Raw genomic sequence first — 50,016 nt, forward strand, 5'->3', positions numbered from 1 at the left:
AAGTGCAGACGAACGCTGCCGGTGAAGTGACGGCGTTGGTGGTGGACGCTGATCCGTGTTCTGGGGATGTAACGTTTACGCCGCAGGAGCGAGGGGCGTTTGGTGGGGTAGTGACCCTTTCCCCACAAGGTTTCGCTCAAGAGACGGAAGTGGGGGTCACGGGTACGGGGGTGCAGGGCGAGTTGACGGCTGCCCCGGATGTGCTGTCGATTGGTGAGGTGCCGGTGGGTGGCACGGGCACGGAGTCGGTGACGGTGACGAACTCTGGTGATGGACCGGTGACGATCACGGGTGTGTCGTTGGAGCAAGCGGTGGGGTCGGGACTGTCGATAGCGGATGCGTCGGCGTGTACCGGCGGTGCGCTGGCTGTGGGAGATTCGTGTCAGGTGGAGGTGGTGTTTGCGGCGGGGTTCGACGCGTCGTTCCGGGGCGAGAAGGGTGCTGTGGTGACGGTGGCCTCGGATGCGGCTAATGGTGAGTTGCAGGTGCCGGTGACTGCGACGGGTACGCGCGCGGAGATTGACGTGAGTCCGAATCCGGTGGAGTTCACCGACACGTTGTCGGATAGCAAGACGGTGACGGTGAAGAACCCTGGTGAGGCGCCGCTGGTGGTGGATGCCAGCAAGGTGGCGGTGACCGGTGACGATGCGGGCTTGTTCTCGGTGGCTTTGGGCTGTTCGGGCACGGTAGAACCGGGCGGGTCGTGCACGATGACGGTGAGGTTCGCTGGTGAGGATGAGGGGTCATTTGCGGCGGCGTTGGTGATTCCGTCGAACGCGCAAGTTCCCACCGGTGGCGGCAAGCCCGACCCGGCGAAGGTGGCGTTGTCGGCGTCGACTCCTAATGCGGTGTTGACGGCGAAGAACACGAGTTTTCCGGTGACGGGGGTGGGGTCGGCTGCGACTCAGACGGTGACGGTGGTTAACGAGGGTGACTCAGCGACGACGGTGACGGCGGTTGCGGTTGACGGTGAGGGTTTCCGGCTAACGAACAGCGACGATGAATGTTCGGGGAAACGTCTGGGAGCTGGTGATGAATGTGAGGTGGGTATCCGATTCAAGCCGACTAGTGCAGATTCTGCTGCGGCTGACCTTCAGGTGACCCGGAAAGGGCAGTCCGGCCCGGATAGTTTCGGGTTGTCGGGTAAGGGGGCGTTCCCGGTGATGAGTGCGCCGGTGGAGGATTTCGGTCCGGTGCCGGTCGGGACCACTGCCAAGCAGAAGGTGAAGGTCACGAACACCGGTGAGGTGCCGCTGGAACTGAACAAGGTGAAAGGCTATAAAGGTGAGTTCGGCAAGAACCGGGACAAATGCCGGAAAGACACCCTCGCACCGAAGGAGTCGTGTTTCGTGCAGGTGTTGTTCACTCCGAATCAGGTGGGGCCACGGTCGACCACGATCACAGCAGTGATGAACACTGCTGCGGCGAAGGAAAGAATCGCGTTGACCGGTTATGGCACTCAGCCGGTGGTGACTGCTGGTCCGGTGGATTTCGGGGACCGGGAAGTGGGCACGGTGACGACGAAGACAGCGGTGATCGCGAACACTGGTGATGCGCCGTTGCGGGTGGAAGAGGTGTCGGTGGTCGATGAGAAGGGTAGGAGTCGTGATGAGTTTGATGTCAAGGATGCCAGTGACTGTACGGATCGGGCGGTCAAGCGGCGGGCCACGTGTGACATTGAGGTCCGGTTCTTTCCCCGTGATGACACCCAGTCTGCTGCCTTGTTGAAGCTGACGTCGAACGCTGCCGGGTCACCGAACTCTGTCGCAGTGTCTGGCACCGGGTATACCGTGATCACGCCAGAGGAGGTTCCCAGCGGGCCGAATGGTGATCATGATGGTGACGGGATACCCAATAAGGACGATCCGGATTACCAACCCAACGGTGATCATGATGGTGACGGGATACCGAATAAGGATGACCCGGATTACCTGGAAGTCGCTGAGGTGCTGGTCCCGCCGGGGCCGGTGAAGAACCTGAAAGCGCCGGCGAAGAAGCGCACGACGACCAAGTTTACGGCGACGTGGCAGAAGGCGAAGAAGATTGGTAGCGCGCAGCCGGATGGATATTTGACGCGGATCACGAAGAAAGGTACGTCGAAGAAAACCTCGCGGGCTAAGAAGTGGACGAAGTGGAAAACCCAAGATTGGGTGCCCGCGCCGAACGGGAAACTGTCCAAGAAGTTCAAGAAACTGTCACCGAACTCCACCTACACGGTGCAAGTGCGTGCCCACAACATCGCCGGCAACGGCAAGAAAACCACCATCAAAGTGACCACCAACCGCAAAGGTCTGCCGAAGAAGTACGGTACCGGCTAAACCGCTGCCGGGCCTGATCTGGCCGACGCGACCTGGGGGCAGATGCAACGCCAGCGGGTGCTGCCGGTCGTGGCGAGCGGTGCTGATCCGCAGCCACGGTGCCGTGATCGGAGTGACTGGTCGGGCGAGGGTTTGCGGCCCGGTCACCCAGGCCCAGGCAACGCCTGACGAAATGCCCACCGTCGCCCCGCTGGCAACCCCCGCCAGTAACAGCAGCAGGGGCGTGGGTCTTGGCTGGACATGCATTAGCGATTGCCACTTTCTGAGCCACCCACGGCGATGCCGCTGCTGACATCCGCAGGTGATTCGGCACAATAGCGGCTATGCCACGCGTGCTCTCCGGGATTCAACCCACCGCCGATTCATTTCACTTGGGCAACTACCTGGGTGCACTGCGCCACTGGGTAGCGCTGCAGGACACCCACGATGCCTACTACATGGTGGTGGATCTGCACGCGATCACCGTCCCGACCGACCCCGAGCAACTGCGAGCTCGCACCCGCAGTTCATATGCGCAGCTGCTGGCGCTCGGACTGGACCCGGAACGCAGCTGCATCTTCGTGCAAAGCCAAGTGCCGGAGCACGCGGAACTAGCTTGGGTGCTGCAGTGTTTAACCGGATTCGGTGAAGCAAACCGAATGACCCAGTTCAAGGACAAATCCAGCCGAGAAGGCAGTGACTCCGCCAGCGTGGGATTATTCACCTACCCGATTCTGCAAGCGGCCGACATTTTGGTCTACCAGGCCGACGAAGTGCCGGTTGGGGAAGATCAGCGTCAGCATCTAGAACTGACTCGTGACCTGGCGCAACGATTCAATAGTCGGTTTGGTGACACCTTTGTGGTGCCGAAGCCACACATCGTGAAGGACACTGCTCGGGTTGTCGATCTGCAGGAACCGGTCGCGAAGATGAGTAAGTCATTGCCTGCTGGCTGCCTGTTCTTGCTGGAAGAGGGCAAGGCACTGGAGAAGAAGATCAAGCGCGCTGTCACTGATTCGGTGGGAGAAGTGCGGTTTGATCCAGCCGAACAACCTGGGGTGAGCAACCTGCTCGCCATCATTGCCACCATGCGGGGTGTTTCGGTTGACGAGGTGACCGCGGAGTTCGCTGGCGGTGGCTATGGACCGCTCAAACAGGCCACCGCCGATCTACTCGTACCCTTTGCGCAGAACGTCGCAGATCAAGTAACCGAGTTGCTGGCCGATCCGGCGGAACTAGATCGACTGATGGATTCCGGTTCGCAGCGGGCGCGGGCAGTGGCCGCCGAAACCGTAGCGGATGTGTACCAGAAGATGGGGCTTCGCCGTCCAGTGTGATCCTCGGCCTGTTGTCAGTGCCTTCGGTACTGCTGACCCGTAGGCTGGCAGGCGCCCGGGGAGGTTTCGGGCGTTGGCGTTGAGGTAGGTGAGTCCGTGAGCCAGGACGACGGTCGAGCAGGCAGCAAGAGTCGAGGAAAGTCGCTGCGGAAGGAATTCCCCCGATCTGGCAACGCCGAGTGGCAGCCAGCAGCTGATCGTCGAGATCCCGTGGACGTGATCACCGGGCAGAACGCCACCCGAATCCCTGAGCTCGTTCCGGTGCGCCACGCCCGGATGGCCGAATCGGCTTTTACCTTCTACCGAGGAACTGCTGCCATCATGGCGGGCGATCTTGCGAGTCAGCCAAACTCAGGTGAGTATGTCCAACTGTGCGGTGATGCCCACCTATCCAACTTCGGAGTCTTCGCATCAGCGGAACGAGCCCAGGTCTTCGATGTCAACGACTTCGATGAAACGCTGCCTGGCCCGTGGGAGTGGGATCTGAAGCGACTCGCAGCCAGTTTCGTGATTGGGGCGGAGGACAGTGGCCTCGGGACCAAGGTAGGCCGAGAATGCGCCCGGCTCACTGCCATGTCCTACGCCGAGGCCATGGGTCGCTTTGCGGCCATGTCCATTTTGGATCTCTGGTACGCCCAACTTGATGTGGCGCAGCTGAGCAAACTCGTACCTCGTAAGAGCGAGCGAAAGAAGCTGACCAAGCAAGCGGCTAAGGCTCGGCGCAACAACAGTGATCGGGCGTTGCGTAAGTTGACTGAGCAGGTCGACGGGTCGCTACGCATCCGCAGTGATCCACCGCTATTGGCACCAGCCCGAGAACTCGTGGAGTACGGAATCGATGCTGGTGACTTACGCGGCATGGCGGAAGACAACTTGCACCAGTACTTGGACTCGATCCCGGTCAGCATTCGCTCGGTGCTGGCGCACTTCCACATCGTGGATATCGCGCTCAAGGTGGTAGGCGTCGGCAGTGTCGGCACTCGCTGCTTCATCATCTTGCTTACCGGGCGGCGCCACGGCGAGCCGTTCTTCCTGCAGATCAAAGAGGCCGGCGAATCGGTCCTGCAGCCCTACCTACCCGCTAGTCGCTACCGGCACGCCGGTCGACGAGTAGTGGAAGGTCGGCACATGATCCAGGCCAGTGGCGATGCCTTCTTAGGCTGGTCAGGTGCGGCTAACGGAACGAACTTCTACTGGCGGCAATTCCGGGACATGAAAGGTTCTGCTGACATCGCGACTATGGATCGTGACCGGCTAGCGCGTTACGCCAAAATCTGTGGCTGGACACTGGCACATGGCCATGCCCGGTCAGGAGATCCCGATGCTATCCACGGGTATCTCGGCAAGGGCCGCGGCTTCAGCGAAGCGATTGCAGACTTCTCCGAGCGATATGCGCGACAAAACGATAGCGACTACGCGGCATTTCTTGCCGCGATCTCATCCGGCCGGATTGACAGCAGGGAGCTCTAACCATGGCAATCACTACCGAACTTGATGTCTCGGCACGGTCGGGCCTGCTGCTAGCCGCCTACGCTGCCGGTCGCTCAACCGAGCCCAATCTGCTGACCCGCGGCACCCCAGATCAGGCGATCATCACTGGCGTCGCCGCCGCTAGTAGTTACGGCTGGGGAGTATCCGTCGGATCGCTGCTGCGGTCGGTGGCTGATCGAGTGCCGATTCCCAGCCGATTGGCAGCTCCGCTGGTGAATGCGACGGCGGCGGCAGCTGGTCTCGCCGCGCAGCGCGCTCTCGACGAGCGGGGGAGCGAATCCGCCAAGTCTGCCGTCGCGCGGCTAGCGGCCTCCGGGGTGGCGGCAGCAGCCAGCGCAGGAGTTGTCGCTGATGTGCTGGAGTGGGTACGCGGTCGCCGGGGCGGCAGGGTGCTAGCTTTTGGCGCGATGGCCGCAACCGGTATTGCCGCCTGGTCCCGCACCAGACCCGGTCGAGCCACCTTCGGATCGCAATTGCCCGATGGCGAGTACTTCGAAGACACCACCCGAGAGTTGAGTGTCGTCAAGACCGGGGCCCTAGGTGCCACCACCGCCGTACTGCTGTTCGGCGCCGCCCACGGTGAATCCGCACTTGCCAGTGCTGTCGCCAAGAGCGCGGCGCGAGTCCTCGGTGGTTCGCCGGATGACCACCGCACGATTGGCCGCATCGGCGCTACCGCCACCAGTTTCGGTCTGAGCTGGCTAGCAGTCAGCGGGGTAACGACCAAGCTAACTGGCGTGGGCACCGAGTTGGACACCACCGACGTCGACCCACCCACCCTGTCAGAGGTGACTGGCAGCCCAGCATCTGGCATCGCCTGGGAGAAGCAGAGTCGAGAAGGCGCCCGGTGGCTCAGTGAGGTGCTGTTGGCTGACGGGATTTCGGCCGTTATGTCTGAACCCGCGAAGCAACCAATCCGGGTCTACGCTTCACTGCCGGTCGCGGACAGCCCGGAGGAACGTGCGCAACTCTTGCTCGATGAACTCGACCGGACTAGGGCCTTTGAGCGTAAGTACGTGGCGCTGTTCTCGCCCACCGGGTCTGGCTACGTCAACTACGTGGCCAGTGAAACGTTTGAGTACCTGGCGCGAGGGGACTGCGCCAGCATGGCGATCGCCTATTCGGTGTTGCCGTCGGCGCTGTCGTTGACTCGGACTGATTTAGGTACCCGACAGACCCAGATGGTGGTAGCTGGGGTGACCGAGCGCTTGCTGGCGCTGCCGGCGGAACGACGGCCGAAGTTCTTCATTTTCGGTGAGAGCCTCGGCTGCAAGGTGAGCGAGGAAATGTTTTCCGGCGCCAGCGACGTATCTTTGCGCGGTGCTGGTATCGAGGCCGGTGTCTGGGTGGGAACACCCGCGTTCACTAAATGGCGACAACGCGTGTGGGGTGGCCGACCGCAAAGTCAGCCACCCGGAGTCGAACCCGGCGCAATCTACGCACCGCGCGCAGTGTCGGACTGGCACGAGTTGGCCGATGATGAGCGGGCGAAGGTGAAGTATCTATTGCTGCAAAACGGCGACGACCCGGTCCCCAAGTTCGAGGCACCGCTGCTGTGGCGGCGGCCGGACTGGTTGGGGCCGACCGAGTCTCGGCCACCGGGAGCGCCGACCGGGACTAGTTGGCTACCGGTGGTGACCTTCGTTGCCACGTTCACCGATCTGTTGAACGCGCTGACCCCAACACCGGGCACCTTCCAGGAGGGCGGCCACGACTATCGACTGGAGATTCCGGCGGCGATCCAACAGGTGTGGGGGCTACCGGCGACTGCTGAGCAAATGACGCGCATCAACGATGCGTTGCGTGAGCGAGAGTTGGCGTGGGAGTTAAAGCGGGACTGGGAAGATGCTTCGCACAAGCAGCAGGACAAGGTCGCCGCTGCTGAAGCCAAGGTCGCCAAGGAAGCGGCGAAGTGGACGAAGAATTCAGCGGATCAACTCACCGAACAGCAGATCCAAGATCTCATCGATCGAGGCATTGAGCCTGGGACCGAGTAGCAGCTAGTCTGCGTCCTCGGTGCCGTACATCATGGCCCGCTTGACCTGCTGAATCGCGGTGGTCACCTCGATGCCGCGAGGACAGGCATCGGTGCAGTTGAATGTGGTGCGGCAGCGCCACGCCCCTTCGGACTGGTTCAGAATCTGCAGGCGTTGGTCGGCAGCACCGTCTCGGCTGTCGAAGATGAAACGGTGAGCGTTGACGATCGCAGCCGGGCCGAAGTATTGCTCATCGGTCCAAAACACCGGACAGGATGTCGTACAGGCCGCACATAGGATGCACTTGGTGGTGTCGTCGAAAGCGGCGCGTTCCTCGGCTGACTGGACGCGCTCCCGAGTTGGGTCCGGGTCACTGGGAATCAGGAAGGGCTTGACCTTCCTGTAGGCCGCCATGAACGGCTCCATGTCGACGATCAGATCCTTCTCGACTTCGAGGCCCTTAATCGGCTCTATCGTGATGGCTTTTTTGGTCTTCAGGTCTTTGACCAGGGTCTTACAGGCCAGCCGATTCTTACCGTTGATCCGCATTGCATCGGAGCCGCAAATGCCGTGGCCACAGGAGCGCCGGAAGGTCAACGTGCCGTCCTGCTCCCACTTGATCTTGTGCAAGCAATCAAGGATGCGATCCGTCGGGTAGACCGAGACCGTGAACTCCTGCCAGAAGTAGGTGTCGCTGGTATCGGGATCGAACCGGCGGATGCGCAACGTGACATCGAACGCCTGTGGCGCGACGGTCTCCGGTACAGCGGTCGGGGTGGCGGTTGCGGTTGCCATCAGTACTTGCGCTCCATCGGTTCGTAGCGGGTAACAGTGACCGGTTTGTAGTCCAGCCGAATAAATGGACGGCCATCGGCGTCGGTCTCGGCGTACGCCATGGTGTGGCGCATGAAGTTCACGTCATCGCGGGCTTGGTAATCCTCACGGGCGTGACCACCGCGGGATTCCTTACGGGCCAGCGCGCCGACCACCAGCACCTCGGCGAGATCGAGTAGGAAGCCCAGTTCCACAGTCTCCAACAAATCGGTGTTGTAGCGACGGCCCTGATCTTGCACACCCACGTGCTGGTAACGCTCCTTCAGTACCTCGACGTCGGTCAACGCCTGTTTCAATGTGGCCTCAGTGCGGTACACCTGAGCATTCATATCCATGGTCTCTTGCAACTCGCGACGAATCGCAGCCACCTGCTCGGTGCCATCGCCCGACAGCAGTCCATCGAGCAGCGCCCGGGTTGATGCCTGTGCGTCTTCAGGAAGTGGTGAGTGATCAACCGAGTTGGCGTACTCCGACGCGGCAATACCCGCGCGGCGGCCAAACACGTTGATGTCTAGCAGGGAGTTGGTGCCCAATCGGTTGGCGCCGTGGACTGATACGCAGGCAACCTCGCCCGCGGCATACAAGCCCGGCACGACGTCGGTGTTGTTGGCCAGCACTCGAGTCTCCACGTCGGTAGGAACACCACCCATGGCGTAGTGGGCGGTCGGGAACACCGGCACCAGTTCAGTAATGGGATCTACCCCGAGGTAGGTGCGGGAAAACTCGGTGATGTCCGGCAACTTCGACTCGACCTGCTCTGCTGGCAGATGCGTGAGGTCGAGGTAGACGTAGTCCTTGTCGGGACCGGCGCCGCGGCCCTCTCGGACTTCCTGAACCATGGCGCGGGCCACCATGTCACGGGGAGCGAGGTCTTTGATGGTAGGTGCGTAGCGTTCCATGAAGCGTTCACCGGACGCGTTGCGCAAGATGCCGCCCTCCCCGCGGGCACCCTCGGTGAGCAAGACGCCGAGCCCCGCCAAGCCGGTCGGATGGAACTGGTAGAACTCCATGTCTTCTAGTGGGATGCCGCGGCGGTAGACGATGGCCATGCCGTCACCGGTGAGAGTGTGAGCGTTGGACGTGGTCTTGAAGACCTTGCCGAAGCCGCCGGTAGCAAAGACCACGCTCTTGGCGTGGAAGGTATGCAGTTCCCCAGTGGCGAGATCGTAGGCCACCACGCCCACGGTCCGACCGTCCTCAACGAGGAGATCGAGGACGTACCACTCGTCGTAGAACTCGATGCCCTCCTTGATGCAGTTCTGATAGAGCGTCTGCAGAATCATGTGACCGGTGCGGTCTGCCGCGTAGCACGATCGACGCACCGCAGCCTCACCGTGGTTGCGGGTATGGCCACCGAAGCGGCGCTGGTCAATGCGCCCCTCTGGCGTGCGGTTGAAGGGAAGCCCCATCTTCTCAAGGTCTAAGACGGCGTCGATGGCCTCTTTGCACATGACTTCGGCGGCATCTTGATCAACTAGATAGTCGCCACCTTTGATGGTGTCGAAGGTGTGCCACTCCCAGTTGTCATCTTCGACGTTCGCCAGTGCCGCGCACATCCCACCTTGGGCTGCTCCGGTGTGAGAACGGGTCGGGTAGAGCTTGGTGAGCACCGCAGTGCGCGCTCGTTTGCCCGATTCGAGGGCTGCGCGCATTCCGGCGCCGCCTGCGCCGACGATGACGACGTCGTACCGGTGGACCGCCATGAGTTGCCTCCTGCTCAGCTGAGGTTCGGATCGAAGGTGAAGATCACCAAAGTGCCTAAGATGATTGTGGCGGCCGAAGCGGTATACAGCACGCCGCGGAGCCAAAATCGGGTTTTACCGCTCTTGGCGTAGTCGCCAATGATGACGCGTAGGCCGTTCGTGCCGTGCAACATAGCTAGCCACAACATGGTCAGATCCCAGAACTGCCAGAACGGGCTGCTCCAGCGGCCGGCTACGAATGCGAAGTTAATTCGCTGTACGCCACCGTCCAGGATGTTCATGATGAAGAGATGGCCGAGGACCAGCACAACCAGGATGAGGCCAGAGGCGCGCATGAAGATCCATGAGTTCTTCTCAAAGTTCATGCCCGACTTCCGCCGAGGTGCGGTTGTATTCGGTGGGGCGAGATCAGGGATGGCAGTCATGACGCAACTCCGAATAGGGATTCAACAGTGTGTTTCATCATGAAGTAGGTTCCGGGCACCATAATGACCAGCCAAACCGCCATGGTGGCCCAGAGCATTTGCCGTTGTAGTCGGGGCCCGCGCTTCCAGAAATCGACCGCCATCACTCGTAGGCCGTTCAGCGCGTGGAAGAGCACCGCTCCCACCAAACCGACCTCCATCAGGTTGACCAACGGGGTTTTGTAGGAGGCAATGATTGCGTCGTAGGCGTCAGGTGACACCCGGACAAGCGCGGTATCTAAGACGTGGACATAGAGGAAAAACAGGACCGCTACCCCGGTGATTCGATGTGCCACCCATGACCACATCGACACACCCCCCTTATACAGGGTGCCGTTCATGACGCTGATCCTTTCTCGCGGCGACATCGCCCGTTGAGGCGCGGTGTCGACCGGCATTTCCGGATTGACTCTCAGCGGCGGTGTGCCGGCGCTTTTCCGGAGTGCCACCTTTGCGTATGGGGCGTGTCCGAAGGACACATCTCACACGTCTTCATGGTAGTGGTGCGCTCGGGAAGGGAAAGTTGGACCCCTCGCCGATCCGAATCAGCAAGGCTTGGTGCTGGGCGAGATTCCACACAAAAGGGACGCAGAGACCAGGCTGAAAAGCAAACGTTGTGTATTTGGTTGACTTCTAGACGTGGCTACTTCAGAATATGGGTAATCACCGCGAATGTTGTGAAGATACGTGGCTTCCTCCCACCGCCGGCCGACGTATCCCTGGCAGGGTCGATGGTTCTAGTGAGCGCCGCACGTAGGAACCGCCCCTGATGCAACGGCATTCGCGGTGATTACTTTTCTCCTCATCGCAGTTCAGTGAAGACCCCTTAGCGCGAACCATCTGCCGAAGGGCCTGCGGAAGCCGAGACTTGCTGACGTAGCCACGCTCGTTCATGACCGACCGCAGCGAGTTGGTGGTACCTCTCTATCCTGATTACATGACCGATACCCTCCCGCTTGCGCGGCATTTCCCGACCGCCGACCGTGAGCAGTGGCGTGCGCTGGCCGCTGCAGCACTGGCACGTACACGCGGCAATGTTGCTCCTGAGCAGGTGGAACAGTTGCTGGCGACTCAGACCGATGATGGTTTTGCTGTGCTACCGCTCTACACCGCGACTGACGGTGTCGATGCTGGTGAACCAAGCGCCCCGGGCACCGGCGATCGGATGCGTGGGACTCGGTCACCGGATGCGGCCACTTGGTCGATCCGGCAGCGGCACTGGGTCGGTGGCGGTCCCGAACAGGGTCTACCGGCAGCGCAACAGGCCATTGCAGACGGAGCAGAAAGTCTCTGGTTGACCGTGCTGGCTGTCGATGCCTTGCCGCAGTTGCTTGCCGGACTGGACCTGACCAGCACCCCGGTGGTGCTGGAGGCTTTTGCCGACGCTGCTGCGGCTGCTGAACAGTTGCTGGCGGCGCTACCGGAATCAGGTGCGCCAGCTACCACCTCACTGGGCCTGGATCCGGTTGGCTGGGCCGCCGCGACTGGGACCGAAGTGCATTGGGCGCAGCCGGTGGCGCTGGCTGATGCTGCTCGCCTTCGCGGGGTGCGGGCGTTCACCATCGACAGTGCGGTTTACCACGAAGCGGGTGCAACCGTTGCCCAAGAACTGGCCTTGACGACAGCGGCTGGTCTAGCGCTACTGCGGGAGTTGGAGCAGGCCGGCTGGTCGCCAGCGGAGGCGGCGGCTTCGATTGAATTTCGTTGGGTCGTGACAGATGAGCAGTTCCCGGCCATCGCTAAGTTGCGAGCGGCCCGCGTGTTGTGGGCACGAATTCTCGAACTGGCAGATGTGACCGACATTGGTCAGCGACAGCACGCCAGCACCTCGGTGCTGATGCTGACCGCTCGTGACCCCTGGGTCAATCTGATCCGCAACTGCGTCGCGGCCTTTGCCGGTGGTGTCGGTGGCGCGGAATCAGTTGCGGTGCAACCGCACACGCTGGCGCGGGGCGAGGTGGATGACTTTGCCCAGCGGATGGCTCGCAATACCCAGCACTTGCTGCTGGAGGAGTCCCATGTCGATGCGGTCGCAGATGCCGCAGGTGGTTCGTACTACGTAGAAGAGCTGACCCGCAACAGTGCGGATGCTGCCTGGCAGTTGCTCCAGCAGTTGGAGGCCAACGGCGGTATCGCTGCGGCGCTGGCCGCAGGCACCATCGCGGAACTATTGCACGAGACCTGGCAGGTGCGCAGTCACCGGATTGCTCAGCGAACTGAGCCAGTAACTGGTGTGTCTGAGTTTCCGGATCGTGAGCGAGTCGAACAACCATTGCAATCCTGGCTGCGGCCCGGTGGCGGCTTGCCACAACACCGGTCGGCGGAACAATTCGAGCAGCTACGTGCTCGGGCCGATGCCGCTGGCGATCCAACAGTGACCTTGCTCGCCATTGGCTCGCTGGCGCGATACGGCGCTCGCGAGGCGTTTGCAGGCAACCTGTTCGCAGCCGGGGGGCTTGGTTCGGAAACTACTGCCTTGTCGGACGGGTTACCGGAGTCAGTGACCCCGGTGGTGTGTCTGGTCGGCGCCGACGCTGACTATGCCGACGCGGTAGCTGAGGCGGTGACGGCGGCTCGAGCGGCTGGCGCGCAGCGGATTTGGCTTGCTGGTAAACCCGGTGATCGCGAGGAAAGCGACCGTTCGGCGGGAGTGGATGGTTATCTGCACGTCGGTTGTGACGCCATCGCCGTGCTCGAGACCACGTTGACCGATCTGGGAGTGTCCTGATGTCCAAGTTTCCCTCAGTAGCAGACACAGACTTGTGGTCCGCGGGTAGCTCGGGTCACCCGGCTGCGGCGGAAGCAGTAGCGCGTACGACGCCGGAAGGTATCGACGTCAAGCAGGTGTACGGCGCTGCTGACCTAACCGGTTTGGATTTCCTCGGCACCTACCCGGGGATCGCGCCGTTTCTCCGTGGGCCCTACCCGACCATGTACACCGCTCAGCCTTGGACGATTCGGCAGTACGCCGGCTTCTCCACCGCAGAGGAATCCAACGCGTTCTATCGTCGCAATCTCGCGGCTGGTCAGAAGGGACTATCAGTCGCTTTTGACCTCGCTACTCATCGCGGCTACGACAGTGACCACCCGCGAGTACTGGGCGATGTCGGCATGGCCGGAGTGGCCATCGACTCCATTCTGGACATGCAGATGCTGTTTGACGGGATTCCGCTGGACCGGATGAGCGTCTCCATGACTATGAATGGTGCGGTTTTGCCGGTCATGGCGCTCTACATCGTGGCCGGTGAAGAACAAGGGGTAGCGCCGGAGAAGCTCACCGGGACCATTCAGAACGACATTCTCAAAGAGTTCATGGTTCGCAACACCTACATCTACCCGCCGTCGCCGAGCATGAAGATCATCTCCGACATCTTCGCCTACACCTCGGCGCGGATGCCGCGATTCAACTCGATCTCGATCTCCGGCTATCACATGCAGGAGGCCGGAGCCACCGCCGACCTGGAGCTGGGCTACACCTTGGCTGATGGTGTGGAGTACATCCGCGCTGGGCTGGCGGCGGGATTGGATATCGACAGCTTCGCACCCCGACTTTCCTTCTTCTGGGCCGTGGGCATGGACTTCTTTATGGAGGTCGCCAAACTGCGAGCCGCCAGGCTGCTCTGGGCTCGGTTGGTGAAGCAGTTTGATCCGACGAAAGATAAATCGCTGTCCCTGCGGACCCACTGCCAGACCTCTGGCTGGTCGCTGACCGCTCAAGACGTTTTCAACAACGTCATGCGCACCACGATCGAGGCGATGGCTGCGACCCAGGGGCATACTCAGTCGCTGCATACGAATGCCCTGGATGAGGCGCTGGCGCTGCCCACCGACTTCTCGGCGCGGATTGCGCGGAACACTCAGTTGCTGTTGCAGCAGGAGTCCGGCACCACCAAGGTGATCGATCCTTGGGGTGGCTCTTATTACGTGGAACGACTGACCCACGATCTGGCACGTCGAGCCTGGCAGCACATTGAGGAAGTCGAGCAGGCCGGTGGCATGGCTCGCGCGATAGATGAAGGTCTGCCCAAGATGCGGATCGAGGAAGCAGCGGCCCGCACCCAGGCGCGGATCGATTCGGGTTCGCAGACCCTAGTCGGTGTGAATCGCTACCAACCGGAAACAGACGAACCCATCGATGTGCTCAAGGTGGATAACTCGGCGGTTCGAGCGGCACAAGTAGCCAAGTTGCAGCGGCTGCGCTCCGAGCGGGATGACACCGCGGTAACCGCGGCGCTGAACGCCATCACGGCTTCGGCCCAGGGGATCGCTGACGGTACTCGTGGGGAAGGTCTGGACCAAAACCTGTTGGCTCTTGCGGTAGATGCAGCGCGTGCGCGGGCTACTGTCGGAGAGATCTCCGAAGCGATGGAGCAGGTATTCGGTCGACATCGCGCGGTGATTCGTACGATTTCGGGTGTCTACTCCGAGGAGGCGGGGGAAGTGTCCAGCATTAACGAGGCTCGGTCGGCCACTAATCGATTTGCCGAGGAGCACGGTCGACGGCCTCGCATCTTGGTGGCCAAAGTCGGTCAGGATGGTCATGACCGCGGACAGAAGGTCATCGCCACCGCCTTTGCCGACCTAGGTTTCGACGTTGACGTGGGTCCACTGTTCGCCACTCCGGATGAGGTCGCCCGCCAGGCTGTGGAAGCAGACGTCCACATCGTTGGGGTGTCCTCGCTGGCTGCCGGACATCTCACCCTGGTGCCGGAACTACGTAGTGCGCTCGATGCCGCTGGCCGACCAGACATTCGGATCGTCGTCGGTGGCGTCATTCCGCCAGACGATTTCTCCGCCTTGCGGGAAGCAGGCGCAGCTGCCATCTTCCCACCGGGAACCGTCATTGCGGAAGCCGCCCAGGAACTACTCGCAGACTTCGACGGATGAGCCAGCGGCAGTCAGTCCCGGAACTACTTGCCGGGATCAAGGCCGGAGATCGGGCGAGCATCGCTCGGGCGATCACGCTGGTGGAATCCACTCGAGTCAGCGATGCACCGGCAGCGGCCGAGCTGCTAGATGCCGTCAGCGGGACTGCTGGTGACGCCATGCGGGTAGGTGTCTCTGGCGTGCCCGGTGTCGGCAAGTCCACCTTTATCGATGAACTCGGGACGTATCTGGTCGGTGAAGGCCGTCGAGTGGCCGTGCTAGCGGTGGATCCCAGCAGCGTTCGCAGCGGTGGCAGTGTGCTGGGTGATAAAACCCGGATGGAACGCCTCGCCGCCAGTGATGCTGCCTTTATCCGGCCTTCGCCGAGCGCCGGCACGCTCGGTGGTGTCACTCGCTCCACCCGCGCCGCCATGTTGGTCGTGGAGGCTGCCGGTTTCGACACGGTACTGGTGGAAACCGTAGGAGTTGGCCAGTCCGAGGTTGCGGTGGCTGGCATGGTCGATTCCTTCTTACTGCTGGCATTGGCTCGCACTGGCGATCAGTTACAGGGAATCAAGCGTGGCATTTTGGAACTGGTCGATGTCATCGCCGTGAATAAGGCGGATGGTGACCATGCGCCCGAAGCGCGCTCGGCGGCGCGGGAGTTGGCTGGGGCGCTGCGGCTGTTCAGTCACGACGAGGAAGATGCCTGGAAAGTTCCGGTACTCACCTGTAGTGGGCTGACCGGAACTGGCGTGCCGGAAGTCTGGCTGGCGCTCACTGACCACCGGAACCAGTTGGTGGAATCCGGCCGATTGCAGCAGTTGCGGGGGGAGCAACGAGTGCTGTGGTTGACCGAGGAAGTAGACGACCGGTTGCTGCAACGGTTCCATCAGCGGTCCGAGATTGTGGCTGCCCTGCCAGACCTACAACAGCAAGTGCGAGCGGGTGAGTTGTCGGCCCCAGCAGCGGCCGAAAGGCTACTGGGTCTCTAGTCGGGCCGCTGGCGGTGACGTTTACAGTCGCCGCCTCAGATCGGCCATCAGCGGCTAGCAGGGAGTGTCGAGTGTCGAGTCGCTCGTGCGTGGTGGCTGGCGTGGTTGTTGGCTACTGATCTGTGGTCGGGCGGCGACGGGCGGCGACGATGATGACGACCCCGGTTCCTAGCGCCAGCACTCCAGTCAGGAGGGCGGTCCAGGTGGCGTCCGAGCCGGTGCGGGCCAGTGAACTCGAATCCGAACTGCTGACTGCCGGAGCAGCGATCTGCTGCTCCCGTTGCGGGAAGTTGATGGCTTGGATGTTGGGAGTTCCTTCATCTGCCGGCTGGTCGTCCTGACCGTTGCCAGAATCGTTCGGCTTGTCACCGGGCTCGTCGCTCGGCTCATCGCTTGGCTGGTCGGTGGGCTCGTCGCTTGGCTGGTCGGTGGGCTCGTCGCTTGGCTGGTCGGTGGGCTCGTCGCTTGGCTGGTCGGTGGGCTCGTCGCTTGGCTGGTCGGTGGGCTCGTCGCTCGGCTGGTCTGACGGCTGCGAGGTCGGATCGTCGCTCGGGACGATGAATGGATCTACGCTCGGTTCCTCGGTCGGCGTGGTGGTGGGTTCTGGCGATGGCGAGGTGGTCGGTTCTGGGCTCGGGGAGCTAGTGGGTTCCGGCGTGCGGGTAGTGGTGGGTTCCTCGGTCGGCACGATGAACGGATCGACGCGTGGCTCGGTCGTCGGTGTGGTCGTCGGCTCAGTGGTCGGTGTGGATGTGGGTTCCAGCGATGGCGAGGTGGTGGGTTCCGGTGTGGGGGAGCTAGTGGGTTCTGGTGTCGGGGTTGTGGTGGATTCCTCGGTGGGCTCGGTGGTGGGTTCCTCGGTCGGTTCGGTGGTGGGTTCTGGTGTCGGCTCGACAGCGGCGCGGCATCCTTGGTTCCAGATGGCCTGACCTGCGGTGTTCCAGTTCATACCGCCGTGCACTCCCGAGATTGGCGGAATGATGTCACCCCAGTGGCCGCCGTTCGGCTGATCGAGAGTCCAGACCGGGCCGGTGTGCTCACCGTAGTGATCAGCAACGCCGCGGCCGTTGCCATTGATGCCATCAGCCGCTGACTGGTCAACGGTGATCCGGACGTAGGGGTTGCTGGTGGCGTTGGTGCGGTGGCAGATGGTGATCTTCTCGTTGTTGCCCTGCGCGGCTGCCCGGTCCTCCTTGTTGTTGCTGTTTTGAGAGCCGGCCTTTCCGTTGTTCTTGTTCGCGTTGCCCTTGCCGGAGTCTTCCTTGCTGGCATGTCCCTTGCTGGAGTTCCCCTGGCTGCTGGACTTCTTGTCAGCCTTCTCGGTCTTGTCGTCATCCTGGCCCTCATGGTCGTGGCCAACCTGATCATGGCGCGCAGCGGCCGATTCTGCCTGCTGCTGAACACTTCCTTTCGGTGATGCGGGTGCTGGTTTGCTTTCGGGCTTGGCTGCGGGTGCTGGTTTGGCTTCGGGCTTGGCTGCGGGTGCTGGTTTGGCTTCGGGCTTGGCTGCGGGTGCTGGTGTGGCTTCGGGCTTGGCTGCGGGTGCTGGTGTGGCTTCGGGCTTGGCTGCGGGTGCTGGTGTGGCTTCGGGCTTGGCTGCGGGTGCTGGTGTGGCTTCGGGCTTGGGTGCGGACTCGGCTGCGGACTTGGCGGTGGAACCCTCCTCGGCGGTCTTGCCGGACTCCTTGACGGTGCTGTTCTCCTTATCGGCGGGGTTCGCGGCTAGGGCCGGAGTGCCGATAAACGCAGAACCGCAGATCAAGACGGCGGCTGCGCCAGCCTGAGCTAGTCGGCGAGAGATTCGAGTGGAATCGCTAGTCTTGGCTTGCTCTGAGGTCCGAGGTGTTGCACTCATCGCTATCTCCTAGGTGGGGGCCGCTGGGATGGCCGCTACATAGGAGTGATGCCATGGGGGTTAGGTCGCAACAAAAACCTGCAGAACTTTCCGAAAAACTTCGAGAAAAATCTCTAGTCGAAGATCGGCTCCGCGACGGAACGCAGAAACTGTCGAATCGCTCCTCGTAGTGTTACGGAGTGAACATTTCTGCTTGCTGAAATGACGGAGTGTCAGGCAAAGAAGTCATTCGCTGCTCGATAGTCATCTGCAGGCCACCGCGCGGTCGCAAGGTGATGTTTCCCTCCGGCTCCACTGACCGACTGGGATCGGTCACCCGCATGGACCAATCGCGGGCCATGAAAGCCATCAGCAGGGTGGCTTCGGTCCACGCGAACTGGTCGCCAATGCAGCGTCGATTGCCCCAACCGAACGGGTACCAGGCCCCGCGATGCCGGACAGTGCCGCGCTCGTCATATTGCCCCTCGGTGTTGAGCCACCGTTGCGGGCGGAAGGCTAGCGGATAGTCCCAGTAGTCCGGGCTGCGGTGCAGTACCCACATTGGCGCGAAGAGGATCGAGCCAGTCGGAATGGTCCAGCCCTGATAGCTGACATCAGTCATGAGTCGTCGACCAATCATCCACGCTGGCGGATAGAGTCGCAGCGATTCCGCCAGCACCGCCCGGGTGCGCGGTAGCGATGGCAGGTCGTGAAACTCTGGTGGCCGATCGGGCAGTTGATCCAGTTCTTCCCGGAGCCACATCGACTGCTGCTGATTTTGCGCCAGTAACAGCCAGGTCCAGGTGAGCCACATCGCCGTCGTCTCATGACCCGCCAAGATCAGCGTCATGGCTTCATCGCGCAGCTGCGCATCGTCCATGCCCACGCCGTCCTCGCGAGCGGCCATCATCATGCTGAGCAGATCGCCAGTGTCACCAGTCTGGCGGTGCTCCTCGATGATCCGTTGCAGAACTTTGTCCAGATCATCCCCAGCCGCAATGGTGGCACCGAACGGTGGCATCCCCAGGCGTGCTCGGATGTTCGACAACGGTTGAATGACGGCAGTGGAGTTCGCCAGCACAACATCGAGAGCCTCAGCCACGTCGTGTGCCGAACCGGACATATCTACCCCGAATAGGGTCCGGCCAACGATTTGCAGCGTCAACCGACTCATATCTGCTGCCACGTCTATTTGTTGACCCTGCTGCCATTCCGCGACGTGGGCTTCGGTCTCCGCCACCATCGTGCGCGCGTAGCCCGCTATCCGATCTCGGTGAAACGCGGGTTGTAGTAGTCGGCGTTGCCGCAGATGATGGTCGCCCTCAGCGGTGAGCAGTCCCTCACCAAGAACCGCTTGGGAACTTTGCAGCACTGGCGGTTTGATGGTGTGCCGGCCCTGATTCTGAAAAACCTCCACGACTAGGTCGGGATCTGAGGTGAGGTAGATGTGTTCGGAACCACGTCTGAAGTGCGCGAGCCCTGAGTACTCCCGCAGAAAGCGCTGGAAGACTAGTGGTGCAGACTGGCCCCGCAGCATTATCGACAGCGCCAGTTCCAGGCCGGGCGGGCCAGGTGGGCGGGGGACGTCGGGCTGCTTCACCGAACTTTCGGTCATCGCGCGATGAGCCGCCTTCATGCGTGCCCGCGAGTCGTAAATTTTGCCGCCCCGCTTGATGGTCACCGCCTCAGTGTCTCCCGGCTCACCAGCCTCGGGCAAATGCGCTAGTCGGGCAGGCTGGTGCGGCCGTACCGGGGTGCTTGACCGGTGGCAGCAGCCCAGAGTCGGGTGCCGTACTCCCAGTGCCACCATTCGGTGCTGAGCACCACGAAACCTGCTGCGGTCATGGTCTGGGCCAGGAGTCGCCGCAGATTGCGGGTCAGCGGCGGCCCATCGGGCTCCAGGGCGTCTGCCGCCGCTGCTGGTACGAAAGCATCGAATGGCGTACCCAGATTCAGCGGCTGCTGTTGCCAGGTCAGCGTGACATCCACGGTGCCACCAGACGCATGTGGCGGGCAGTGAGCGGGCTCCGGATCAGGTTCTGAGACGAAGCCCGGCGGCAGGTTCGGATCGGCGTAGTAGGCGTCGTACAACTCTTGTTGCAGTCGGGGGTCGCGCCAGCCGTCCCATACGGCTAGTCCGAAGCCAGTCGGCAGCGACTCGGCCGCGCGATACAGCCGGGCGGCAGCCGCCGGTCGCAGCCAGGTCCCGGGAATCGCATGTGGCCATCCCTCGTGCCAGTAGGCCGCCACCACGCGAATGGCCGGATGCGCCACTGGGACCAGATCACCCGGTTGCGGTGCTGGCGCGGCGGGTAGTTCCGCGTCGGGTCGGTAGGGCCGCACGGGCGATAGGTCCAATCCCACAGCAACATTCGGCGCCCCCGCGTCCGATGGACTGCTACCGGTCCAGTGATAGTCGGGCAGCGGATCAGGTCGCTGCTGCATAGATCCCCTCCGGTCGCTATCAGGTTAGCCTTGGTTACAAGCCGCGCGTGGTGCCGAGGTCGGCAACAATGGTGGCGTGATAGCGATCATAGGCGGCGGTCCCGGCGGCTACGAGGCGGCGCTCGTCGCCCGGCAATGTGGCGCTGAGGTCGTCCTGGTGGAACGAGACGGTCCCGGCGGATCGGCCGTGCTGACGGACTGTGTACCCAGCAAAGCGCTGATCGCAGTCGCGGATGTGCTGACAGTTTCCGGCGAGTCAGGTCACCTAGGGGTGACGCTCGGGGACACCCCAGTCCGGCCGGGATCGATCGGCGTCGATATCGCGGCGGCCAATGCACGAATCGAAAACCTCGCTGCCGAACAATCCGCAGACATTGGCTCTCGGCTGGAGCGGGAAGGTATTTCGGTAATTGGCGGGCAGGCTGAGCTGGCCGAGCGAGAAGTAGTGGTAGCAACAGATCACGGGGAGCAACGGTTGCAGCCCGAGGCGATCCTGATCGCGACCGGCGCCCGGCCCCGGCTGCTTCCTGGCGTCGAACCGGATGGCGAGCGCATCTTCACTTGGGAGCAGCTCTACCGGTTGCAAGAACTGCCGGAACGCCTGATCGTCATCGGTTCGGGGGTGACTGGAGCTGAGTTCGCCGCCGCCTACCGCGCCATGGGATGTGAGGTGGTGTTGGTGTCATCACGGGATCGAGTGCTGCCCACAGAGGACGCCGATGCTGCCGAGGTCATCGAGAACGCGTTCCAGCGTCGAGGGGTTGCGGTCGAAGCCCGGAGCCGAGCCGCCAGCGTAGTTCGCACCGAGTCAGGCGTGGCAGTGACGTTAACTGATGGTCGGACGTTGAGCGGAAGCCACTGCCTGCTCGCGGTGGGTTCCATTCCCAACACTGATGGGCTGGGACTAACGACAGCAGGTGTGGCGGTGGATGAGCGTGGCTTTATCCAAGTGGATCGGGTATCGCGGACCAGTAACCCCAGTATCTACGCCGCAGGTGATTGCACCGGAGTCATGATGCTGGCTTCGGTGGCGGCCATGCAGGGTCGGATTGCCATGTGGCATTTGCTCGGCCAAGCAGTGCACCCACTGGATCAGCGAGCCGTCTCCAGCAACGTTTTCACAGATCCGGAGATCGCCACGGTCGGGTACTCCCAAGCCGAAATCGACAATGGTGACGTGGCAGCAGCGAGTGTCACGTTGCCATTGCGCACCAATCCACGAGCCAAGATGCAGGGCATCCAAGATGGGTTTGTCAAAGTGTTTTGTCGTGCAGACACCCGAGTTGTCATCGGTGGCGTGGTGGTGGCACCGCAGGCGAGCGAACTTATTTACCCGCTGACTATTGCCGTGGACCGGGGGCTCACCGTGGCCCAACTAGCGGAGGACTTCACGGTGTATCCCTCGCTGACCGGGTCCATTGCCGAGGCCGCGCGCAAACTCCGGGCGACCGACTAGGCGACGCTAGCGATTCGACGACAACTAGTCGGCGATCTCCATGAGCACGGTGCCGGTGGGAATAGTTGCCCCTACCTCAGCGGTGATTCCTTTGATAGTGCCGGACTTAGGGGCGTTGATCGGCTGCTCCATCTTCATCGCTTCCAACACGATCACCAAGTCGCCCTCGGCGATCTGTTGACCCTCCTCGACCGCGATCTTGACGATGGTGCCCTGCATCGGAGCCACGACGGAATCACCGCTAGCGCCGGCACCGCCGGCTGTCTTCTTGCGGGACGGCGACTTCTTCTTCCCACCGCTCGTGGCGCCAAGGGCGCCCATGCCCTCGGGAAGCGAGACTTCCAGTCGCTTGCCGCCAACTTCGACGACGACGGTCTGGCGAGCTTCCGGCTCGGCTGCCTCGCCGGCAGCACCTGAGTACGGCGGGATGGTGTTGTCGAACTCGGTTTCGATCCAGCGGGTGTGCACGTGGAAGGGCGTGGCCGGATCTTCCGGTGCGAAAGCGGGATCTTCGACTACCGCACGATGGAACGTCAGCGCAGTGGCAATGCCGTCCACGGTGAACTCGGCCAACGCCCGACGGGAGCGCTCCAGCGCCTGCTGGCGATCCCGACCGGTCACGATCAGCTTCGCGAGCAGCGAGTCGAAGTTGCCACCGATGACGTCACCTTGCCGGAACCCGCCGTCCAGCCGCACACCAGGTCCGCTGGGGGGATCCCAGACGGTGAGCTCGCCAGGCGCGGGGAGGAAGTTACGACCGGGATCCTCGCCGTTGATCCGGAATTCAATGGAATGACCGCGTAGTTCTGGGTCACTCATGCCGAGTTTCTCGCCATCGGCGATGCGGAACTGCTCCCGCACTAGATCGATGCCGCTGATTTCCTCGCTGACCGGGTGTTCCACCTGCAGGCGGGTATTGACCTCGAGGAAGGAGATCGTGCCGTCCTGGCCAACCAGGAATTCGCAGGTGCCGGCGCCGTAGTAGCCGGCCTCTTTCACGATGGCCTTGGACGCTCGGTACAACTCTTCGATTTGCTCGTCGCTCAAGAATGGCGCCGGTGCTTCCTCGACCAGTTTCTGGTGTCGGCGCTGTAGCGAGCAGTCGCGCGTGGACACCACGACCACGTTGCCGTGCTGATCGGCGAGCACCTGCGTCTCCACGTGGCGCGGCCGATCCAGGTAGCGCTCCACAAAGCATTCGCCGCGACCAAACGCGGCTACCGCTTCCCGGACAGCCGAGTCATACAGTTCGGGGATTTCTTCCAGCGTGCGGGCGACCTTCAGGCCGCGGCCACCGCCACCGAAAGCAGCCTTGATGGCGACTGGCAAGCCGTGTTCTTCGGCGAATGCCACCACTTCGTCAGCGGTCTCGACCGGATCGGAGGTGCCGGGCACCTGGGGTGCACCAGCGCGGGCAGCGATATGGCGAGCCGACACCTTGTCGCCGAGATCGCGAATCGCCTGTGGCGGCGGACCGATCCAGGTCAGCCCAGCGTCGATGACCGCCTGGGCGAACTCAGCGTTCTCGGACAGGAACCCGTAACCAGGGTGGACCGCGTCGGCACCGGACTCAGTGGCAGCGGCGATGACCTTGTCAATGACCAGGTATGACTCGGCTGCGGTTGACCCGCCGAGCGCGTAGGCCTCATCAGCCTCCTGGACATGGAGGGCATCCCGATCGGGGTCGGCATAGACCGCGACAGAGGTAAGGCCAGCGTCTCGGCAGGCCCGGGCGACCCGGATGGCGATTTCACCACGGTTGGCGATCAGGACTTTCTGCATGGCTAATAGGGTACCGAGGCCCAATTGCGCATCATGCCGCTCGGTCGGTTGTTGGGTGTGGTGTTGGTCATTCTTACCCTGGCACCGGCCCCGTCAGCGCCACCCAACTTAGCCCCAACTCCGCCAGTAATTCGCGGACGCCAGGTAGTGACAGACCGATGACGTTGCCCGGATCTCCGACGACACCAGCCATAAAGGGTGCGCTGAGGCCGTCGAGAGTGAACGCCCCCGCCACTTGCAGCGATTCGCCGGTGGCCAAGTACCAGTCTAACTCCGCTGGAGTCCAGTGACCGAAGCGAACTTCGGTGGCAACCACGGTGTTGGCACTCGCGCCGGTATCGGTGCGCAGCACACTGTGACCGGTACGCAGCACTGCGCTGTGACCTTGTAGCGCTTCCAGTCGGGTGCGGGCCTCGGCCACTGAGTCAGGTTTGCCCTGCGCGGTGCCAGCGACATCCAACACTGAATCCGCACCGATGACCACGGTGGGTTCGCGATTTGGCTCCAGAGTTGCTGCCACTGCGGCCGCTTTGGCGCGGGCTAATTCCAACGCCACGCCAGCAGGTGATTGATCGTGATATTGGGCGATGTGCGCTTCCTCGTCGATCCCGCTCACGATCACCTCAGGGTCCAGACCGGCGGAGCGCAGCAGCCGCAGTCGGGCGGGCGAGGCGCTGGCGAGTACCAGCGGCCACCGCTGGCTCATGTCTGCCGCAAGCTCAACCGCCAGGCCCCAGGTGCGGGGCGCGGCGCGTACCGGCCCTTACGGGCGCTGCTGGACCAGGCCGAGGTCGTTGGAGCTGCTGATTCCGCTGCCCCGCCCACGGCGGAGAAAACACCAATCAGCGCCGCCAACTGCTCCGGACTAGGGTTGCCGCTGACTACGCGCAGCAATGGCTCGGCGGGTCGTTCCTGCTCGCTCACAGTGGAATGTTCCCGTGCTTCTTCGGCAATGACTCCTTGCGCTTGTTGCGCAGTGCCCGGAGTGCTCGCACGACGTGCGTGCGGGTTTCGTGCGGCAGGATCACCCGATCGATGTAGCCCCGCTCAGCGGCCTGATACGGGTTGCACAGCGTCCGGTTGTAGTCGTCGGTGAGTTCCACTCGGCGAGTGTCCGGGTCCTCCGCCGCCGCTAACTCCTTGCGGTAAAGAATATTGACCGCGCCCTGAGCGCCCATGACGGCGATCTCCGCGGTCGGCCAGGCGAGATTGATGTCGCCACCGAGATGCTTGGAGCCCATCACGTCGTAGGCGCCGCCGTAGGCCTTGCGAGTAATCACAGTCACCAGCGGCACGGTCGCTTCGCAGTAGGCGTAGATCAACTTGGCGCCTCGGCGGATGATGCCGGTCCATTCTTGATCGGTGCCGGGCAGGAAGCCTGGTACGTCAACAAAAGTCAGCACCGGAACGTTGAAAGCGTCGCAGGTGCGGACAAATCTGGCGGCCTTCTCGGAGGCGTCGATATCGAGGGTGCCGGCAAACTGCATCGGCTGATTCGCGACCACACCCACGGCTCTGCCTTCTACCCGACCGAAACCGACGACCAGGTTGGGAGCGAACAGTGGCTGCACCTCGAGGAAATCGCCGTCATCGAGCACGTGCTCGATGACGGTATGCATGTCGTAGGGCTGATTCACCGAGTCAGGGAGCAATGTGTCCAGTTCTCGGTCTTCGTCGGTGATCTCCAATGCAGCGTCGTCACCGTAGACCGGAGCCTCTTCCAGGTTGTTGCTCGGAAGATGCGATAGCAGTGATCGGACGTAGTCCAGCGCGTCGTCTTCATCGGTTGCCATGTAGTGGGCGACCCCGGATTTACTGTTGTGCGTGCGAGCACCACCGAGCTCCTCAAAAGCGACATCCTCGCCGGTCACTGTCTTGATTACATCGGGGCCGGTGATGAACATGTGGGACGTCTGATCCACCATCACGGTGAAGTCGGTGATGGCGGGGGAGTAGACCGCGCCGCCAGCACACGGGCCCATGATCAGTGAGATCTGGGGAATCACGCCACTTGCACGGACATTTCGCATGAAGATTTCGCCGTACTGACCCAGCGAGACCACGCCCTCTTGGATCCGTGCACCACCGGAATCGTTGATCCCAATGATGGGGCAGCCGGTCTTGAGGGCCAGATCCATGATCTTGACGATCTTCTCGCCGAAAACTTCGCCGAGTGAGCCGCCAAAGACAGTGAAATCTTGGGCGAAGACGCAGACGGGGCGGCCGTCGATGGTGCCGTAACCCGTCACTACGCCGTCCCCGTAGGGTCGGTTGTCTTGCAGGCCGAAGTTGTGGGAGCGGTGACGCGCCAGCCCGTCGATTTGGGTGAAGGAACCGTCGTCGAGCAACTGCTCCACTCGCTCCATGGCGGTCTTCTTGCCTTTGGCGTGCTGTTTATCCACCGCCTCTTGCCGTCGCCCGCGGGCTTGCTCTCGTTTAGCCACCAGATCGGCAGCTTTGCCGGCTGTCGTGGACAAATCGGGCACATCGGAAGTCGGCTCGTCGGCGACCGCGGTCATAGCACCTCCAGGGCTGAACTCCCCTACATTATGGCTGTGCCCTCAGAAACTGGTGAGCCCGGCAGGGCAGATGTGTTGAATTCGGATCAAGTGCTGACTGATTTGGCTGCTGCGGACGTGTCCTGGCGTGACGTGGTCGTGCTGGATAGCACCGGCTCCACTAACACTGATCTAGCTGCCGCGGTGGCAGCGGGAACGGCCAGTTCCGGAGCAGTCCTCGCCGCTGACAATCAAAGTGCAGGTCGGGGTCGACTGGATCGGGAGTGGTATTCGCAGTCGGGTGCGACGCTGACTTTCTCGGTCTATCTCACCGCACCGGCGAACTCTGCTCAGTTCCTGCCGCTACTCATGGGCCTCGCTGTCGTGCGGGCTATCCCCGCCGCTGACGATCAGGTCACGCTGAAATGGCCCAACGATGTCCTTGTGAATGGACGCAAGGCAGCCGGCATCCTTGCCGAAGCCGTGTCCGGTGGGGCGGTGGTTGGTTGCGGAATCAACGTCGGGCTGACTGCCGAGCAGTTGCCGGTACCGGATTCCCACTCGTTATCGCTGGCCGGTATTGATATCGAACGTAACGACCTATTAGCTCGAGTGTTGATCGAACTGCATCAGATCCATCAGCGATGGGCGGAAGCGGGCTATCACGCAGAGGCAGCCGGGTTGTTGGCGGAGTTCCGTCGTCGCTGCGGCACGCTGGGGCGGCAGGTTCGGGTCCAGTTGCCCGACGGCGGCCAACTGGAAGGCCGCGCAGAAGATATCGACGATGTCGGACAACTTGTCGTAGCGAGCGCTACAGGACAGCAAACGGTCTCGGTCGGTGATGTCATCCACCTACGTCACTAGCCGCTGATTGGTTTCGGCAACCACCCTGCGGAGGGTACGGTGACGATCATGGGTTACCCACAGAAGCTGTTGTCAGATGGCGAGTCGATTGTTTTTGAGATGCGACCGCATTGGCGAGCACTCCTGGTTCCGGGCCTCGTGCTGCTGGCGGTCATCTTCGGTATGGCTCTGCTCTGGGACTGGTTCGGCGGCTGGTTGGAGGGCGACGGCATCCTAAGCGGGATTTCACAGACGGCGCTGGTCTTGATCGCGCTGTTTCTCGCTGCAGTCTTCGTGGTCCGACCGTTCCTCTACTGGGTCACCACTCAATACGTTTTCACCACCCGTCGGGTCATTGTTCGCTCTGGCTTGGTGTCGCGCCACGGCATCGATATGCCGTTAATCAAAGTGAACAATGTGTCCTTTGACGTCTCGGTGATGGGACGGCTGGTGAACTACGGCACCTTGTCCATAAGTTCCGCGTCAGACGAGGCCCTCATCATTGAAGGCGTGCCTGACGTGGAATTCGTTCAGCGCGAGGTGAACCGACTGCACGATGAAGATCTGGCCCGGCGTCGCGCACAGGGTTCTGGCGAGTCGGAGGGCGACCTAGCGTGACCGCACCCTTGGGGGATCAGCTGCGCGCCATCGTGCTCGGTGGGACCGAGCGGTACACCCGCGAGGAAATGTCGGCGGCTGCTCGACTGTCGTTGGATGACATCAGGCAGTTATGGCGGGCGATGGGATTCGCCGATGTCGGCGATGCGCGGGCCTTTACCGATGCTGATCTCACTGCCTTATTGCGGGTAGCAGTTCTCCTTGAGCGAGGGTTGGTAGATCTCGAGGGCCTGACTGAGATCGCGCGTTCCATGGGTCAAACCACGTCTCGATTGGCTGACTGGGAAGTCGATACCTTGGGGCGACATCTGCGAGCTGTGGCTGATTCAGAACAGCCGGGGTCGGCCGAAGCCACCGACGACCTCGTGGAATTGCTGCCGGAACTCGAGCAATTGCTGACCTATGTTTGGCGACGACAACTTGCCGCCTCGCTGGGCAGAATGCTGGACGAGCAGCCCAGTGATGGTGGTGACGCGGACACTGCCGACGCCGATGAATCTGGGGTAGCCACGGTGGGATTCGCGGACTTAGTCTCCTTCACTCGGCTGGCACGGCAGTTGGATGATGCCGAGCTCAGTTCGGTGGTGAAGTCGTTCGAGTCGGGGAGCGCTGACATCATCCACGGCGCTAACGCCCGATTGGTCAAGACATTAGGGGACGAGGTGATGTTCGTGGCCCCGGATGCGGCCAGCGCCGCAGAGGTGGCGTTAGCGCTGCACCGAACCCATGCGCAGAACTCCGAACTACCGCAGATACGAGTCGGGCTAGCCACCGGTGCGGTGTTGAACCGGATGGGTGACGTTTTTGGTGTGACGGTCAATCGAGCTGCCCGATTTACGGCCTTAGCTCGTCCGGGCACGACTGTGCTGGATTCCGCGACTGCCGAAGCGCTAGCAGCGACCGAAGACAGTTACCTGGTGCGAGCGCTCACGCCACGGCCGGTCCGCGGCCTGGGAATCGTACGCCCGCATGCCCTCTCCGACCCGCAGGGGTAGCCAACTCACCTGACGCTTTGCAACTCACAGTGCCGAAGCGGCCGGCACGTCCTCGGAATCTTCGTCCGCCACAGCTGGGAAAACGTAGGTGCGATACGCCCAAAACCGGAAGAGCGTGCCGAGGACCAAACCGATGCCGTTGGCCGAAATATTGTCTGCGAGTGGCGAGGTCAGCCCGAGGGCGTAGTGAGAAAACCAGAGGCAGGCGAGGGCGATGCACATCGCGATGCCGTTGAAGAGGAAGAACAGCAGATACTCCCGCGTTACCGTGGAACGACCGCCGCGTTGGGCAAACGTCCAGTTGCGGTTCAGCGCAAATGAGACTGTGGTAGCCACGATGACCGCGATGCCCTTGGCCGTGAGGGGCTTATCAGCGAGAATTCCGGGGTTTCCGGCGTACATCAGCAGATTGAACAGCCCCACATCGACAACAAGTGCAATCAGGCCGACAACGCCGAACTTGCCCACCTCGTGAATCAGCGCACGAAATGGCCGCAGCAGCGTGCGCATCCGTCCACCGGATGAGGCTGGTGCTGTTTGGGTCACGGATCGAGCGTACCCGTTTGGCCGCGCTATCCAACTCGAGGTGCGCCCCGTTGCGACACCCGGGCGACGAAATACCGCAGTGCATCCCCTAGGGTCAGCAGATATGGAATTGCAGCCACCCCCGCCCGTGGGTTTTCCGGTAGTGGGAATGATCGGTGGCGGGCAGTTGGCCCGGATGACGCAGCAGTCCGCGATCGGTCTCGGCATCGGCTTTTCGGTACTCGCCGCCCGGCCTGATGACAGCGCAGCCCGAGTGACCCCGGGAACCATGATTGGTGACCCGGATGATCCGTCCGCCGCCGTGGCTTTTGCCCGTGACTGTGACGTCATCACCTTTGACCATGAGCAGGTGGCGCCCACGGTGCTGACCGCGCTGACGGATGCCGGTGCGATGTTACGACCAGGGCCAGCGGCGTTGCGCTTCGCGCAAGACAAGATCGAGATGCGGCGTGAGTTATCTGCCGCCGGTATTCCCTGTCCCGGGTGGTTGGCATGGCGCCCGGAGATGAGCGCGGAGCAGGCCGGGGAAGAACTCGGTTGGCCGCTGGTGGTCAAGACGTCGCGTGGCGGATACGACGGTCGAGGCGTGTGGGTAGTAGCGAATCCCGAAGAACTGCGGCAGGTGCTGTCCGGCTCGCTGCCGCCGGGTGCCAACTGGTTGCTGGAAGAGTATGTGCCCTTTACCGCGGAACTGAGTGCGCAAGTCGCGCGTTCTGCCAGCGGTCAGGCAGTCGCCTATCCGGTGGTGCGGACGGTGCAGACGGACGGCATTTGTACTGAGGTAGTTTGCCCGGCCCCCGGGCTTGCCGATGAGGTAGCGGTCGCGGCCCAAGATCTGGCGCTACGGGTAGCAGGTCTGCTGGATGTCGTGGGGATGTTGGCGGTGGAAATGTTCCTCACTGACCGCGGTGTTCTCGTCAACGAACTGGCTATGCGACCCCACAATTCCGGTCATTGGAGTATCGACGGTGCGGTAGCCAGTCAGTTCGACAACCATCTGCGAGCAGTTCTCGATCTGCCGCTGGGTAGTCCGCAGCGGCTCGCCCCCTGGGTAGTCATGGTGAACGTGTTAGGGGGCGAAGAGCCCGATATGTACCGGGCCTACCGCCATGTGATGGCACGAGATCCCGACCTAAACGTGCATATGTACGGCAAGCAGGTGCGGCCAGGGCGCAAGATAGGACATGTGACGCTGCTTGGTGACGATCTGGACGACGTACTGGCCCGGGCGCACCACGCTGCGGACTACCTCACCGGCACGATCGATGAGTGACAGGAGCTAACAATGTCTGAGGCGCAGTCACCCACAGTGGGAATCGTCATGGGTAGCGACTCAGACTGGCCGGTGATGTCGGCTGCTGCCGACTCCCTGCAGCAGTTCGATGTGGCCTATGAGGCCGATGTGGTTTCCGCGCATCGGATGCCCGACGAGATGCTGGCCTACGGTCGCGATGCCGCTGATCGCGGTCTGCAGGTGATCATCGCAGGGGCGGGGGGTGCGGCCCACTTACCCGGCATGTTGGCGGCGGCAACCTCGCTGCCAGTGATCGGCGTCCCCGTTCCGCTCAAGCATTTGGACGGAATGGATTCCTTGCTATCGATCGTGCAGATGCCGCGCGGAGTTCCGGTAGCCACAGTTGCCATTGGGAACGCCGCCAACGCCGGACTGCTCGCGGTGCGGATCTTGGCCGCCAGCGACGGGCGCCTACGCGCCCGCATGGATGACTACCGCGCCGAACTGGCTGAGCAAGCCCGGGCCAAGGGCGCAGTCGTGCGGGGCGACCGCTAGCGGCGGTTCCCGCGGCGCGACCGGCTGCGGTCGGGGCTAGGGGACACCGATGCCGCGGTAGGTCCAACCTGCTTTGCGCCACGCCTCTCGGTCGAGCACATTTCGACCGTCGAGAAGCAGCTGCTTGCGAACTTTGCCCGCGGTGGCAACTGGGTCGAGGTCGCAGAACTCCTGCCACTCGGTAAGTAACAGCAAAAGGTCAGCATCTGCGAGCGCCGAATCGAGGGACTCTACGTATTGCAAGGTGGGGAAGGCGGCAGCCGCGTTGGCCATCGCCTGTGGGTCGTAGACGCGGACTTCGGCGCCCTGTAGATGCAGGTTGGCAGCGATGTTGAGGGCGGGTGAGTCCCGGATGTCGTCGCTGTCCGGTTTGAAGGCCACACCCAACACTGCAATCCGCGCACCCAAGACTGACCCTTCGAGCAGGTCGGCGGCGGTCCGGGCGACGTCGCGCCGGCGGCGCATATTGATCTCATCAATTTCGCGCAAGAAAGCTAGGCTGCGGCCGGCACCCAACTCGTCAGCGCGGGCCATGAATGCCCGGATGTCTTTGGGCAGGCAACCGCCGCCGAAACCGATCCCCGCCTTGAGGAACTTGGATCCGATCCGCTCGTCGTAACCAATTGCCTCGGCAAGCGCGGTGACGTCAGCCCCCACTTCGTCGCAAATGTCGGCCATGGCGTTGATGTAAGAAATTTTGGTGGCTAAGAACGAGTTGGCAGCAACTTTGACCAGCTCGGCGGTGGCGAAGTCGGTGACGAGGAATGGGGTGCCGTTGGCCAGTTGAGTGGCGTAGACCGCAGCCAACCGGTCGGCATCCTCTTGCCGCTGCACCCCAACCACAATCCGATCAGGTCGCAAGGTGTCTTCTACCGCGAAGCCTTCCCGCAAGAACTCGGGATTCCAGGCGATGGGCACCGTTGCCCCACGATCGGCTGCTAGTTGCGCCAACCGAGCGCAGGTACCGACCGGTACGGTGCTTTTGCCCACGATCAAGGAGTCGGGGTTGGCATGGGGCAGCAGGGCTTCAAATGCGCCGAACACCTGGGATAGGTCCGCTGCATCGGAGCCGCGCTGCTGCGGGGTGCCGACGCAGATGAAGTGCGTGTCCGCCGCTGCTGCGGCAGAAAAGTCGGTCGTGAAACGAAGTCGGCCAGCCTCGACATTCTTGCTGACTAACGCGGGTAACCCCGGCTCGTAAAACGGCACGGTGCCAGCGTTGAGGGCGGCGACTTTGTCGGCATTGGTATCGATACCGATGACGTTCGCGCCCAACTCGGCCATCGCCGCCGCGTGGGTGGCGCCCAAATAGCCTGTTCCGATCACGCTAATTGTGCTCATCTGCACACTGTAGCCATGATGTGCTGAGGGACAGCCAAGGCTAGGCTAGGAAGGCCGCGATCGACCGCGGTGATGTCAGGTTCAGTCACCGGCAACCGGCGACTGGTCTAGCAAGTGATGAAAAGGGGAGTTCCCATGGCGGGTGCGAATCCGGACTATGACCTGTTCCAGTTGAGCGAAGAGCACGAAGCGCTGCGCGAAGCAGTGCGGGGGTTGGCGCTTGATCGGATCGCCCCGCGTGCGGCTGAGATTGACGAGACTGGTGAGTTCCCCAAGGACGTCTATGAGTCACTCGTCCAAGCGGGCTTTCACGCGATTCACATTCCGGAAGAATACGGCGGTCAGGGCGGTGACCAACTGGCCTCGTCCATTGTGGCGGAGGAAGTCGCACGAGTGTGCGGCTCCAGTTCGCTTATTCCCGCTGTGAACAAGCTCGGCACCACGCCGCTACTGGTGGGTGGCGATGAGGCAGTCAAACAGCGCTACTTGCCAGAGGTTGCGAGTGGTGAGGCGATGTTCTCCTACGCCCTCAGCGAGCGCGAGGCCGGCAGTGACCCGGCGTCGATGAAGACTCGGGCGGTCCGCGATGGTGATCACTACGTGCTGAACGGCCAAAAGTCGTGGATCACCAACGCCGGTATTTCCAAGTACTACACCGTGATGGCGACAACTGATCCGGAGCAAGGCGCGAAGGGCATCTCTGCCTTCGTGGTCCATCACGACGATCCGGGCTTCTCGCTGGGAGCACCCGAGCGCAAGTTGGGCATCCACGGCTCACCCACTCGAGAAATCTTCCTCGAAGATGTCCGCATCCCGGCCGACCGTCGAGTCGGGGAGGAGGGGACCGGCTTTGCCACTGCCATGAAGACCCTGGACATTACCCGGATCACGATCGGCGCCCAGGCGCTGGGCCTTGGCCAGGGAGCCCTCGACGCGGCTGTCGACTACGCCAAGGATCGACAGCAGTTCGGCAAGTCCATCGCGGCGTTCCAAGGTGTGCAGTTCATGTTGGCAGATATGGCGATGAAACTCGCTGCCGCGCGTGCCCTGGTGTATCAGGCCGCGGCCAAGTGCGAGCGAGGTGAGGCCGACCTGTCCTTTGTGGGGGCAGCGGCCAAGTGCTTCGCTTCGGACGCGGCGATGGAGGTTGCCACCGACGCAGTTCAGGTCTTTGGTGGCGCGGGCTATGTCCGGGACTACCCAGTGGAACGGATCATGCGAGACGTCAAGATCACCCAGATCTATGAAGGTACCAACCAGATTCAGCGGATCGTGATGGCCCGGGAACTACTGCGCTAGTCCACATCCCCGGCCGCAGCGGGAGCGCTCGGCGAACGGTTATTCGCACAAGCTCTGCTTCGCAGAGCGAACTTTGGATTCCACGCTCGTCGCTGCTGCCCGGACGGGCTGCAAGCCTTGGTAGTCCTCGCCGATGATGATGCGGAACACGTCACCGGAACCTGGTGCCTCGCTGAACGTGGCGTCGGGCAATGAGGCTTGTAAGGTCGCAAGCGAGTTTGGCCAGCCCGGGTCGTAGTTGACCGTCGTAATCGCCGGATCGCTGGCTTTGGACTCGCGGGAGACCTGATACCCGGCTGCGGTGAGGTCAGTAGCAGCCTGTTCGGCGGCGACCGAGTTACCCACTACCGCTACTTTGATCTGACCAGGGCCTACCTCAACCGCAGTCGCGCGCTGTGGCTTGGGCAGCGGTTGATCCGCCTTGAGGGCAGCAAACAGTTCCGGCGCTGCGTCTTGGTCCCACAGCACCGTGCTCTCGCCGTCGTATAAGTGATCCCCGTCGCTGACTGGGACGGTCGTGAACACAATGTTGCTCAGATCGAGTTCCGCCGCCCTGGCCGCCAGCGCAGCCATATCGTCGCGGGTCAGTCGCTCGTCCGTGGTGATGCTGGAAGCGACCGCATCCAGCAGAGAGTTCAGCGCCAGTGGGTTCAACATCACCTCGGATTGGCTGACCCGTTGGGCTAGGGCAGACAGGAACTTTTGCTGCCGCTGCGACCGGCCAAAGTCGTTGTCGATGTAGCGGGCGCGCACGTAGGCCAGTGCCTGCGGCCCCTCGATCGTCTGTTGACCAGCCGGTAGGTCCAGTCCCGACCGTTCGTCGTACAGCGGTTCTTCCAGGCACACCTCCACGCCATCGACGGCCTTCACGATGTCGAGGAAGCCACCGAAGTTGACTTCGACGTAGTGGTCGATCTCCAGACCAGTCGCATTCTGCACTGCCTGTACCGTCACTGCAGGGCCACCGGAGCCGAAAGCGGAGTTGATTTTCCCGCGGTAGGCCTTGATCTGCTCGCCATCTGCGGAGGTGTGAGCCGGAATGTCGACCAGCGAATCGCGGGGGATGCTCACCACCGTGATCTTGCCGAGATCGCCGCCGACATGGGCAATCATGAGGGTGTCGGTGTGTCGACCAAAGTTGGCGCGCTCGATACCGGTTTGCTGACGTTGTTTGCGGTTGAGTCCAGAGCGATCATCGGAACCAACAATCAGGACGTTGAAGGGTTCGCCACTCCACGCGGTGCCACCGGCGAGGCCACCGAAGACATTGACCGTGTTCAGGGCGGAGAGGTATTTCTCGCTCGCGGCCCAGGCAGTCACGCTCAATCCGAGGATGAGCGCGGAGAGCGCTGCCAGTAGCGTGCGACCTACTCGCTTACTCCCTGACACCGATGCGCTCCCCTCGGTCTGCTCCATCTGATCGAGTCCAGCAGTCGGTGTCATGGAGTAGTGGCTGCCGAGGTTTCGGTTACCACTACCAGCGACATTAGCTGGAACCACCACAGCGTAAGCGACGGTGACCAACGGGCGCGGTAGCGCCCCGGCCGGTGTCGCATTGTGAGATGTCACTCGCGGGGGGTGGTCGAGTGATAGATTCAGAGCACCATGGAGCCTTCGTCCCGGCCCAGAATCCTGGTCATCACCCCACGCTTCCCGTTGCCAGCAATTGGCGGTGACAAACTGCGGATCAGCAAGGTGATTGCCGGGTTAGCGCATCACTTCGATGTTGATGTCTTCGCTGGCTACTCCCGAGCTGAGGAGCTACGTGCCCTGCCCGAGTTGCAGCAGATCTGCCGCGAGGTCCATGTCCATCGACTGACCCGAAGTACCAAGATCCGCAACACCATCACGGGTTGGTTGCGTGGTTATCCACTGCAAGTAGCCCACTATCTGGATCGAGCGGCGCAGCGACAGGTGGCGGCACTACTAGCGACTCGCGGCTACCAGATTGTGCTGCCACACCTGGTTCGCTCCCTGGAATACGCCCGAACGGTGCCACCGGAGCGCATCGTGTTGGAGATGACCGATGCCATCGCCATGAACTACTCCCGAATCCGCACGCCCCGTACGCCGATGGAACTGCTTTACCTGTTTGAGCGCAGCCGGTTGGCTCGCTACGAGCGAGCAGCCACCGAGCGGGTGGCTGCCGCGGTCGTGGTGTCACCTGCCGACCGGGACTACTTGCAGGGGCTAGGTGCGGCGGGGCGAATTGAAGTCATCGGGAATGGCACGACGACCATGATGAACGAGCCCTCCCCAGCTGCCGAGGTGCAACCGGACACGATCGCTTTCTTGGGCAACTTGCGTTACGCGCCCAACCAGGACATGGTCTTGCGCTTTGCCCGGGACATCCTGCCGCTGATCTGGCAGCAGCGACCGCAGGCGAAATTCCTCGTGATTGGGGCTGATCCGCCCCGGCGGATTGAGCAGCTACACGACGGCAATCGAATCATGGTCACCGGGACGGTTCCCGAGCCGCAGCAACTACTAGCTACCGCAGCGGTATCGGTTTGCCCGATGTCGTTCGGAGCGGGTGTGCAAAACAAGATTCTGGAGGCCATGGCAGTCGGGGTTCCGGTGGTCACCACGTCGGCCGGCTTGGAAGGCATCGTCGCCCAAGCGGGGCAACAAGTCCTGGTTGCCGATGATGACGTTGGCTTCGCGGAACTCGTGGTAGCCGTCTTGGCCGATGCCACACTGCGGAAGCGACTCGGGGTTGCTGGTCGACAGTTGGTCGAGCGTGACTATCGCTGGGATGAGCGACTGGCCGACTACTCCGCATTGGTTACTGGGGTGCTTCGGGCGGAGGTACGGCCGTGAAAGTAGTGATGCTGGCGCCCGTTCATCGCTACGACGACGTCCGAGTTTTTCGCAAAGAGGCAGTGACGTTGGCGCAAGCCGGTCATCGAGTGATCCTGTATGCCCGCACGCCGGACGATGAACCGCGGCTGGAGTCAGGAGTCGAAGTGCGACCCGTCCGCTATCGCGGCAGGCTGCAACGCTTCGCTAAGTTGCCGGGGCTGGGTCGCGCTGCGCTGCGGGAGCGCGCGGAGATTTACCACGTCCACAATCCAGACACCCTGCCGGTTGCCTTCTGGCTGCGACTCCAGGGACACCGAGTCATCTATGACAGTCATGAGGACTTTCGGACCGAGCTTCTGTTGCGCCGCTGGCTCCCCGGATTGATCCGTCGGCCCGCGGCTGCCGCCATCTCTCGTGCCGAGGCCTGGGCTGGTCGCGTGCTCGCAGCAGTTATTGTCACGCAGGAGCAAATCCGGCGTCGCATCCCGCAGGCAACATTGATCGGCAACCCGCCGCTCGTATCGGCAGCAGCGATAGCCGATGCCCTGGCCGGCCGAGCCGAGCGGTCAACTGGCGAAACGATCACGCTGGGGTACGTCGGTGGTATCAGCGAAGACCGCGGGCTGTCGCGAATGCTGGAACTTACCGCAGCGATGAATGAACTGCATCCGACCCGGCTGAAACTCATCGGGTATCCGGTCAACGACGACGCGCTGCAGGGGGCAATGGCGCGGCCAGAGTGGTCGCTGGTTGATTACCTGGGGGAGTTAGCGCAACCAGACGCTTTTGCGCAACTAGCGACGGTGGATGCCGGTTTAATCCTCTTCACGGACGTGGCGAGTCACCGGCATATCGACCCGAACAAGATCTATGAATACATGGCACACGGCGTGCCTTTTGTCGCTAGCGACTTCCCGGAATGGCGGGCGCGGTTGCAGGCGGCCGACGCGGGTATTTTCGTGAGTGAGCGGCAAACGCCAACGATTGCGGCCGTCGCGGTGTTGGAGATGCTGGCAGATCCGGAAAAAGCCCGCGAACTCGGCCGCAATGGTGCGGCCTTCGTGCAGCAGCACTACTCGTGGCAGTCGACAGCAGCCCCAGTCTTGCTGAACCTGTACCGGCGGTTATCGAGCCGTCCGGCTGTCAGTTCGCGCAAATCTGTTCGGCAGCGTTCCTAGGTTCGAGGCTGCCGCCTGCCCCCTGAGTCGGCCGCTTCTTCACGGTGACTTCCTTGCGAGCTCCGCCAAAGTCTTTCCCGATGTGGAGTCGCACCTCGTTAACGCTACTGTCGGCCAGCATGGCGGCATCGGTAGCGAAAGCGACCGTTCGCGCTGCCTCCACCTGACTCGGCGGATAGTTGACCTTGGTCTTGGGTGCTGCCTTGCTGTTTTGTTGTCCGGAAATGTTGAAACCGGCCGCTCGCAACTGTGCCGTGATCATCCCCATCCGCTTGGCTGGGCCCACGACATTGAGATAAATCTCTTCCGGCGGGACAGTCAGCTTTTCGCCATCAGGAGCGACATCGGGCCGGGGTGGCCACGGAGTGTCATCGAGCATGGCCTGCCAGAGTTGTGCGGCCTTGTCATAGTCCGGATCCACATTGGCGCCATCCGCTCGCCAGACGAAAGGCATCGTGACGAAGGTGATGTCCTCGGGTGATAGCGAACGCAGGCTTTCAGCCAGCGAGATCATCTCGCCGACATCGTCGAGGCTTTGATCTACGGTGAGCGCACTGGTTGCGGTGTCCAGTACTGAGTAGAGCCGGGCCGGATTGAGCAGCAGGCCGGTGTCCGATGCCTTGCGGGCCGCCGATGCTAGGAATTCTTGTTGCCGCTGCATCCGCCCGATGTCCGAGCCATCCCCAATCGCCTTGCGCGCCCGGACGAAAGCTAATGCCTGTTCACCAGAGACCACAGATCGACCCGCGGGCAGATCGAGTTTGGCCGCGGCATCGTAGACCGGCTGATTGAGGCAGACCTCAACCCCGCCGAGTGCTTCCACGACCTTTTTGAAGCCAGCGAAGTCGACGACAGCCAGATGATGTACCGGTACTCCGGTCATTTCTTGCACCAGTTCCACCGTGCAGGCGGGGCCACCGGCATCGAAGGCGTTGTTGAACTTGGCGTAGTAGGGCTGACCGCCGAGCTCGAGCGCACAGTCTGGCTGTTTCACCCACAGATCTCGCGGGATGCTGACGGCGAGTGCACTCTGTCGGTCACCGGCAATGTGCAGCAGGATGGTGGTGTCACTGCGCTCACCGCCACGACCGGCGTCGAGCCCGTAACGGTTATTGCCTTTGCCCTGCCTGGTGTCACTGCCCATAAGCAGGACATTCAGCGGCTCGGTGTCCGCGTCCTCGCCCAGTTCAGTGGTCGGTGCTTGGACCACTGAAATTTGCCCGAATCGCGAATAGAGCATGTAGCCGGCAGCACCCAAAGCAGCGGCTATCACCGCCAACACGATCAGCAGAACCAGCACAATACGGCGCCAGCGCCCACGGCGGGGTGTTCCTGGCGCTTCCATAGCGGCGGCAGAATCGGACATATCTCCTCTAGGTTAACGGCAAAAAGAGCGGATTCGGAGTAGGTGTGATGCACCCCTCGCCACCATTTTCTAAGACGATGGAAATCGGTGCTAGGTTCCGACCGCCACCGCGCGGGCTGGTGAGCTCTGTCACCAGTTCGCCGTGATCCCCTCGCTAGTCACATCAGCCGCTGGATCCTGGCGCAGCACTACTGAACCAGCCATGATCAGTGGCAGCAAATAGCAACCCAGCAGCCGGTCGGCGGGCCCATCGACGATGCCCAATCGTCCGCCCGGCGACAACCCGATCCGGTCAGCGATGCTGCGGCAGACGTCAGCAGTCTCATCAGCGGCTAGCCAGCGAGCGGAATCACGAATGCGCCCGGCTGCCCCGGTGGCCGGAAAGAGATCTGGCTGACCTGGCGCCTCCCGTCCCTGATCGATAACTCCGGCTGGTGCGGGTGGGCCTGGCAGTCCTAGCGGGCTGCTGGGGACCAACACCTGCTGGCCGGGAAGATCACAGTCAGGATTCATCGTTGCGACGACGGCTGCCTCGCCTTCCGCACCGCTGGTCACCGCTAGTCCCAGGGCGTCAGTTGCAGCCAGCCAGACGCTGAGTTGCCAATGCAGTGGCAGATCTAGTTGGACCTGCTCGCCAGCGGCTACGCCGATCTCGGTGTCCAAGAGCCCGCACAATTTGGCTACGGCGTTGCTGAACGTCACTGTTGAGAGTTCCACCCGGCCGTCCGGGCCGTACCAGGTCACGAACGGCGCTGCCGGAGCAGTCGCAGTACGGCGGGTCAGCAGCTGATGCGGGGTAGTCATTACGTCAGGTTAGGTGCATCCCGGTCCTTGGTGTGTCACCGTACTGACCCATGGAAGCAATTCTGCTGGTTGGCGGCAAAGGTACTCGACTGCGGCCGCTCACTATCAACACGCCAAAACCCATGCTCCCGGTTGCCGGCGTACCCTTTACCGCCCATCAAATCGCTCGCGCCCGGGAGGCTGGTGTCACCAGGATTGTGTTGGGGACCTCCTACAAGGCTGAAGTGTTTAGCGAGTTCTTTGGTGACGGGTCCGATTGGGGGGTGGAGCTGGTTTATCTGACGGAGGATGAGCCGCTGGGGACAGGTGGGGGAATCCGCCACGCTGCCGCCGGATTGACAAGCGGTCCAGACGATCCAGTGCTGGTCTTTAACGGCGATGTATTGTCCGGCGCCGACATTGGCCGGCTGCTGAACCGACACCAGGAGACAGCCGCTGCTGTGACGCTCTACTTGACCCGAGTGCACGACCCGCGGGCTTTCGGGCTGGTGCCCACCGACGATGACGACCGAGTCGTTGAGTTCCTCGAGAAACCCACCACACCAGAGGAGATTGTGACTGATCAGATCAACGCTGGCTGCTATGTATTTCGTCGGTCGATCATCGATGAAATCCCGGCGGGCGAAGTTGTTTCGGTGGAACGCGATACCTTCCCGGCGTTGTTACAGCGGGGTGATCGCCTGACCGGAGTGGTAGACGACAGCTATTGGCTGGACTTGGGGACGCCACTCTCGTTCGTGCAGGGGTCTCGAGACTTAGTGCTGGGGAAAGTATCTTCCGGAGCGGTTCCACCGCACGCTGGCGAAGCGCTGATTGCGGCCGATGCTCAAGTGGCGAGTGGGGCTCACGTCGGCGGCGGTAGCGTCGTAGGCGCCGGCGCGGTCGTAGAAGCCGGGGCCGAGGTCATGGGCTCAGTACTTATGGCCGGCGCCACCGTCGCCGCTGGTGCTCGCGTACGTGACTGCGTAGTTGCCACCGGCGCCGTCATCGCCGCCGGTGCGCAGCTGCAGGAGACCGTAGTAGCGGAAGAGGCCCGAATCGGATCTGGTGTAGAACTCATCGCCGGGGCGCGAGTCTGGCCGGGGGCGGTGCTATCGGACGGCGGCCTGCGGTTTTCCTCCGATCAGTAGTTCACCGGTCACACCAGTTACTCCAGGACTTGGAGGAAGTCAGCCGGAACCGGTGGCTCTCGGTCCGGGGGATTGCTAGCGGGCCAGCCAACGGCGATTCCTCCGAGTGGTTGCCAAGAATCTGGCAGCTCCAGCACCTCTCGCACCACCGACGGGCAAAACACGGTGCTGGACACCCAGGCGGAGGCCAGCCCCCGGGTTGACAGCCCAATCAGCAGGTTCTGCACGGCGGCTCCGCCAGCCAGCATGAACAGGTCGCGTTCAGCTGCGTTCCGATCGGGATCGGGGTAGTGGTGGGCGGCTTCGGCAAAATCCACAAACGGCAGCAGCAGTTCTGGGGCGCGGCGCAACACGTCGCCGCGCTGCAGTCGCCGCTCAATGCTGCTGGGTGAGTAGCCATCCAACTCGGCGAGATCCTTGCGCCATTGCGCTGCCATCGCGTCTAAGAGGTGAGTGCGCACGGTTCCACGCACCTGCAGGAACCGGAACGGTCGAGTGTGGTGGGGCGCTGGTGCACTGATGGCATCACCCACTGCGGCCGCAATCACCTCGGCGGGAACGACTTGTTCGGTGAAACTGCGAATCGTTCGGCGGCGGCGAACCGCCTCCTGCGCCCCTTGCTCCCGGGCCAGTGCCGTGCTCAGCCGAAACTGATCAAACTCCGCCGGTCGCACAAGCGCCGCGGCACCGGGGCCGTCGTCCTCGGTAACCAGATCAGCCATACCGCGAACGAGTGCGACCGGAAGCCCGGCTGACTTGCCGCGAACCAGTTCAGCGGCACCGGCAACCTCATCAGCTACCGCCAGCGCCGTGGCCACGAGTGGATTGCCGTAGTGATCTGCCGCCTCGGCATCGTCCGCGGCCGTCAGGATGGGCTGTAGTCCGGCCACCCCGATGGCGTGATCGGTCTGCCCCAGTCGCCAAGCTCGCCCCAGCGAGTCAGTGATGACTACCGCTAAGGGGGCGACGGTGAGTGCTCGTTGTAGGCCCTGTCGCAGTTCGCGGGCGGCTTGCTCTGGATCGCTTGGCCACAACACGATCTCTGCTGGATCGCAGTTGCTGGTGTCCACACCCGCAGCTACCAAAACCACCCCGTGTTGATTGCGCACCACCCTGCTGCCATTCGGCAGCTGGGCAACGACTTCGGTGGTCTCGGTATCGATCACCGCGTCACGTTCAGCGATGTTGGCCAGTCGTCCTTCGGCTTTGGCGACCACTTTGCTCGCGACCACGATGACATCACCTGGTTCAACGCCGCTGCTGCCGTCCGGCCAGCGGGCGCCGTCGGCTAGCAAAGCGATTGTGCGGGCTAGGTCAGTGCCAGGTAGGACTTCACCCATTCCGGTGGGTGCTACGACTTGCAGGTGATCAGCGTGCGGCCGCGTCCACTGGCTCACTGCCGCACCTGCTCGGCGAGATCCAACGCTGCTCCGGCGAGATTAGCCGCGGATTCCAGATCGGTCATCAACAGCGGTGCTGCGACGGTGGCGATACCGGCGGCCGTGACCGGTTCGGTGAGAGCCGCATCGGCCTCATCCACCAGCCAACCGTCCAGCAAGCCTTCCCCGGTGCGCGAGCCGTAGTGCTGGGCTACAGCGCCAGCGTTGCAGTCCACACCGATTGCGGCGAGGCATTGCTCGGCCATGCCTCGCACTGCCGCTCCTGCTATCAACGGGCTGATACCAATCACTGGTGCGGGAGTCTGGGCGACCGCCGCTCGGATACCACTGAGTGACAGGATTGCCCCGATGCTGACCACCGGGTTGCTCGGCGCCACCAACACACAATCGGCAGTCATCAGACTGGGCACTACCTCGGCGGCGGGAGTGGCTTCGGCCGCGCCCACCTGGATGAAGCGTTCCGCGGTAGGTTCGGCGCGATATTTGATCCACCACTCTTGGAAATGGATGGCCCGACGTTCACCATCGTCGATGACCACGTGAGTCTCTACCCGGTCGTTCGACATCGGCAGCAACCGAACTCCCGGTTGCCAGCGGGAACACAATGCCGCGGTGACATCGGTCAGTGAGTAGCCCGCGGCCAACATTTGGGTGCGAATGACGTGGGTAGCTAGATCGCGATCACCCAGGCCAAACCAGGAGCCGGACACTCCGTAGGCGCTCAGCTCCTCATTGGCGTGGAAGGTTTCATCGCGGCGGCCCCAGCCACGTTCCTCGTCCAGGCCGTCGCCCAGCGTGTACATCAACGTATCCAGATCGGGACTGATGTTTAGGCCGTGCAGCAGCAGGTCATCGGCGGTGTTTCCGATGACAGTGATGTCGGTATCCGGCGGATGACCCAGCAATTCTTTGAGGCCGCGCACAAACTTTGCGCCACCATGTCCGCCTGCAAGGACCGCGATTTTCATATCCCGATCGTGCCAGGTGTCGGGCGCTGCCGCGGTACCGGTCATCTCGACGTAGGCTCAACCTATGCCCGACTCGGTCACTAGTCGTTTGATTTCCCGCGCTCTCGCGCGGGCTGATCGGGCAGCCAGCCTCGACGCAGGTGAATGTGTGGCGCTGCTGCAAGCTCGTGGTGGTGAGTTGGATCAACTGGTTGCCATTGCCGGTCGGGTACGGGATGCCGGCCTGGCGGAGGTCGATCGATCGGGTGTGGTCACCTACTCGCCCAAAGTATTCATTCCACTGACCAAACTCTGTCGTGACCGGTGTCATTACTGCACCTTCGTGAGTGATCCGGCTTCGCTACGGCGCCAAGGGGAGTCGGAGTACCTCAGCATTGCTGAAGTCGTGGAGTTGGCCAGGCAGGGGGCCGCCGCTGGTTGCGCCGAGGCGCTGTTCACACTCGGGGATGCACCCGAGGATCGCTGGCCGCAAGCAAGGGAGTGGTTGTCGGCGGCCGGATACGACTCCACTACTGACTACCTCCGCGCGTGTGCCATCGCGGTGCTGGAGGAAACTGGGCTACTCCCGCATCTGAATCCCGGGGTGATGTCCTGGGAGCAACTGCGGCGGTTGCGGCCGGTCGCGCCCAGCATGGGCATGATGCTGGAGACTTCCTCGCGACGGCTCTTCGAGACACCGGGTGAAGTGCACTACGGCTCTCCTGACAAGGATCCGGCACTACGTCTGCGCGTACTTGCTGACGCTGGCCGCCAGTCCATCCCGTTCACAACCGGGGTCCTGCTGGGAATTGGTGAAACCGACGCGGAGTTAGTGGACTCGATTCTCGCGATTCGGCGCAGCCACCGCGACCACGGTCACATCCAGGAAGTGCTGTTGCAGAACTTCCGCGCCAAGGCCGATACCGCCGCTCGAGACCGTCCCGATCTCGCAGCCGACCGGCACGTCGCAGCGGTAGCAGTGGCCCGGCTGCTATTGGGCCCGGCCATGCGACTGCAGATTCCCCCCAATTTGAGTGAGCCAGATACGGTGCTGCGACTGATTGCAGCCGGGGCGGACGATCTCGGTGGCATCAGTCCGGTGACCATCGATCACATCAATCCGGAGCGGCCGTGGCCCCATCTGCAGCGACTCGATGAGGATCTTGCTGCGGCGGGTTGGCAGCTGACCCCGCGGCTGACGGTGCATCCGCCATACGCCCTCGACGCCCGGTGGGTGGATAACCGGCTCAGCGGCCATGTCGCAGCGCTAGCAACATCGGCTGGCTTGCTGGCACAACCGGTCACAGTCCGACCGTTGCCCTGGCAACAGCCAGACCCTGGATATGAAGAGTTTGCTGCCGCGGCAGCCGGTGGTCGAGTGGATTTGGCGGTCACCATTGACGACTCCGGGCGGCGAACCGAGACCCGATCAGATATGGACACCGTCTACGGTGATTGGCATCGGGTTGCCGAGCAGGCGGGGCGCACCCGATCAATGCCGGAACGAATCCCGACTGATGTGCGGGCGGCGTTGGCGCAGGCTGAACGTGATCCGGCGTCGCTGGCCGAACCCGCTGCTGCCGCGGCGGCGGTGGCGTTGATGTCGTGTGATGGGCCGGCGCTGACGGCACTGTGCACTCTTGCTGACGCCGTCCGGGCCGACACGGTCGGTGACTCGGTCACCTATGTGGTTAACCGGAATCTGAATTTCACCAACGTGTGCTACACCGGATGTCGGTTCTGCGCGTTTGCCCAGCGAGAATCTGACGAGGACTCATTCACCCTGAGTTTGGCGCAGGTGGGGGATCGGGTGGATGAGGCGGCCGCCGCCGGGGCCACCGAGATCTGCATGCAGGGCGGGATTCACCCTGATCTGCCGGGCACGGCGTATTTCGACCTGGCCGCTGAAGTCAAGCGACGACAACCTGACCTGCACTTGCACGCCTTCAGTCCGATGGAGGTGATCAACGGTGCTACCCGGTCGCAGTTGGCCATTTCGGAGTGGCTCTCCCGAGCGCAACAGGCTGGCGTGGACAGTTTGCCGGGTACGGCTGCCGAGATTCTCGATGATGAGGTTCGCTGGGTGCTGACAAAGGGCAAATTGCCGGCAGCGGAGTGGATCGAGGTGATTACTACTGCCCATTCGCTGGGGATTCCTACCTCGGCCACCATGATGTACGGCCATGTCGACCGTCCGGACCACTGGGTGGCTCACCTGCGCACAATTCGCGATATTCAAGAGCGCACCGGCGGATTTACCGAGTTTGTGCCGTTGCCCTTTGTTCATCAGCAGTCACCCATCTATCTGGCGGGGGTTGCTCGGCCTGGCCCGACGGTGCAAGAAAACCGGGCAGTCCACGCTATGTCCCGGCTGATGTTGCACGGTGCCATCGACAACATTCAATGCTCCTGGGTCAAACTGGGTCCTACGGGATGTGGCGTCATGCTGCGTGGCGGTGCCAACGACCTGGGCGGAACGCTGATGGAAGAGACCATCTCTCGGATGGCCGGTTCCGGTCATGGCAGCGCGATGACTGCCGCCGAGTTGGTCGATATCGCCACGGCGATTGGCCGCCCCGCCCAGCAGCGGACCACCAACTATCACAAGATGGCCATGTCGGTGGATCGCTGAACTCGTTTCGCTGGTTGGTCCGGTCGCGGTACTCGGCTCGTTGCGCAGCGCCGCGCTATGCGTATTTAATCTCGCCCCGCTCGGGCCAGGCAGGCTTGGGCAGATGTCCGTTCTGCCCCAAGATGTGTGGTTGTTTCAAAAAGTAATCCACAGATATGGAAATTTCCCTTGACGAAAGCGCATTACATCAATGTAATTACAAGCGCGTCGGACCGGAAACGGGAAATGGCGATTCCATCCCGGCGACTACCGCGCGGGGGCGGGATGGAATCGCTACCGACGTTCCGTGGAGGGAGAGAAAGGAGCCACGGTGGGAGAGATGATTGAACTGTCGTTTTCCGGCAGTGATGAGATGGCCTGGCAGGAGCGAGGATTGTGCGCGCAGACTGATCCCGAGGCATTTTTTCCGGAAAAAGGAGGGAGTACTCGCGAGGCGAAGAAAGTGTGCCTGTCCTGCGAGGTTCGTTCCGATTGCCTGGAATACGCGCTTGCCAACGATGAGCGCTTCGGGATTTGGGGAGGCTTGAGTGAGCGGGAACGCCGCCGACTCAAAAAAGCAGTGGGTTAGCGCCTGCGGTTGAAGCTCTCAAGGGGTGGCGGAGCTACTTGCCCCACCCCACGGTGGCCCATTAGCCGTAGTTGAACGCGCTAGTAGTCACTCGTTGCCGCGCTAACGACTGCGCGACACGGGACCCAATCCGGCTTTCTACTCGGTTGTAGGGGTAGTTTCGGTTAGTGAGTTCCTTGCGCAAGTGCAGTAAGCCATCGTGCACGAGGTCGGCTATTGCCACGCTCACCTACGTCTACGCAGACTGCACCGCCGTTCTGGGACCGTTGGCGACCTACGCGGAACCGCACTGCTACGACTTGTGCCAAGCGCACAGTGAGCGACTCACCGCGCCGAGGGGTTGGGAAGTAGTTCGACTTCAGCCAGATCCGGACGCGCTGCGCCCCAGCAGTGATGATCTGGAGGCACTCGCCGACGCGGTCCGAGAGGCGGGTCGAGAACGAGAGAGTCAGCCGCCGGCATCACCACCGCCGCCGCCCGGAACTCTCGAAGTCACCCGTCGGGGTCATTTGCGAGTGCTGCGGGACGCTGAGGGGTAAGTTCTTGCTGGTGACATGCCAGCAAGAGTCAATAGGAATAAGGTCAGCACGTGCGGGATCTCAGTAGCGTCATCAAGGCTTACGACGTCCGGGGTGTGGTCCCCGATCAGTTGGACGCCGACCTTGCGGCTGACATCGGTGCCGCTTTCGTCTCAGTTGTTGCTGCAGCGAGTTCGGCCGGTGGTCCTGGCGCAGTCGTCGTCGGCCGAGATATGCGTCCTAGCGGCCCGGATCTCGTAGCTGGCTTCGCAGCAGGGGTGCTTCGGCAAGGGTGCGATGTCATCGACATCGGGCTGTGCTCCACCGATGGCCTGTATTTCGCTTCCGGCCGGCTAGGTCTGCCAGCCGCCATGTTCACCGCGAGCCATAACCCCGCCGAGTACAACGGCATCAAGTTGTGCCGAGTGGGGGCTGCGCCGGTCGGCGAAGAGACCGGGTTAGCAGAGATTCGTGACCTAGTATCCACCGGCAACTTACCCCAGCCAGCGGCCGAAGCAGGCCAGTTGCGTCAGCGGGACATGCTGATCGATTACGCCGCTTTCCTGCGCAGTCTGGTAGACCTCAACGGGATTCGGCCACTGCGAGTGGTCGTGGATGCTGGCAATGGGATGGGTGGTTACACGGTGCCGCGTGTCCTGGGGAATGAAGCGGACCTGCCGCCGATTCCGGTCACGCTGTCCCCGATGTACTTTGAGTTGGACGGCACTTTCCCCAACCATGAGGCCAACCCGATCGATCCCGCCAATATGCGGGATCTGCAAAATCGAGTGCGGCAGGTCGGAGCTGATATTGGCTTGGCCTTTGACGGTGACGCCGATCGGTGTTTCGTCGTGGACGAGCGAGGCGAGTTGGTGAGCCCCTCGGCCATCACATCGATGATTGCCAAACAGATTCTGGCAGAGGAGCCAGGAGCAACGATCATTCACAATCTGATCACCAGCCGGGCAGTGCCCGAGACGATCCTGGCAAATCACGGTGTGCCGGTTCGTAGCCGAGTGGGCCACTCCTACATCAAAGCGTTGATGGCCGAGACCGGTGCTGCCTTCGGCGGTGAGCACTCCGGGCATTTCTACTTCCGAGATTTTTGGCGAGCCGACTCCGGCATGCTTGCTGCGCTACACGTGCTCGCGCTGTTGGGCAGTTCCGGGCAGCCAATGTCGGAGTTGGTGGCTCGGTATGAGCGCTACCCGTCCTCGGGTGAAATCAACTCGCACGTCGACGATGTGCCAGCCGCCATGCAGGCGCTCCGGGCGGAATTTTCCGGTCGAGCAGAGATCGATGAGTTGGATGGGCTGACGTTTTCTGGTGGTGAGTGGTGGTTCAATGTCCGGCCATCCAACACCGAGCCGCTGCTGCGGTTGAACGCCGAGGCCAGCGATGAAGAAGAGCTAGAAGAAATCACCGGTGCGGTGATTGATCTGATTCGGGAGGGCAGCAGTGGCTGATCCCGCAGACACGCTCGGGCTGGCGCCGTGGGTGCTGGAACTGTTGCGTTGCCCGCTGCCCCACCACGCGGAACTGCGGGTGGATACGACCCAGCAGGCCCTTCAGTGCACCCAATGTGACGCCGTGTTTCCGGTAGTGGCGGGATTGCCCATCATGCTCATTGAGCAGGGAACCGAGTCATCGTGACGCTTTCGCCGATGGTCATACGGGGTGCGGTGCGGAACTACGACTGGGGCGTGGTCGACGGACTCGTAGCGTGGGGGGCGCCGCGAGACGGTTTGCCGCAGGCCGAGATGTGGTTTGGCTTCCATCCAGCTGCCCCGTCCCCGCTGCGTGATGACTCGGCTCGCTCCCTGGCCGATGTTTGGCCGGACTACCAGCCGCCGCTTTTGGTGAAGATCTTGGCGGCAGCTAGTCCGCTATCCATTCAGGTTCATCCAACAGCGGCGCAAGTCGATCGGATGATGGCGAACCCTGCTAGCGCTGAGTTGCTGGCCGACCGGGTGGAAAAGACAGAAATGCTCATGGCCGTCGATCCGTTTGTGACCTTGACTGATTGGCGTCCTACCGCCCGAGCCCAGGCGTTGCTAAGTGCGGCGGGTGCCGCACCCGACGTGCTGGCCGCAGTAGCTGCCGGTGATCACGCTGCCGCCGTTGAGCGGTTGCTGGGCGAGGACCGCCTGCAGCTCACGCCCAGCGAATGGGCAGCTATCAGTCAGCAAGCTGGGCTATCAGAAGTCGAACAGGAAGCGCTGGCTGCCGTCGCGCAGCATTTCGGCGCTGATCCCGGCGTAGCGGTAGCCGCACTCTTGCAGCCGCAGTTACTGCAGCCGGGCGACGCGGCCTACGTGCCAGCAGGAGTGCCACACGCCTACGTTCACGGACTTGGGGTTGAGGTGATGCGCAACTCCGACAACGTCTTGCGGTTAGGTCTTACCAGTAAGACGGTCTCGGTTCCTGACTCGCTCGCGGCATTGGAGATGGATCGTCACGCGTCACTGATCCACGCGACAACTGATGACACCGAGCCGGCCGACGCGCCATTCCGGTCGGCACAGGTGTCGGGAACCGCGACGTTGGCGACTCCGGGCTACCGGCTGCTGCTGGTTTTGACGGGGCAGGCAACAGCGCAAGTCGCGGGTGATGAGTTTTCGCTGGTCACCGGCGATGCGCTGGCTATCCCGGCCGGGACTGATCCGGTAGTGGTAACCGCCACGGGCCGGACCGTCGCGCTATGGGCAACGGACTGAGCTCTGCTGCCAGCAGATCCACCCAATAAAGCGGAATCTGTGATCGCATGCCACAATGCAATATCGAACCAACGAAGCCTCGTGCCGTTCGGCCAGTTCCCCATACCCTGGAGTGCACGAGATGACCCTTGAGTACAAAGTTGCCGACCTATCGCAAGCCGAGTTCGGGCGCAAGGAGATAACCCTCGCCGAGCATGAAATGCCCGGTCTGATGGCAATGAGATCTGAATACGGTGAGCGGCAACCGCTGCGGGGTGCACGCATCACCGGATCGCTGCACATGACCGTGCAGACCGCCGTCCTTATTGAAACCCTGACGGTACTAGGTGCCGAAGTTCGCTGGGCGTCCTGCAATATCTACTCCACACAAGACCATGCGGCGGCTGCGGTCGTTGTAGGTCCCACCGGAACTGAATCTGCGCCGGCTGGTGTGCCAGTGTTTGCCTGGAAGGGTGAGACGCTGACCGAGTACTGGTGGTGCACCGAGCGGGCACTGGATTGGGGCGAGCGTGGCCTGAACATGTTGCTCGACGATGGCGGCGATG

Annotated in this window: 42 protein-coding genes; 24 read left to right on the forward strand and 18 right to left on the reverse strand. The window is 62.3% G+C overall.

Going from position 1 to position 50,016, the window contains the following annotated elements; translation table 11 throughout:
* The 4 genes from K0U62_03735 to K0U62_03750 form a co-directional block, all read left to right on the forward strand.
* Positions 1-2,318, forward strand: a 2,318-nt coding sequence (locus tag K0U62_03735) for a choice-of-anchor D domain-containing protein (protein ID MCH9800631.1), incomplete at its 5' end; no start/stop codon positions are given.
* 323 nt (positions 2,319-2,641) lie between these two features.
* Positions 2,642-3,634 (forward strand): tryptophan--tRNA ligase, encoded by a 993-nt coding sequence (trpS, locus tag K0U62_03740; protein ID MCH9800632.1) that lies wholly within the window; start codon positions 2,642-2,644, stop codon positions 3,632-3,634.
* Between the two features lie 144 nt (positions 3,635-3,778).
* Positions 3,779-5,104 (forward strand): DUF2252 domain-containing protein, encoded by a 1,326-nt coding sequence (locus tag K0U62_03745; GenBank protein ID MCH9800633.1) that lies wholly within the window; start codon positions 3,779-3,781, stop codon positions 5,102-5,104.
* 2 nt (positions 5,105-5,106) lie between these two features.
* Positions 5,107-7,122 (forward strand): alpha/beta-hydrolase family protein, encoded by a 2,016-nt coding sequence (locus K0U62_03750; protein ID MCH9800634.1) that lies wholly within the window; start codon positions 5,107-5,109, stop codon positions 7,120-7,122.
* A gap of 3 nt (positions 7,123-7,125) precedes the next feature.
* Here K0U62_03750 and K0U62_03755 read toward each other — a convergent pair whose 3' ends face one another.
* The 4 genes from K0U62_03755 to sdhC are packed head-to-tail and all read right to left on the reverse strand — an operon-like array spanning position 7,126 to position 10,500.
* Positions 7,126-7,896: a succinate dehydrogenase iron-sulfur subunit gene (locus tag K0U62_03755; GenBank protein ID MCH9800635.1), complete on the reverse strand. Its 771-nt coding sequence runs from the start codon at positions 7,894-7,896 to the stop codon at positions 7,126-7,128.
* A complete protein-coding gene (gene sdhA / locus K0U62_03760; protein MCH9800636.1) occupies positions 7,896-9,638 on the reverse strand; it encodes a succinate dehydrogenase flavoprotein subunit in 1,743 nt (580 codons plus the stop codon). Before sdhA ends, K0U62_03755 begins: the two co-directional genes overlap by 1 nt.
* A 14-nt stretch (positions 9,639-9,652) precedes the next feature.
* Entirely contained in the window at positions 9,653-10,063 is a 411-nt protein-coding gene (locus K0U62_03765) for a succinate dehydrogenase hydrophobic membrane anchor subunit (protein ID MCH9800637.1), read from the reverse strand.
* Entirely contained in the window at positions 10,060-10,500 is a 441-nt protein-coding gene (sdhC, locus tag K0U62_03770; GenBank protein ID MCH9800638.1) for a succinate dehydrogenase, cytochrome b556 subunit, read from the reverse strand. Before sdhC ends, K0U62_03765 begins: the two co-directional genes overlap by 4 nt.
* 539 nt (positions 10,501-11,039) lie before the next feature.
* Here sdhC and K0U62_03775 point away from each other — a divergent pair.
* Genes K0U62_03775 through meaB form a run of 3 tightly spaced genes read left to right on the forward strand, consistent with a single transcriptional unit; the run spans position 11,040 to position 15,963 of the window.
* The gene (locus tag K0U62_03775; protein MCH9800639.1) at positions 11,040-12,830 is read left to right on the forward strand and encodes a methylmalonyl-CoA mutase; all 1,791 of its coding nucleotides are present in this window, start codon (positions 11,040-11,042) and stop codon (positions 12,828-12,830) included.
* Positions 12,830-14,989, forward strand: coding sequence for a methylmalonyl-CoA mutase (scpA, locus tag K0U62_03780; protein MCH9800640.1), 2,160 nt, complete (start codon positions 12,830-12,832; stop codon positions 14,987-14,989). The genes K0U62_03775 and scpA overlap by 1 nt, the downstream gene beginning before the upstream one ends.
* Positions 14,986-15,963, forward strand: a complete 978-nt coding sequence (gene meaB / locus K0U62_03785; GenBank protein MCH9800641.1) for a methylmalonyl Co-A mutase-associated GTPase MeaB — start codon at positions 14,986-14,988, stop codon at positions 15,961-15,963. Before scpA ends, meaB begins: the two co-directional genes overlap by 4 nt.
* A gap of 112 nt (positions 15,964-16,075) precedes the next feature.
* On the opposite strand, the gene K0U62_03790 is transcribed toward meaB, so the two are convergent.
* The 3 genes from K0U62_03790 to K0U62_03800 form a co-directional block, all read right to left on the reverse strand.
* Positions 16,076-17,818, reverse strand: a complete 1,743-nt coding sequence (locus tag K0U62_03790; protein MCH9800642.1) for a hypothetical protein — start codon at positions 17,816-17,818, stop codon at positions 16,076-16,078.
* A 172-nt stretch (positions 17,819-17,990) separates the two neighbouring features.
* Complete coding sequence (locus tag K0U62_03795; protein ID MCH9800643.1) at positions 17,991-19,478, reverse strand: cytochrome P450; 1,488 nt, start codon at positions 19,476-19,478, stop codon at positions 17,991-17,993.
* A 41-nt stretch (positions 19,479-19,519) separates the two neighbouring features.
* Positions 19,520-20,242, reverse strand: a complete 723-nt coding sequence (locus K0U62_03800) for a hypothetical protein (protein MCH9800644.1) — start codon at positions 20,240-20,242, stop codon at positions 19,520-19,522.
* Between the two features lie 76 nt (positions 20,243-20,318).
* Here K0U62_03800 and K0U62_03805 point away from each other — a divergent pair, with 76 nt between their 5' ends.
* The gene (locus K0U62_03805; protein ID MCH9800645.1) at positions 20,319-21,698 is read left to right on the forward strand and encodes an NAD(P)H-quinone dehydrogenase; all 1,380 of its coding nucleotides are present in this window, start codon (positions 20,319-20,321) and stop codon (positions 21,696-21,698) included.
* A 24-nt stretch (positions 21,699-21,722) separates the two neighbouring features.
* On the opposite strand, the gene K0U62_03810 is transcribed toward K0U62_03805, so the two are convergent.
* From K0U62_03810 to K0U62_03825, 4 genes are all read right to left on the reverse strand, one after another.
* Positions 21,723-23,480 carry an acetyl/propionyl/methylcrotonyl-CoA carboxylase subunit alpha gene (locus K0U62_03810; protein MCH9800646.1) on the reverse strand — a complete coding sequence of 586 codons (1,758 nt, stop codon included), beginning with the start codon at positions 23,478-23,480 and terminating at the stop codon, positions 21,723-21,725.
* 73 nt (positions 23,481-23,553) lie between these two features.
* Positions 23,554-24,186 (reverse strand): Maf family nucleotide pyrophosphatase, encoded by a 633-nt coding sequence (locus K0U62_03815; GenBank protein ID MCH9800647.1) that lies wholly within the window; start codon positions 24,184-24,186, stop codon positions 23,554-23,556.
* Positions 24,183-24,404 (reverse strand): acyl-CoA carboxylase subunit epsilon, encoded by a 222-nt coding sequence (locus K0U62_03820; protein ID MCH9800648.1) that lies wholly within the window; start codon positions 24,402-24,404, stop codon positions 24,183-24,185. The genes K0U62_03815 and K0U62_03820 overlap by 4 nt, the downstream gene beginning before the upstream one ends.
* Positions 24,401-25,999 carry an acyl-CoA carboxylase subunit beta gene (locus K0U62_03825; protein MCH9800649.1) on the reverse strand — a complete coding sequence of 533 codons (1,599 nt, stop codon included), beginning with the start codon at positions 25,997-25,999 and terminating at the stop codon, positions 24,401-24,403. Before K0U62_03825 ends, K0U62_03820 begins: the two co-directional genes overlap by 4 nt.
* 30 nt (positions 26,000-26,029) lie before the next feature.
* Here K0U62_03825 and K0U62_03830 point away from each other — a divergent pair, with 30 nt between their 5' ends.
* From K0U62_03830 to K0U62_03840, 3 genes are read left to right on the forward strand one after another with little or no spacing between them, the layout of a single operon-like run.
* Positions 26,030-26,842, forward strand: a complete 813-nt coding sequence (locus K0U62_03830; GenBank protein MCH9800650.1) for a biotin--[acetyl-CoA-carboxylase] ligase — start codon at positions 26,030-26,032, stop codon at positions 26,840-26,842.
* 48 nt (positions 26,843-26,890) lie between these two features.
* Positions 26,891-27,439 (forward strand): PH domain-containing protein, encoded by a 549-nt coding sequence (locus K0U62_03835; GenBank protein ID MCH9800651.1) that lies wholly within the window; start codon positions 26,891-26,893, stop codon positions 27,437-27,439.
* Positions 27,436-28,434: an adenylate/guanylate cyclase domain-containing protein gene (locus tag K0U62_03840; protein MCH9800652.1), complete on the forward strand. Its 999-nt coding sequence runs from the start codon at positions 27,436-27,438 to the stop codon at positions 28,432-28,434. The genes K0U62_03835 and K0U62_03840 overlap by 4 nt, the downstream gene beginning before the upstream one ends.
* Positions 28,435-28,458: 24 nt before the next feature.
* On the opposite strand, the gene K0U62_03845 is transcribed toward K0U62_03840, so the two are convergent.
* Positions 28,459-28,944 (reverse strand): GtrA family protein, encoded by a 486-nt coding sequence (locus K0U62_03845; GenBank protein ID MCH9800653.1) that lies wholly within the window; start codon positions 28,942-28,944, stop codon positions 28,459-28,461.
* Positions 28,945-29,083: 139 nt separating this feature from the next.
* Here K0U62_03845 and K0U62_03850 point away from each other — a divergent pair, with 139 nt between their 5' ends.
* Together K0U62_03850 and purE are read left to right on the forward strand one after the other, a co-directional pair.
* The gene (locus K0U62_03850) at positions 29,084-30,253 is read left to right on the forward strand and encodes a 5-(carboxyamino)imidazole ribonucleotide synthase (GenBank protein MCH9800654.1); all 1,170 of its coding nucleotides are present in this window, start codon (positions 29,084-29,086) and stop codon (positions 30,251-30,253) included.
* 12 nt (positions 30,254-30,265) lie between these two features.
* On the forward strand, positions 30,266-30,769 hold the full coding sequence (gene purE, locus K0U62_03855) for a 5-(carboxyamino)imidazole ribonucleotide mutase (protein ID MCH9800655.1): 504 nt from the start codon (positions 30,266-30,268) through the stop codon (positions 30,767-30,769).
* A 36-nt stretch (positions 30,770-30,805) separates the two neighbouring features.
* Here the strand turns inward: purE and K0U62_03860 are convergent, their stop codons facing one another.
* Positions 30,806-32,110, reverse strand: coding sequence for a UDP-glucose/GDP-mannose dehydrogenase family protein (locus K0U62_03860; protein ID MCH9800656.1), 1,305 nt, complete (start codon positions 32,108-32,110; stop codon positions 30,806-30,808).
* 135 nt (positions 32,111-32,245) lie between these two features.
* Between K0U62_03860 and K0U62_03865 the strand changes: the two genes are divergently transcribed.
* Positions 32,246-33,409, forward strand: a complete 1,164-nt coding sequence (locus K0U62_03865) for an acyl-CoA dehydrogenase family protein (protein ID MCH9800657.1) — start codon at positions 32,246-32,248, stop codon at positions 33,407-33,409.
* A 39-nt stretch (positions 33,410-33,448) separates the two neighbouring features.
* Here K0U62_03865 and K0U62_03870 read toward each other — a convergent pair whose 3' ends face one another.
* A complete protein-coding gene (locus tag K0U62_03870) occupies positions 33,449-34,978 on the reverse strand; it encodes an LCP family protein (protein ID MCH9800658.1) in 1,530 nt (509 codons plus the stop codon).
* Positions 34,979-35,014: 36 nt separating this feature from the next.
* Between K0U62_03870 and K0U62_03875 the strand changes: the two genes are divergently transcribed.
* Positions 35,015-36,229: a glycosyltransferase gene (locus K0U62_03875; GenBank protein ID MCH9800659.1), complete on the forward strand. Its 1,215-nt coding sequence runs from the start codon at positions 35,015-35,017 to the stop codon at positions 36,227-36,229.
* The gene (locus tag K0U62_03880; protein ID MCH9800660.1) at positions 36,226-37,389 is read left to right on the forward strand and encodes a glycosyltransferase; all 1,164 of its coding nucleotides are present in this window, start codon (positions 36,226-36,228) and stop codon (positions 37,387-37,389) included. The genes K0U62_03875 and K0U62_03880 overlap by 4 nt, the downstream gene beginning before the upstream one ends.
* On the opposite strand, the gene K0U62_03885 is transcribed toward K0U62_03880, so the two are convergent.
* Positions 37,355-38,755 carry an LCP family protein gene (locus K0U62_03885; protein MCH9800661.1) on the reverse strand — a complete coding sequence of 467 codons (1,401 nt, stop codon included), beginning with the start codon at positions 38,753-38,755 and terminating at the stop codon, positions 37,355-37,357. The genes K0U62_03880 and K0U62_03885 overlap by 35 nt on opposite strands.
* Before the next feature lie 129 nt (positions 38,756-38,884).
* Positions 38,885-39,559, reverse strand: coding sequence for a hypothetical protein (locus K0U62_03890; GenBank protein ID MCH9800662.1), 675 nt, complete (start codon positions 39,557-39,559; stop codon positions 38,885-38,887).
* A gap of 50 nt (positions 39,560-39,609) precedes the next feature.
* Here K0U62_03890 and K0U62_03895 point away from each other — a divergent pair, with 50 nt between their 5' ends.
* Positions 39,610-40,689: an NDP-sugar synthase gene (locus tag K0U62_03895; GenBank protein MCH9800663.1), complete on the forward strand. Its 1,080-nt coding sequence runs from the start codon at positions 39,610-39,612 to the stop codon at positions 40,687-40,689.
* Positions 40,690-40,706: 17 nt separating this feature from the next.
* Here K0U62_03895 and K0U62_03900 read toward each other — a convergent pair whose 3' ends face one another.
* Positions 40,707-42,029 (reverse strand): coenzyme F420-0:L-glutamate ligase, encoded by a 1,323-nt coding sequence (locus tag K0U62_03900; protein ID MCH9800664.1) that lies wholly within the window; start codon positions 42,027-42,029, stop codon positions 40,707-40,709.
* Positions 42,030-42,082: 53 nt separating this feature from the next.
* A complete protein-coding gene (cofD, locus tag K0U62_03905; protein ID MCH9800665.1) occupies positions 42,083-43,057 on the reverse strand; it encodes a 2-phospho-L-lactate transferase in 975 nt (324 codons plus the stop codon).
* 64 nt (positions 43,058-43,121) lie between these two features.
* Here cofD and K0U62_03910 point away from each other — a divergent pair, with 64 nt between their 5' ends.
* The 7 genes from K0U62_03910 to K0U62_03940 form a co-directional block, all read left to right on the forward strand.
* On the forward strand, positions 43,122-45,668 hold the full coding sequence (locus tag K0U62_03910) for a bifunctional FO biosynthesis protein CofGH (protein ID MCH9800666.1): 2,547 nt from the start codon (positions 43,122-43,124) through the stop codon (positions 45,666-45,668).
* Positions 45,669-45,987: 319 nt separating this feature from the next.
* Positions 45,988-46,236 (forward strand): WhiB family transcriptional regulator, encoded by a 249-nt coding sequence (locus tag K0U62_03915; protein ID MCH9800667.1) that lies wholly within the window; start codon positions 45,988-45,990, stop codon positions 46,234-46,236.
* Positions 46,237-46,403: 167 nt separating this feature from the next.
* On the forward strand, positions 46,404-46,775 hold the full coding sequence (locus K0U62_03920) for a DUF3499 domain-containing protein (GenBank protein ID MCH9800668.1): 372 nt from the start codon (positions 46,404-46,406) through the stop codon (positions 46,773-46,775).
* 50 nt (positions 46,776-46,825) lie between these two features.
* Positions 46,826-48,220: a phosphomannomutase/phosphoglucomutase gene (locus K0U62_03925; GenBank protein ID MCH9800669.1), complete on the forward strand. Its 1,395-nt coding sequence runs from the start codon at positions 46,826-46,828 to the stop codon at positions 48,218-48,220.
* Entirely contained in the window at positions 48,213-48,407 is a 195-nt protein-coding gene (locus tag K0U62_03930) for a Trm112 family protein (protein ID MCH9800670.1), read from the forward strand. The genes K0U62_03925 and K0U62_03930 overlap by 8 nt, the downstream gene beginning before the upstream one ends.
* A complete protein-coding gene (gene manA / locus K0U62_03935; protein ID MCH9800671.1) occupies positions 48,404-49,471 on the forward strand; it encodes a mannose-6-phosphate isomerase, class I in 1,068 nt (355 codons plus the stop codon). The genes K0U62_03930 and manA overlap by 4 nt, the downstream gene beginning before the upstream one ends.
* 121 nt (positions 49,472-49,592) lie before the next feature.
* Positions 49,593-50,016: adenosylhomocysteinase (locus K0U62_03940; GenBank protein ID MCH9800672.1), on the forward strand; the 424-nt coding region annotated here is incomplete at its 3' end.

This window comes from Actinomycetes bacterium (genome assembly GCA_022599915.1).
Taxonomy (GTDB): domain Bacteria; phylum Actinomycetota; class Actinomycetes; order S36-B12.

What these genes read in the sequence shown, in the direction of transcription:
- K0U62_03915 (MCH9800667.1), top strand. Translation starts at nt 45,988, where the DNA reads ATGATTGAACTGTCGTTTTCCGGCAGTGATGAGATGGCCTGGCAGGAG.
- K0U62_03865 (MCH9800657.1), top strand. Translation starts at nt 32,246, where the DNA reads ATGGCGGGTGCGAATCCGGACTATGACCTGTTCCAGTTGAGCGAAGAG.
- K0U62_03895 (MCH9800663.1), top strand. Translation starts at nt 39,610, where the DNA reads ATGGAAGCAATTCTGCTGGTTGGCGGCAAAGGTACTCGACTGCGGCCG.
- K0U62_03860 (MCH9800656.1), bottom strand. Translation starts at nt 32,110, where the DNA reads ATGAGCACAATTAGCGTGATCGGAACAGGCTATTTGGGCGCCACCCAC.
- K0U62_03800 (MCH9800644.1), bottom strand. Translation starts at nt 20,242, where the DNA reads ATGCAGCAGCGACCTGATCCGCTGCCCGACTATCACTGGACCGGTAGC.
- K0U62_03815 (MCH9800647.1), bottom strand. Translation starts at nt 24,186, where the DNA reads ATGAGCCAGCGGTGGCCGCTGGTACTCGCCAGCGCCTCGCCCGCCCGA.
- sdhA (MCH9800636.1), bottom strand. Translation starts at nt 9,638, where the DNA reads ATGGCGGTCCACCGGTACGACGTCGTCATCGTCGGCGCAGGCGGCGCC.
- purE (MCH9800655.1), top strand. Translation starts at nt 30,266, where the DNA reads ATGTCTGAGGCGCAGTCACCCACAGTGGGAATCGTCATGGGTAGCGAC.
- scpA (MCH9800640.1), top strand. Translation starts at nt 12,830, where the DNA reads ATGTCCAAGTTTCCCTCAGTAGCAGACACAGACTTGTGGTCCGCGGGT.
- K0U62_03850 (MCH9800654.1), top strand. Translation starts at nt 29,084, where the DNA reads ATGGAATTGCAGCCACCCCCGCCCGTGGGTTTTCCGGTAGTGGGAATG.
- K0U62_03750 (MCH9800634.1), top strand. Translation starts at nt 5,107, where the DNA reads ATGGCAATCACTACCGAACTTGATGTCTCGGCACGGTCGGGCCTGCTG.
- meaB (MCH9800641.1), top strand. Translation starts at nt 14,986, where the DNA reads ATGAGCCAGCGGCAGTCAGTCCCGGAACTACTTGCCGGGATCAAGGCC.
- K0U62_03830 (MCH9800650.1), top strand. Translation starts at nt 26,030, where the DNA reads ATGGCTGTGCCCTCAGAAACTGGTGAGCCCGGCAGGGCAGATGTGTTG.
- K0U62_03775 (MCH9800639.1), top strand. Translation starts at nt 11,040, where the DNA reads ATGACCGATACCCTCCCGCTTGCGCGGCATTTCCCGACCGCCGACCGT.
- K0U62_03755 (MCH9800635.1), bottom strand. Translation starts at nt 7,896, where the DNA reads ATGGCAACCGCAACCGCCACCCCGACCGCTGTACCGGAGACCGTCGCG.
- K0U62_03890 (MCH9800662.1), bottom strand. Translation starts at nt 39,559, where the DNA reads ATGACTACCCCGCATCAGCTGCTGACCCGCCGTACTGCGACTGCTCCG.
- K0U62_03845 (MCH9800653.1), bottom strand. Translation starts at nt 28,944, where the DNA reads ATGCGCACGCTGCTGCGGCCATTTCGTGCGCTGATTCACGAGGTGGGC.
- K0U62_03910 (MCH9800666.1), top strand. Translation starts at nt 43,122, where the DNA reads ATGCCCGACTCGGTCACTAGTCGTTTGATTTCCCGCGCTCTCGCGCGG.
- sdhC (MCH9800638.1), bottom strand. Translation starts at nt 10,500, where the DNA reads ATGCCGGTCGACACCGCGCCTCAACGGGCGATGTCGCCGCGAGAAAGG.
- K0U62_03825 (MCH9800649.1), bottom strand. Translation starts at nt 25,999, where the DNA reads ATGACCGCGGTCGCCGACGAGCCGACTTCCGATGTGCCCGATTTGTCC.
- trpS (MCH9800632.1), top strand. Translation starts at nt 2,642, where the DNA reads ATGCCACGCGTGCTCTCCGGGATTCAACCCACCGCCGATTCATTTCAC.
- K0U62_03885 (MCH9800661.1), bottom strand. Translation starts at nt 38,755, where the DNA reads ATGTCCGATTCTGCCGCCGCTATGGAAGCGCCAGGAACACCCCGCCGT.
- K0U62_03835 (MCH9800651.1), top strand. Translation starts at nt 26,891, where the DNA reads ATGGGTTACCCACAGAAGCTGTTGTCAGATGGCGAGTCGATTGTTTTT.
- K0U62_03765 (MCH9800637.1), bottom strand. Translation starts at nt 10,063, where the DNA reads ATGACTGCCATCCCTGATCTCGCCCCACCGAATACAACCGCACCTCGG.
- cofD (MCH9800665.1), bottom strand. Translation starts at nt 43,057, where the DNA reads ATGAAAATCGCGGTCCTTGCAGGCGGACATGGTGGCGCAAAGTTTGTG.
- K0U62_03900 (MCH9800664.1), bottom strand. Translation starts at nt 42,029, where the DNA reads ATGGGTGAAGTCCTACCTGGCACTGACCTAGCCCGCACAATCGCTTTG.
- K0U62_03810 (MCH9800646.1), bottom strand. Translation starts at nt 23,480, where the DNA reads ATGCAGAAAGTCCTGATCGCCAACCGTGGTGAAATCGCCATCCGGGTC.
- K0U62_03875 (MCH9800659.1), top strand. Translation starts at nt 35,015, where the DNA reads ATGGAGCCTTCGTCCCGGCCCAGAATCCTGGTCATCACCCCACGCTTC.
- K0U62_03790 (MCH9800642.1), bottom strand. Translation starts at nt 17,818, where the DNA reads ATGAGTGCAACACCTCGGACCTCAGAGCAAGCCAAGACTAGCGATTCC.